Raw genomic sequence first — 57,671 nt, forward strand, 5'->3', positions numbered from 1 at the left:
GACTATATCAATAAAAATGGATTCTCTGGCGTTATTTTGGGATTATCAGGCGGAATTGATTCAGCTTTAACCTTGGCTATTGCAGTAGATGCTTTAGGTAAAGATAAAGTTCAGGCAGTAATGATGCCTTTCAAATATACCGCTGAAATGAGTATCCATGATGCCAAAGGGCAGGCAGCATTGTTAGATATTGAATTTGCGATAATATCTATTGAAGCTATGTATGATGCATTTATGGCAGGTTTGTCACCATTATTTATCGGCATGGCGCCCGACACAACCGAAGAGAATTTGCAGGCTCGCTGTCGGGCTATCATTCTGATGGCAATATCGAATAAGCTTGGCCGTTTAGTATTAACGACCAGTAACAAAAGTGAGTCCGCCGTTGGTTATACCACTCTTTATGGTGATATGGCCGGCGGGTTTGCGGTGCTTAAAGATGTACCAAAGATGTTAGTATTTGAGCTAGCAAAGTATCGAAATACGATTTCACCAATCATCCCTCAGCGCGTGATCGAACGGCAGCCTTCTGCTGAGTTAGCGCCAGGGCAGCTCGATCAGGATAATTTACCCCCTTATGCTGTATTGGATGCGATCCTGGAAGGTTATGTTGAACAGGATAAATCGGTCAGTGAATTAGTTGCAGCTGGATTTGATGAAGTAACAGTTCGTAAAGTGATCAAGTTAGTTGATATTAATGAATATAAACGGCGTCAGGCACCGATAGGTCCGCGCGTTACAATGCGAAATTTCAACAAGGATAGGCGTTACCCAATTACTTCGGCTTTTGGTCGTAAAAACTGGTGATAATAGGATAATTTGATGAAAAAAATTGATGCAATTATCAAACCCTTCCAGTTGGATGATGTAAGAGAAGCTTTAGCAGATGTCGGCATAACCGGAATGACAGTGACGGAAGTAAAAGGGTTTGGCCGCCAAAAAGGTCATACAGAACTTTATCGTGGTGCAGAATATATGGTTGATTTTTTGCCTAAAGTAAAAATTTAAATTGTTGTTCCGGACGATATTGTTGACAGTTGTATTGAAACGATAATACAGACGGCACAAACAGGAAAAATTGGTGATGGCAAAATTTTTGTTTATGATATTGCTCATGTGATCCGTATTCGAACCGGCGAGCAGGATGAAGCGGCTATTTGATTTTAAAGGGTAACAGATGGTTGAAAGTTACAAAGGAGTTGATATGGAATCTGTAACTTTTTGTTCCACCTGTTACCACTAACCCTGGTTTTAGGGAGGGTTTTAATTATTATTGTTCATTTCCCTCAAGAACTTTATGTGGTCCAAAAACACTCATAGTGGATGTGACTGGTATTTACTCCCATGGCGAGCAACTGTTTGGCAATAAATTGCATAAAGTTGACTGGACCACAGAAGTAATAATGCATATTTTTAAGATTAAGCTGCTCTTTTACTTTTGACAGCTCCATTAACCCTTGGTATTGGTACTGTTCTTGTGGTCTGTCTTGTTATCGTGGATTGTTATACCAAACGGCACTGAAGCCATGAGTAAAATTGGTTAATTTATTTTTTACTTCATTAGCAAAGCGTGATGTCCACCATGCTCTGTCGCGTGTAGCCAATTCAGTGGTGCTTTATGTTGTTGCTGATGTAACTTTTCCAACATACTTATCATCGGCGTTAAGCCGACACCGGCTGAAATTAGTGTTACTGGTGTATCGGCATTAACGGCGAGAAAAAAATCACCACAGGGTGGTGCCAGTTTGACGGTGTCACCTTCTTTTATCTCATTATGAAGATAGTTTGACACACTTCCTGTTTCTTCACGTTTTACAGCGATACAATAAATTTTGCCATTAGGTGCATTGGTTAATGAATATTGCCGAATTTGTTGATTAGTGAGTTTTTCATTATCCTGTAGGTAAATAGTTAAATATTGTCCAGGGCGGAAATCGACTACTTCATTACCATCTTCTGGAATAAATTGAAAACTGGTGATCGTTTCGCTGCGCGGGATCTTTTTAGCCACTTTGAAATGACGTAAACCTGGCCAACCTCCGATACGCTCTTCATTTAGTTTGGTAGATCTGCTCTTCACGGTTAATAAAGATATCGGCTAGTACGTGAAAAGCTTTAGCCCAGGCATCAATAATTTCTTTTCCAGGCTGAAATAGCTCATCAATGGTATGCAATAGATGTTGACCTACAATCGAATAATGTTCAGGTTTTATATTCAGACTGGCATGTTTTTGGGCGATTTTTCAATGGCAGGCAGTAAGGCTGAAACATTATCAATATTGCTGGCAGAGAGGCAAATGGCATTGAATAAAGCTTCTCTTTGTTCACCATTAATTTGATGACTCATGTTGAAAATATCTTTTAATTCAGGGTTATGTTGCAACATACGCTGATAAAAATGAGCGGTTAATTTAGGGCCGGTGGAGACAATAAGAGGAATAGTTGATTTGACGGTCGCGATAGTTTGAGTATCTATCATATAAAGTTCCTAAGTTTTGGTCAGAGTTTATAAGTTACATTTAATATGCAACTTAAATTGTTTAATGTTAAAAGTAAATAATTAATTGTAAAACTGAGATTGAATTAGCATATTTTAATTGGCAACAAAATCGCTATTGAGAAATGTTTTTATTTGATAATTCGGATGTGGCAATCGTTTGCGTAATTTTTTATTTTTGGGCTATCTCAGTGAGCTAAAAGAGTTTACACTGTGTGATAGTCATTTAGTTGAATAAAGATTTAAAATGTGGCTGAGTCAGGAGAAGTAAATGTTAAAGCGTGAAATGAATATTGCAGATTATGATCAAGAACTATGGCAGGCAATGGAAAATGAAGTTAAGCGTCAGGAAGAGCATATTGAGTTAATCGCTTCAGAAAATTATACCAGTCCAAGAGTTATGCAGGCTCAAGGTTCGCAACTTACGAATAAATACGCCGAAGGATATCCTGGTAAACGTTATTATGGTGGTTGTGAATATGTTGATATTGTCGAACAACTCGCTATAGATCGAGCAAAAACTTTATTTGATGCGGATTTTGCTAATGTTCAGCTCCACTCAGGTTCACAAGCTAATACCGCTGTTTATATGGCTTTATTGCAACCTGGTGATACGGTATTAGGCATGAATTTGGCACATGGTGGACATTTAACCCATGGCTCACCCGTCAATTTTTCCGGTCAGCTTTATAATATCGTTCCTTATGGTATCGATGAAGAGGGTAAAATTGATTACGACGATATAGCCACTCAGGCACAAAAGCATAAACCTAAAATGATCATTGGAGGTTTTTCTGCTTATTCAGGCGTGGTTGATTGGGCTAAAATGCGTCAAATTGCAGATAGTATTGGTGCTTACTTATTTGTTGATATGGCACATGTCGCTGGCTTGATCGCTGCTGGCGTTTATCCTAACCCTGTTCCTCATGCACATGTCGTGACGACCACTACCCATAAGACTTTGGCTGGCCCTCGTGGTGGTTTGATCTTGGCTAAAGGTGCTGATGAGGCGTTTTACAAAAAACTAAATTCTGCCGTATTCCCTGGTGCTCAGGGTGGTCCGTTAATGCATGTTATTGCTGGTAAAGCGGTTGCATTAAAAGAAGCGATGGAGCCTGAATTTAAAACTTATCAACAGCAAGTGGCTAAAAATGCGAAAACGATGGTGGAAATTTTCATCAAACGTGGTTACAAGGTTGTTTCTGGTGGAACTGAAAACCATTTATTTTTATTAGATTTAGTGGATAAAGGGATCACAGGTAAAAAGGCAGATGCTGCGCTGGGTCGCGCTAATATTACCGTCAATAAAAATAGTGTACCGAATGATCCTCAGAGCCCATTTATTACTTCAGGTATTCGTATTGGTTCACCCGCCATTACTCGTCGTGGTTTTAAAGAAAAAGAATCGGCTGAATTGGTCAATTGGATATGTGATATTTTGGGTAAGATTGATGATGAAAGCGTGATCCAAAATGTAAAACAAAAAGTATTGTTGATTTGCCAACGGTTTCCTGTTTATGCATAAATAAGTTAAAATTTAGTCATCTGTTTTCGGCCCGTTTTAGTTGTTAACTGAAACGGGCTTTTTACATCGATAATCAAATGGGAATAAATAATGATTATTCCATCAACACGTTGGCTTGCTTTAGATTATTTTACTTATTTTTTTTGCTTATGGCATTTTTTGCCTTTTATCGTGATTTGGCTAAATGGTGAAGGGTTTGGGCTGATATAATCGGTATCTTGCTAGCCGCCGGCCTTACCGCTCGTTTTATTGGTTCTTTAATGATCGCACCGATAGTGAAATGAGCCTATCACCTAATTACGACTTTGCGTCTATTTGCTGGCTTAACGCTGCTCTTTGCTGTTGGATTTACCGTAAGTTCACATTGGTTATGGTTATTATTTATCATGTTGGCTTTCAATCTCTTCTTTTCACCGATGATACCTTTAACCGATGCGTTAGCCGCGACTTGGCAAAACAGTTAACATTTGATTATGGAAAATTAAGGGTTTGGGGTTCGATTGCATTTATTATTAGCGCTTCTTGGATCGGTTATTTAGCGAATAGCGGAGGACATAAAATAATTATTTACGCATTACTTGTCAGTATAATCATTATGCTGTTGGCGATGTTATTACAACCTACAGTTATGCCTAAAGCCACTTATCGCCAAATGGTTAATACAACTATATCATTGAAGCAATTATTAGCCGATAGCTCAGTCTGGCGTTTTTTACTGTGCATTACCTTATTAAAAGCTTCTCATGCGGACTATTATGGTTTTTCTTCAATTTATTGGCAAGAAGTGGGTTATTCCGATGGTATTATTGGCCTGTTATGGCCTTTAAGTATTGTTGCTGAAGTGATTGTGTTTACCTTTAACCATGTCCTTTTCCGTCATTGGCAGGTAAGTGGATTATTATTGTTATCAGCTAGTTGTGCGGTTGTTCGTTGGGGATTAATGGCCTATTTTACCACTTTACCAATACTGATAGTTAGCCAACTTTTACATAGTGGTACTTTTACTGTTTGTCATCTAGCGGCAATGCGTTTTATTAGTGCACGTAGCGAAGGTGAAATTATTCCGCTGCAAGCATTTTATTCGGCATTTGGACTAGGAGGTGGTTTAGCGCTAGTGACAATTGTGGTAGGTTTTGTTTATGAACATTTACCTTTTCACCATAACTGGGTATTTTGGTTAATGGTATTGATTGCCATTCCAGCACTATTTATTCGCCCGAATAAAAAAAATAACATCATTAAATTCGATGGAATAGCCAAACAATTAAGTTAAAGTTGTTCATTTAATTTGAATAACAGATAAATATTAACCAACTATGCAGATAAAAATTTTTATATTAAAACTAAACAAGCTGGCTAATCATTAAAATATCCCTTAATGTCTGAAAAAGGAATAGGGGTTTTATATCCAATTAAGCAATAAAGCACCGACAACAAGAGTAAATATTGAAAATATTTAGCGGGTTTATTTAACTAATTAAAACCATGGTGAATTTTTACCATTTGCAGCCTTCACCAATTAGTAAATGACAAAGTTACGCCATCAAGACATTATTAACTCAATATAACTTTGGCTATTGCTTTTTAAGCACATTGTTTAGCATTTCAATGGATCGCTTAACTCGGTCTGCATTTCTAGCACCATTTTTTTCACTATCCTTGGACTGCCAGCTAGCAGATTGCCAGAGGTGAGATAATTATGTCCGCCAACGAAGTCGGTTACAATTCCACCGGCTTCACGCACCAATAGTTCTCCAGCCATAAAATCCCACGGTTTTAAGCCAATCTCAAAAAAGCCATCGACACGATCAGCAGCAACATAAGCTAAGTCCAAAGCCGCTGAACCTGTGCGGCGAAAATCGGCGCATTTTTTAAATAGTTTAGCGACAATATTAATATATGCAGTTGCATGTTGTTTAGCTTTGAAAGGAAAACCCGTGGCAATAATTGCCCCTTCTAATTCATTATTATTTTTAAGACGAAGGCGGTAACCGTTTAATTGTGCACCTTGCCCACGTACCGCAGTAAATAGCTCATTAAGCATAGGATTATAGATAGCGGCGATTTCTGTACGGCCGTTAATACGTACTGCGATGGAGACGGCAAAATGGGGTAAGCGTTTAGTGCAATTGGTTGTGCCATCCAAAGGATCAATAACCCACTGAATATCATTTTTTTCACCAAGTATTTGACCACTCTCTTCGGTAATAATGGTATGAGTAGGATAAGATTTTTGAATGACTTCAATAATGATTTGTTCTGCTTTTTTATCAATATTGGTCACGAAATCATTTTGGCCTTTTGCCATTATTTCGATAGAGTCAGGTTTTTCATAGCTTTTAGCAATAAAGTTACCTGCTTGGCGAGCTGCCCGTATAGCAATAGTTATCATTGGATGCATGGGTTATTTCCACTGGAATGTTAAAGAACAAGGTTTAAGCAAGTTCGGCAGTATAACAGAGATTCGTCAACATGACTATGATTGTGGTAGAATAGCCTGATTATTAACACCAAATAAAGAGAATCATGCTAGAAAATATTCGCATTATTTTGGTTGAAACCTCGCATACCGGAAATATGGGATCAACTGCCCGTGCGATGAAAACGATGGGACTAACTAATTTGTACTTAGTTAATCCAATCATATTGCCGGATGCACAGGCTATTGCATTATCAGCTGGCGCCAGTGATGTTATTGGTCAAGGGACTATCGTGAAAACATTAGATCAAGCTTTGCTTGGATGCAGCTTGGTAATTGGAACGAGTGTGCGCGATCGTGCGTTATCATGGCCACAGGTAACGCCTCGCGAATGTGGCGAAAAAACTGTCCGCCAGGCAATAAATTCTCCGGTGGCTATCATTTTTGGCCGCGAACGAGTTGGTTTAACAAATGAAGAACTACAGAGATGCCAATATCATCTTCATATTCCAACCAACCCTGAATATGGATCACTCAATTTAGCCATGGCTGTTCAATTGATCAGTTATGAAATTCGTATGGCATACCTAGCAATAAATGAAAAAAAATCCTCGGTAGATAATGAAGATAGGGTACAATATCCGCCATTTGAGGATATAGAACGATTTTATAACCATCTTGAAGCAGTGCTTAATGTATCTGGATTTATCAGAAAGCGTCACCCTGGGCAAATCATGAATAAATTGCGACGTTTATTTACTCGAGCGCGTCCCGAAGTGCAGGCACTCCATATTTTGCGTGGTATTCTCACATCAATTGAAAAATGGCATAAATAATAGTTGAGTGAATTACTAGATTAAATAGTTAACTAAAACATTCTGGAATGACACAATTTTTGTCACATTTAACTATGGGGATATATTATGAGACTCACATCTAAAGGACGCTATGCAGTAACAGCCATGCTGGATGTGGCATTGCATTCAAAGACAGGGCCTGTGCCATTGGCTGATATATCGGAACGTCAAGGCATTTCTCTTTCTTATCTTGAGCAACTTTTTTCTCGACTTCGCAAAAACGAACTGGTTTCCAGTGTTCGTGGCCCTGGCGGCGGATATTTATTAGGTCGGGAAGCGAAAAATATTTTTATCGCTCAAGTGATTTCTGCTGTTGATGAGTCTGTTGATGCCACTCGTTGTCAAGGAAGAAAAGAAGGATGTCAAGGAGGAGAGCGTTGTTTGACCCATGCACTGTGGTGTGATTTAAGTGACCGTATTACCGGTTTTCTTAGTAGTATTAGCTTAGAAGAATTGGTCAATAATCAAGAAGTTGTTGATCGTCAAGATAACGATAAACACCATGTGAGAGCGATTCATCAATCCGAACCCATTATTAATATACGAGCATAAATTGCACGGTTCTACAAAATAGAATAATTGCAAAGTGATAAAATTTTGAGACGTTTTTCGTCTTATGGAGCTAGTAAGTTAATGAAACTACCGATTTATTTAGACTACTCGGCGACTACACCGGTTGATCCTCGTGTTGCTGAAAAAATGATCCAGTGTATGACAATGGATGGCAATTTTGGTAATCCATCATCGCGCTCTCATGGTTTTGGCTGGCGGGCTGAAGAAGCTGTTGATATTGCGCGAAATCAGATTGCTGAATTAGTCAATGCGGATCCGCGTGAGATTGTTTTTACTTCAGGAGCGACTGAATCAGATAACCTGGCAGTGAAAGGGGTTGCCAATTTCTATCAGAAAAAAGGTAAACATATCATTACCAGTAAAACTGAGCATAAAGCGGTTTTGGATACTTGCCGTCAACTTGAGCGTGAAGGTTTTGAAGTGACTTACCTTTCACCACAAAATAGTGGTCTTATTGATTTACATGAACTTGAAGCGGCTATGCGTGGTGATACAATTTTGGTTTCTATCATGCATGTCAATAATGAGATTGGAATCATTCAAGATATTGCCTCTATTGGCGAACTTTGCCACAATAGAGGAATTTTTTTTCATGTTGATGCTACCCAAGCGGTCGGTAAATTACCGATTGATTTGAGTAAACTAAAAGTTGATTTAATGTCTTTCTCAGCACATAAACTGTATGGACCAATGGGAATAGGTGCACTTTATGTGCGTCGTAAACCCCGTATTCGACTTGAAGCCCAACAACATGGCGGTGGTCATGAACGAGGCATGCGCTCAGGAACATTACCTGTCCACCAAATTGTAGGAATGGGCGAAGCTTATCGGATTGCTAAAGCAGAAATGGCGGTAGAGTCTGATAGATTAAATGCTTTACGCCAACGTTTATGGAACGGCATTAAGAATATTGAAGAAGTTTATCTTAATGGCTCCCTGGTAAGTGGTGCACCTCATATTCTGAATGTCAGTTTTAACTATGTAGAAGGTGAATCATTGATGATGGCACTCAAAGATTTGGCTGTCTCATCAAGTTCCGCGTGTACATCGGCAAGCCTCGAACCTTCATATGTACTAAGGGCATTGGGAATGAATGATGAGTTAGCTCATAGCTCAATTCGTTTCTCCTTTGGTCGATTCACCACAGAAGAAGAAATCGATTATGCCATCCAGCTAATCCATAATGCGATAGGTCGGCTGCGTGATCTTTCTCCGCTATGGGAGATGTATAAGTAGGGTGTCGATCTTAATAGCATTGAATGGGCTCATCATTAATAGACGGATTAAGGAGTTTACAATATGGCATATAGTGAGAAAGTAATTGATCATTATGAAAATCCACGTAACGTAGGTTCGTTCGATAATGATGATCCAATTGTGGGCAGTGGGATGGTAGGGGCACCTGCATGCGGTGATGTCATGAAGCTTCAGATCAAAGTTAATGACGCAGGCATCATCGAAGATGCGCGTTTTAAAACTTATGGTTGTGGTTCGGCCATTGCCTCTAGTTCATTAGTAACGGAATGGATGAAAGGTAAGACACTGGATGAAGCGGAGACTATCAAAAATACGGCTATTGCAGGAGAATTAGAGCTGCCTCCGGTTAAAATTCACTGTTCTATTTTGGCAGAAGATGCGATTAAAGCCGCCATTGCAGACTATAAAAATAAACGGTAAAGCAAATAATTAATATAAAAATCCCTTTTAGGCGTGATGTTATTTTATTTTTGTTTATAGTATCCGCCTGCACTGGTTTTGATTGAGAGGTGTTGTATGTTAATTTTTCTAACAGAAAATGCTGCAGAGCGTATTCTGACTTTCTTACATAACCGAGGAAAAGGTGAAGAATTACGTTTAGGCGTTAGGACTTCTGGCTGCTCAGGCATGGCTTATATGCTTGAATTTGTTGATATCATTAACGAAGACGATACAGTATTTGAAGACAAAGGCGTAAAAGTTATCGTTGATGGTAAAAGCATTGTTTATCTCAATGGGACAGAATTGGATTTTGTTAAAGAAGGTCTTAATGAAGGTTTTAAGTTTAACAATCCTAACAGCAAAAATGAGTGTGGCTGCGGTGAAAGCTTTAACGTATGAGAATTTATTTATTATTTGTTAAGTCCAAAACTAAATAGACGACGTGATAAATTTTTTAACCGTCTATTTAATATTTTCAACTTAGAGCATTTATGGATTATTTTCCCCTTTTCGGTCTGACATTTTCATATTCTATTGATCTTGAGCAATTAACTTACCGTTATCAGGAATTACAGCGCCGGTATCATCCTGATTGCTTTGCTAACCAATCTGAAAGCGACAAAATATCTGTACTGCAACAGGCTGCGACAATTAATACTGCTTATCAAGCCTTGAAGCACCCTTTGAAACGTGCTGAATATATGCTCACTTTATATGATTTGATATCAATAATGAGCAATATACTATGCATGATACAGCTTTTTTGATGGAGCAGCTTGCGCTACGTGAAGAATTGGAGTGTATCGAAAACCAGTGTTCAAGTAGAAGAGGCATTAGCCTTGTTTTCCTCTAGTTTAGTTAAAACAATAAAAAGCTACTTACAGGAAATGGAAAAACAATTAAATAGTGACAGTGGATAAATGCAGCTGATACTGTTCGGAAGCTTCGTTTTCTTGATAAGTTGCAGCAACAAGTTGAACAATTGGAAGAGCGCTTATTCAATCGTTTTTAGAGTAAATTTTATGGCATTATTACAAATTAGTGAGCCGGGCATGTCGTCGATGCAACATCAGCACCGTTTAGCCGCTGGTATTGATTTAGGTACCACAAATTCGTTGATTGCAACGGTTCGCAGCGGAAAAGCGGAAACACTGCCTGATCCAGCAGGATATGAATTGCTACCCTCAATAGTTAGTTATCAACCAACGGGTATTACAGTAGGCAAGCAAGCGCAAGCAAAAGTAGAACAAGATCCGGCTAATACCATTATTTCAGCTAAGCGCTTATTGGGCCGCTCACTGGCTGAGATCCAGCAACGTTATCCTAATTTACCCTACCAATTGACAGCAAGTAAAAATGGCTTACCGCTGATCCAGACAGCCATAGGGCAAATTGATCCTATTCAAGTTTCTTCTGAGATATTAAAGTCGTCGGTGCAGCGGGCAGAAGAAACATTGAATGGTAGATTAGACGGTGTAGTAATCACTGTGCCTGCTTATTTTGATGATGCACAACGTCAAGGAACTAAAGATGCGGCGCGGTTGGCCGGATTACAGGTATTACGTTTATTGAATGAACCCACTGCGGCTGCTATTGCCTATGGTTTAGATTCACAACAAGAGGGTATCATTGCTGTTTATGATTTGGGTGGTGGTACTTTTGATATTTCCATTCTTAGGTTAAAGCGTGGCGTATTTGAAGTTTTGGCAACAGGCGGAGACACGGCATTAGGAGGTGATGATTTTGATCATCTACTGGTGGATTGGGTATATCAACAAGCGGGTATTGCTGATCGCCAAGATCATCGCCTACAGCGACAGATTTTAAATATAGCCAGCCAGGCTAAAATAGCATTAACGAATTGTAGCCATACTGAGATTGAAATTAATGGTTGGGCGAGGGGTTTTGTCAAGGGAGCCGCTAAACACATTAATTCGGCCATTGATCAAACGCACTTTATTAACCTGTCGTCGCGCATTGAAAGATGCAGCGCTTGATATCGATGATGTTTTACAGGTCGTCATGGTGGGGGGTTCGACGCGTGTACTGTTGGTGGTTTCTATGGTTAAAGAATTTTTTGGCCTTACACCATTAACTTCAATTGATCCGGATAAAGTTGTTGCTATTGGGGCGGCTATTCAGGCAGATATTTTAGTTGGTAATAAACCTGATAGTGAAATATTGCTACTGGATGTTACTCCTTTGTCGCTTGGCTGAGAAACCATGGGTGCCTGGTTGAAAAAGTGATCCCACGCAATACGACACTGCCTATCGCTAAGGCACAGGAATTTACTACCTTCAAAGATGGGCAAACAGCCATGACATTTCATATTGTCCAAGGAGAACGTGAAATGGTTAATGATTGTCGTTCGTTAGCGCGTTTTACCCTACGTGGGATACCGCCACTAGCTGCCGGCGGAGCGCATATTCGGGTCGTTTTTCAAATAGATGCAGATGGATTATTGAATGTCAGCGCAGTAGAAAAGTCAACTGGTGTTCGTTCATCAATTCAAGTTAAACCTTCATATGGTTTAACCGATGAAGAAATTGCCAATATGATCACTGATTCAATCACTAGTGCTCAAGATGATATGGTAGAGCGTCGTCTTGCTGAGCAGAAAGTTGAAGCTGCTCGGGTAATAGAAAGTTTAATGGCTGCATTAAAACAAGATGCGCATTTATTGAATAAAGAAGAAAAAGCAGCAATTGATAATGCTGTAAATAAATTAGTTAACTGCACACAGGAAAGCTCCTCCCCTGTCGCGATTGAAAATGCAATTAAACAACTGGATAAGCAAACACAGGATTTCGCTGCCAGACGTATGGATGTCTCTATTCGTCAGGTATTATCAGGTCATTCTGTGGACGAGATATAATAATGCCGAAAATAATTTTTACCGTATAAAGAGTTATGCCCTGAAGGGGCGGTTGTGGAAGTCGAGAAAGGTGAATCAATTCTTAATGCTGCTTTACGTAGTGGTATTGATATTGAACATGCTTGTGAAAAATCTTGTGCTTGTACTAGATGCCATTGTATTGTTCGTGAAGGTTTTGATTCACTGGAAGAAAGTTCTGAGCTAGAGGATGACATGCTAGATAAAGCATGGGGGTTAGAGCCTGAAAGCCGCTTAAGTTGTCAGGCTATTGTGACTAACGAAGATCTGGTAATAGAAATTCCTAGATATACGATCAATCATGCCAGAGAGCATTGATCCTTATATTTAATTGCAGGAGGGGATGGTGAGTTTAAAGTGGACTGATAGCCGTGCAATTGCAAAGGCACTCTATGATAAATATCCTAATATTGATCCGCAAACGGTTCGTTTTACCGATATGCATCAATGGATTTGCCAATTAGACAATTTTAATGACAATCCGCAAGCTTCAAATGAAAAGATCCTAGAAGCCATTCTATTAATATGGCTTGATGAATATCAATAATGACTGATTAAAGCAATCAATTACATATAAAGCTGAGAATTGCCAGCTTTTTTATTGCTATCACTCATCGTGCAATTTATTAACTCATGATAACCTCTATAATTAATATCTTATATTTATCAATTATTCCATAAACACAATATGACAAACTAAGGTGGGAAGAGGGAATGGAAAAGCAGATCATGCAAGTCTCGCTATCTTATCAAGCAGCGGCGCCTTGTTGGGGAAAGAATGCATTAATCAGTTCTAGTGAACAAGGGATAGTCATTCATCTGAAGCCACAAGCAAAACTGTGTGCCATCCAGAGTGCTGGTCGTAGATTGGACAGTCAAGGCATTCGTCATGTGCTGTTAGCAGGTAATGACTGGGACTTGGAAAAAAATTGGGCATTTTGGCAAGGTTTCAGAGCACCTAAGGGAGCGCGTTCGATTGAATGGTCAAATTTATCTGAAAATGAAAAAAAGAGCTACAGTATCGCATCCGAATTATTGATTGGGTACGCGATATTATTAACGCACCGGCTGAAGAATTATCGCCTGAACAGCTGGCTCAGCGTAGCGCTGATTTATTATGTGAAACAGTAAAAGATAATATTAACTACCGTATCATTCAGGGTGAAGAGTTAGCCAAACAGAAATATAGCGGAATTTATACTGTAGGCCGTGGCTCAAGCCGCCCACCTGCATTATTAGTGCTGGATTATAATCCAACTGGCAATTTAAAAGCACCGGTATTTGCTTGTTTAGTAGGAAAGGGAATTACGTTTGATTCTGGTGGTTATAGCATAAAGCCATCTTCATCAATGAATTCAATGAAAGCCGATATGGGTGGGGCAGCTATGCTAACTGGAGCGTTAGCCTTAGCAATAAGCCGAGGTTTAAAACAACGAGTAAAACTTTTCCTCTGCATTGCCGATAATATGGTTAGTGGTAATGCCTTTAAATTGGGTGATATTATTCGCTACCGTAACGGCAAATCTGTTGAAATTATGAATACCGATGCGGAGGGAAGACTGGTTTTAGCAGATGGATTGATTGATGCTTGCAAAGAAAAACCAGCATTAATTATTGATGCTGCTACGTTAACTGGCGCTGCCAAAATCGCGGTAGGTAACGATTATCAATCGGTATTGAGTTTTGATGACAAATTGGTGGCTGAATTGATGTCAGCAGCAGAAATGGAAAATGAACTCTTTTGGCGATTACCTTTAGCTGAATTTCATCGACGCCAATTACCTTCTGGACTTGCTGATCTCAATAATATTGCATCACCTTCTCATACTGCGGGCGCCAGCACCGCTGCTGCTTTCTTATCTCATTTTGTTGAAAATTATCATAAGGGGTGGTTACATATCGATTGTTCGGCGGCTTATCGTAAATCTACTGTGAATTTATGGGCGGAAGGTGCGACTGGCATTGGCGTCAGGACGATTGCTAGACTATTGCTAAAAAAAGCAAAATAGCGGTTATTTGGTATGATTATTTACCCAGAAATATTATTTCCACGGGTAAATAATTAGTTAGCAAAAGAGTATTAGTTAGGAAAGAAGCTAAAATGGCAGCTGATAAAATTAATCAAGCCGCTCTGATGACTACCATAACGGTGCCAGGCGGTAGTGTCATTAAATTGCGCATACCTGAAACTATGCCGCAACAATTAATCAATGTGCTATGTCAATTTTTCCAACAACATAAAATCATACGCCGTGCTTTTTTACTGCAAGCGGAGGATGATACTGCAGTAGAAGCGTTGGTTATGCTTATTGCTTTAGAAATTAATATTGGCTATGAAAAAGAAGGGCAACTATTAATTCCGCAGTTAGGAAGCATGGCGCTTGATTATCTGGAAGCTAATCAGTCAGTTGATTTTTATTTTTTGCAACCGAATAGTACAGGTATCGATCATTTTATTGTGCGCAATACGCAGCCATTTTATCAACGTAAAATAGGGGGCTGGTTGCGCAGCACCATTGCTGTTAATAATTGTTAAATTATGTCACCCATTATTCCCTTATTTATACCCCGCTTTTTTTATATTTAAATTTGTTTATGCCTAAATCCTAAAGAGAATTGGGCAGATTATTGTTTGTGATCATGTCTGGTGTTTTAAGTTTTATAAAAATGTGATTTAAGCTAAAGAAATAAAAAATTGTATAAAAAAAATTAACAAAATTTATCGTTAAGTGGGCAATTGAATTGCCAATATTTATAATAGCTAGCTATTTTGCCTTAATAAAATGATGACAAATCTTTTTCTTGGCGGGAAGAATGGATGCAAGGCAAAAATATCCTGATGAAAAATAACAGCAAAGAGGATTTCTAATGACAATACAACGCACGTTTTCCATTATTAAGCCAAATGCAGTTAAGAAAAATGCTATTGGTGCGATTTATGGCCGGTTTGAGCAAGCTGGATTCGAAATTATTGCTGCTAAAATGGTGCATTTAAGCGAAGAACAGGCAGCTGGATTTTATGCTGAGCATCAAGGTAAGCCTTTTTTTGCTGGATTAGTCGAGTTTATGACCTCAGGCCCTATAATGTTGCAAGTTTTAGCCAGTGACGATGCTATACAGCGCTATCGTGATTTGATGGGCGCAACGGATCCCGCTAAGGCATTGCCAGGGACATTACGTGCTGATTATGCTGATAGTTTTACCGAAAATGCAGTCCATGGTTCAGATTCTGTCGCGTCAGCAGAGCGAGAAATTGCTTTTTTCTTTACTGATGACGAAATTTGTCCGCGTTAACAAACAGAAATAGGATATTATTAGCAAAATATTAATAAAGTTTGTAAAATACCATGCCTTGTTAAGTGATTTATTGACAAGGTTATGGCATATAAAGCTATTAAAATAAGATTTAATGCCAATAAATATAGTTAATTATTAAAAATCTACAGTTTTCGCCGAAAAGTGTAATAACGAGGCAATAAAAATGTTTCAATCTAAAACAACCGCGCAGTGTGTGCCCTCTTTTTCTCCTGTTACCAAATCAACAAAAGTTAATTTGTTGGATATGGATCGTAAACAGATGCGGCAATTTTTTAGTGACATGGGCGAAAAACCCTTTCGGGCCGATCAGGTAATGAAATGGATTTATCACCACTGTTATGATGATTTTGATTTGATGACTGATATCAATAAGGTATTGCGGGCTAAATTAAAAGCAGTTGCTGAAATTCTGGCGCCAGAAATTGCGCAAGAGCAGCGCTCTGCTGATGGCACTATCAAATGGGCAATCACGGTAGGTGAGCAACAAGTCGAAACAGTCTATATTCCTGAAGATGATCGAGCGACACTTTGTGTCTCTTCTCAAGTTGGCTGTGCCCTTGAATGTAAGTTTTGTTCAACCGCTCAACAAGGTTTCAATCGTAACTTACGCGTTGCAGAAATCATAGGCCAGGTGTGGCGGGCCGCTAAAGTCATCGGCTCTTTAAAATCTAGTGGCCGGCGGCCAATTACCAATGTTGTGATGATGGGAATGGGAGAACCCCTATTAAATCTAAACAATGTTATTCCAGCAATGGAAATTATGATGGATGATTTTGGCTTTGGATTGTCAAAACGACGGGTGACTTTATCGACGTCTGGTGTTGTGCCTGCGCTTGATAAATTGGGTGATATGATCGATGTTGCTTTGGCAATTTCCTTGCATGCTCCGACTGATGAAATTCGTGACCAGATTGTACCTATTAATAAAAAATACAATATTGAAACCTTCCTGGCTAGTGTTCGGCGTTATCTTACTAAATCTAATTCAAATCAGGGACGTGTTACCGTTGAGTATGTGATGCTAAATGGTGTGAATGATAGTATTGAACATGCTCATCAGCTTTCTGAATGTCTTAAGCATACGCCTAGCAAAATTAATTTAATTCCTTGGAACCCATTTCCTGGTGCGCCATACAGCCGCAGTTCTAATAGCCGTATTGATCGTTTTGCAAAAGTATTGATGAAATATGGTTATACTACTATTGTGCGTAAAACACGTGGTGATGATATTGATGCGGCCTGTGGTCAATTAGCGGGTGATGTTATTGATTGAACAAAACGAACATTGAAAAAACAACTTGTTGGTGAACCAATTATAGTAAAAGCAGTCTGAATATTAATTATGTAAATAAAGGGAATTAGATATCATAATTCCTTTTATTACCAGCTATATAAACAAACGAGAGTGATATGATAAGGATATCTATCATTAATATTCTATATTGTTAGTGGGTTTATTAATAGGATGTACTAGTATTAATAAAGACGTTGATATTGCGATTGTGACACGGACACAGCTAGGCATTGCTTATTTATCAGCAGGGAATTATCCAGCAGCATCTTATTATTTTAAGAAGATAATGCTGGCAGAGCCAAAAAATGGGATAGCAAATTTAGGCATGGCGGTAATTATGCGTCAGTAAAAGCAACCAGATTTAGCATTAAAATATTTTAAAGTGGCAATTCGTTCATCAGCAATCAATAATACAAGTATGCGATATTATTATTTAGACTTTTTATGCTCTGAAAACATATCTGAGGAGATAATTAAATTGAGGAAAGAGGAAGAACGTAGTGGACTGAATTGTCAAAATATTTCAAAAATAAAATAAGAAATATTATCGGTATGAAGGTTTTTTATTAACTTATAGATGAAGTTTTTTTAAAAGCCTTCATGATGTTAAAACTCAAAAAAGACCAATATTTCCGCGAATGAATAGCAAACCTAAAACAGAAAAAACAGAAATCACCGTTGGCCAACGTTTATTGCAGGCACGGGAAACGCTTGGTCTTTCCCGAGAAATCGTTGCCGAGCGACTTTGCTTAAAAGTGTGCACAGTACGTGAGATAGAAGAAGACAGCAATTCCCATAATGTTGATCCTACTTTCTTGCGTGGCTACATTCGTTCTTATGCAAAATTAGTGAAAATTCCAGAAAAAGAAATTCTTGAATTATTGGATAAACATACACCAGCAAAAGCAGCTGTAGTTTCTCCTATGCAGAGTTATTCTCTAGGAAAAACCCGTAAAAAATGCGAAGGCTGGTTAATGAAATTTACCTGGCTAATTATCATTATTTGTATTGCTATGGTAGGTATTTGGTGGTGGCAGGGTTATAAAGTACAAAAACAAGAAATTGCCACGATGGCTGAACAGAATCGCTCGAATACTGCTCAAATGCCGGTAGATCCAACTTCTTCTACTCCTGGTGAAGTAGCAGAGACTGAACAGAATAATTTAAATACATCGTCGACAGAAACTACTGTACAGCCGGTAACCTCATCGATAGCTAATAATGTCGTATCACCGGCTCCTAAAACGCCATTAACTTCTGAAACACCAAAAAATAGTGATATAAATGCTAATATCGACTCAGTAAATCCAGCAGAAGTAAAAACAGTACCATTGCCAGGCAGTATGAATAATAATAGTAATCCAGAACGAGATAGAACAGCAGAGGTTTCTACTGATACTGATACTGATGCTGCTAATATAGAATCTGGTGATGGAGTTGTGATGAACTTTAAAGGGGAGTGCTGGTTAGAAGTTCGTGATGCTAAAGGTAAGATTTTATTTAGTGGTATTAAAAATGCAGGCCAGAAACTTGAATTAAATGGTGAACTTCCTTATCAATTTAATATTGGTATACCCGCCAATGTTAATCTGTTATTCAAAGGTAATTCCGTTGATCTAAGTCGCTTTATTAAAGCTAACCGTCCAGCCAAGTTTAAATTGCCTGGATTGTAAATGAATATTGTAAGACAACATCTATAAATAATGATAAATTGTGAACAAATAAGAAGCCATCGTCAATTCGATGGCTTCAATTATAGAAATAGCGCAACTTATTAAACATGGATGTTTGGATGTTGAAGGAGAGTAATATGCATAATCAATCACCGATAAAAAGGCGTAAATCAACGCGCATTTATGTAGGAAATGTTCCCGTTGGTGATGGTGCACCCATCACAGTACAATCTATGACAAATACGCGGACAACGGATGTTCAAGCGACAGTTAAACAGATTAAATCTTTAGAACGAGTGGGCGTTGATATTGTGCGTGTTTCTGTGCCTACAATGGATGCAGCAGAAGCGTTTAAACTTATTAAGCAACAAGTTAATGTTCCTGTGATTGCTGATATCCATTTTGATTATCGTATTGCACTAAAAGTAGCTGAATATGGTGTGGATTGTTTACGTATCAATCCAGGTAATATTGGTAATGAAGAACGTATTCGTCAGGTTGTTGACTGTGCACGTGATAAAAATATTCCTATTCGGATCGGCGTTAATGGTGGTTCATTAGAAAAAGATATTCAAGAAAAATATGGGGAACCCATGCCAGCAGCGTTAGTTGAATCGGCTATTCGCCATGTGGATATATTAGATAGATTGAATTTTGATCAGTTTAAAATTAGCGTTAAAGCTTCAGATGTTTTTTTGGCTGTAGGCGCATACCGTTTACTAGCTGATAAAATTAATCAACCTTTACATTTAGGTATTACCGAAGCGGGTGGAGCGCGAGCCGGTTCGGTGAAATCTGCTATCGGATTGGGAATGTTATTGTCTGAAGGGATTGGTGATACATTACGTATTTCATTAGCCGCTGATCCGGTTGAAGAAGTTAAAGTCGGTTTTGATATTTTGAAATCTCTGCGTATTCGCTCGCGAGGTATTAATTTTATTGCTTGTCCAACCTGCTCACGTCAAGAGTTTGATGTCATTGGTACCATTAATGCATTAGAAGAACGGTTAGAAGATATTATTACCCCGATGGAAGTTTCAATTATTGGTTGTGTTGTTAATGGTCCTGGTGAAGCCGAGGTTTCTACCCTTGGCGTCACAGGGGCAAGAGCAAAGAGCGGATTTTATGAAGACGGCGTTCGTCAAAAAGAACGTTTAGACAATGTTGATATGATCGATCAGTTGGAAGCTAAAATTCGGGCAAAGGCCGTTATGTTGGATGAAAATCGGCGGATTGATATTAAACAATTAGATAAATAATTTAATCATATTGGCTCATAAAGTAATGAGCCGATTTTGTTTATGGATTGCACCCTGTTAATATTCACTTTTATAATACATATTATGGTAGATTTTTAAATAGAGAAATAACGTGGCTAAAAACATTCAATCTATTCGCGGTATGAATGACTGTCTTCTTGCCGATATTCAATTCTGGCAAAAAATTGAAAGCAAATTAAAACAAATCCTTGCTAGTTATGGTTTTAGTGAGATTCGAACTCCCATCGTAGAACAAACCTCATTATTTTCTCGCGCAATAGGTGAGGTTACTGATGTGGTTGAGAAAGAGATGTATACCTTTGATGACCGGGATGGTGACAGCTTGACACTGCGTCCAGAAAATACAGCTGGTTGTGTACGCGCTGGGATCGAACATGGTTTATTGTATAATCAGCAACAACGTCTCTGGTATTTAGGCCCGATGTTTCGTTATGAGCGGCCACAGAAAGGGCGTTATCGCCAATTCCATCAGTTAGGGGCAGAAGTGTTTGGTTTAGCCGGGCCCGATATTGATGCCGAACTTATCATGATGACAGCACGTTGGTGGCGTGAGTTGGGGATCACTAACCATGTTTCACTGGAATTAAACTCGATTGGTTCATTAGCGGCGCGCGCAAAATATCGTCAGGCATTAGTCACTTTTTTGCAACAGTATGAAGATAAATTGGATGAAGATTGCCGACGTCGACTGTCGATTAATCCGTTACGCATCCTTGATTCAAAAAATCCTGACGTGCAAAAACTGCTTAATGATGCGCCATTACTTGCTGATTATCTTGACGATGACTCGAAACAACATTTTGCTGGACTTTGTAAATTACTTGATGCTGCAGGCGTTCAATATCGAATTAATCAACGTTTAGTTCGTGGTTTAGATTATTATAATCGCACTGTATTTGAGTGGGTTACTGATGATGCATTAGGTGCGCAGGGTACGGTATGCGCTGGTGGCCGCTATGATGGTTTGGTCGAGCAGCTCGGCGGGCGAGCTACCACCGCGGTAGGTTTTGCGATGGGAATGGAGCGCATGGTGTTATTGGTGCAACAGCTTAATCCAGATTTTGTTGCTGACTGTACCTTAGTTGATGTTTATTTGGTTGCTTGTGGTGAGGCAAGTCAACAGGCAATATTAGTCCTGGCGGAAAAAATCCGCGATAAATTGCCAGCTTTGAAATTAATGACTCATCATGGTGGAGGTAACTTTAAAAAACAGTTAGCTCGCGCAGATAAACACCAGGCGAAAATTGCCCTAATTCTAGGTGAAGATGAGTGTCAATCTAATGAAGTCACAATAAAAGATTTGCGTACCGGCGAACAGGAAAAAATTTCTCAGCAGAATGTTGCTGTACGTTTGGTTGAACTTTTAGGTTAAAGGAGACTCTGTGGAAGTCTATACCACTGAAAACGAGCAGGTAGATGCTATTAAACGCTTTTTTGTTAACAATGGCAAAGCGTTAGTAATTGGGTTAGCTGTTGGAGTTGGCGCGATTATTGGTTGGAATTATTGGCAAGCACATCAGGCAAATCGTTTGCAAGAAAGTGCTCAAGCCTTTGAACAAATTTCATCTCAATTGCAGACAGGTTCAAAACAAGCACTGGCTGCTGGCGAACAATTTGCTAATGAAACAAAGAATATGTATGGTGTATTGACCAATATTGAACTTGCCAAAATTGCGGTGGAAAAGAGTGATATTGCTGGTGCAGAAAAAGCATTACTAAAGGCATTAGCAGTAGCAAAATTAGATGATCTTAAAGATTTGATCAATGTCAGATTGGCACGCGTACAGTTAGCTTTGAACAAGACAGATCAAGCACTGATTACTTTGACTCAAGTACAGGATAAAGGATGGAGTAGGATTGTTGAAGATATTCGTGGCGATGTATTATTGAAAAAAGGTGATGTCGCTGGCGCTCGTGCAGCTTATTCTAAAGGAATTGAATCAAGTGGAGCTGAAATGATGAAGACAATATTAAAAATAAAAATTAATAGTTTGCCAAACTAAGAGGAATATTAACATGCAATTGGCTAGAACGCTCTTGGTTGGTTTGTTGGCAATAACTTTATTAATGGGATGCTCAACGGAAAAAGATTCTATCGTGATGTCTCCTTTACCTGAGGTTGACAATCAATTTACCCCTTCTATCATCTGGCATCGCTCGATAGGGGATGGCAGTGGAAAATATTATTCTCAACTTTCACCGGCTTACGATGATTCTGTTGTTTATGCAGCCGATCGTAAAGGAACGGTGAAAGCAATGGATGTTGATTCAAGTGAGATACTATGGTCAATTGATTTATCAGAACATGTTGGCTTTTTCACGGCTAATTTGCCGGCCTTACTTTCCAGTGGATTAACGGTTTCAGGAGATAAGCTTCATATAGGGACAGAAACTGGCAAAGTTATCGCATTGAATAAAGCCGATGGAGAAATCGCATGGGAAACAGATGTTGCCGGAGAAGCACTTTCGCAGCCAGTAGTGAGTGACGGTTTGGTATTGATCCATACCAGTAACGGCGTGTTACAAGCGTTAGATGCACAGACTGGACAAAGTAAATGGAGTATTAATTTAGACACCTCGACATTATCAGTAAGAGGAAAGTCAGCACCAGCTACTGCTTATGGAGTCGCGATTGTTGGTAGTGATGGTGGTCGTATTAGTGCCATAATGCTTGCTCAAGGGCAGATTGCCTGGCAACAATATATTTCTCAGATCCGTGGTGCAACGGAAATTGATCGTTTGCACGATGTTAATATGACGCCGGTTATTGATACTAATTCAGGCGCTATCTTTGCTATTGCGTATAATGGTGATTTAGTTGCAATGGATATGCGTTCTAGCCAAATTATCTGGAAGCGTGATCTAGGCACGGTGAATGATATTATTGTCGCCAATGATATTATCTACTTAGTTGATCAAAATGATCGTGTGCTGGCCATTCGTAAAAATGATGGTGTCACTTTATGGACACAAGATGCTTTATTACATCGCAATTTGACCGCACCGGCTATTTATGATGGTTATTTAGTAGTTGGCGATGGTGAAGGTTATCTTCATTGGTTAGATACCCAAGATGGTCAATTTGTAGCACAAAATAAAGTTGATAGTTCGGGCTTACTCAGCCGTCCGATTATTGCTAGTGGTAAATTACTCATTCAGGCAAAAGATGGAACTGTATATCTGATTGAACGTTAATTGCCTGACATTTTCTTATTTTCCAGATAGAATTAACGGCTGCTGATTTCCGCAGCCGTTTTATTTTTTTAGTATTCTGAAGATTGGAATCAGAATACCGATTTTAATTTTTATGAGGCATCTTAAAAATGATACCTGTCATTGCGCTAGTAGGGCGTCCAAATGTAGGAAAATCTACCTTATTTAACCGATTAACTCGAACTAGGGATGCGCTGGTTGTTGATTTTCCTGGTTTAACCCGTGACCGAAAATACGGCACAGCAGAGTTTGCAGGACAGGAATTCATTATTATTGATACCGGGGGTATCGATGGTTCAGAAAAGGGGATAGAAACCCATATGGCTTCTCAATCCTTACTAGCGATTGAAGAAGCTGATATTGTTTTTTTTATGGTTGATGCTCGTTCAGGATTGATGCCGGCAGATTATGAGATTGCGAAACATTTGCGCAGTCGCAAAAAGGATAGTTACCTGGTAGCAAATAAAACTGATGGTTTGGATATTGATACAGTTTTAGGTGATTTTTATGCACTTGGGATCAAGGATATTTATCCCATTGCCGCATCTCATGGGCGTGGTGTTACTCAACTGATTGAAAAAGTGGTTTCTCCCTATTTGCCGCAAGAATCAGCCAATGATATTGAATTATCCCCAGAGGAGGCTAATGCAGCTTATTGGCTTGCTCAGGAGAAGAAAGAGGCGCTTGATAATAATAGTGAAGAAGAAGCCTTTGATCCGCGTTCACTACCGATTAAGTTAGCGATTGTTGGTCGGCCAAATGTTGGTAAATCAACCTTAACTAACCGTATTTTGGGCGAAGATCGAGTAGTTGTTTATGATATGCCAGGTACAACGCGGGATAGCATTTATATTCCGATGGAACGGGATGGATGTGAATATATACTGATTGATACAGCGGGTGTGCGTAAGCGCGGAAAAATAACTGAAACGGTCGAAAAATTTTCGGCGATCAAAACGTTGCAATCAATTGAAGATGCTAATGTTGTTTTACTGGTTATTGATGCCAGAGAGGGTATTTCTGATCAAGACTTATCATTATTAGGTTTTATTTTGAATGCAGGGCGTTCTCTGGTGATTGTAGTCAATAAGTGGGATGGCATGTCGCAAGAGGATCGTCAATCGGTTAAAGATATGCTGGATTTGCGATTAGGTTTTATTGATTTCGCCAAAGTGCATTTTATTTCAGCGTTGCATGGTAGTGGTGTTGGTAATTTATTTGAGTCTATCCATGAAGCTTATGAATCGGCGACACGGCGAGTAAGTACAGCCTTATTAACACGTATTATGAAGATGGCAGAAGAAGAACATCAGCCACCTCTGATACGAGGTCGCAGAGTGAAAATGAAATATGCTCATGCCGGCGGTTATAATCCACCGATTGTGGTCATCCATGGCAATCAAGTTGCTGAATTACCCGATTCTTACAAACGTTATTTAATGAACTATTTTCGTCGTACATTACAGGTTATGGGGACGCCGATTCGTATTCAATTTAAAGAAGGCGCTAATCCTTATGCCGGCAAGAAAAATAAATTGACACCAACGCAGCTACGTAAGCGTAAACGTCTAATTGCCCATCTTAAAAAACGTTAATAACAAATTGCACACTTAAAAAATAAGTGTGCTGCTAATATTTATACCCACTCTTTTTCGATTAAAAAATGATTATAAAGTTTTTCTTCATCTGAATTGGACTCAGGATGATAGTTATATTCCCAGCGTGCTAGTGGTGGTAAGGACATTAAAATTGATTCTGTTCTACCGCCAGTCTGCAGCCCGAACAGGGTTCCACGATCGCATACCAGATTAAATTCTGCATAACGTCCTCGGCGGTATAATTGAAATTGGCGCTCGCGTTCACTCTAAGCTGTTTGTTTTCTTTTTTCAACAATAGGTAAATATGCCTTAAGAAAACCATTGCCAATATCCTGAGTAAAGTGAAAGCAGGTAGTAAAATCGGGTTGGTTTAAATCGTCAAAGAAAAGACCGCCAACCCCGCGTGGCTTATTGCGATGTTTGATAAAAAAATAGGGATCACACCATTTTTTATAGTTGGAATAAATTTCTTTTCCATAAGGTAAACATAGAGACTGCGCAATCTTGTGCCAGTGTATAATATCTTCTTCAAAGCCATAATAGAGAGTTAAATCAAATCCACCACCAAACCACCATACTGATGGTTCACCTGGTTTTTCTGCAATGAAAAAACAGACATTAGCATGGGCTGTTGGAATATAAGGATTGAGTGGATGAGTAACTAAAGAAGCTCCCATTGCTTGATAGCGACGACCTACCAGTAGTGGACGATTTTCTGTGGCAGAAGCAGGTAAATACTCACTATTTATATGGGAAAAATTGACTCCTACTTGCTCAAAAATCGTCCCGATTTTTAATATAAGGCGACGACCGCCACCTTTTTGTTTATGTTGCCAGTTATGTTGGGCAAATTTTGCGGTGTTATCGATATGTTCAAATTGCTGACAGAGCTTATCTTGCAAAGTGAGAAGAAATGCCTTCACTGCATTAATATCAGGTATATTCATAACATTGCTTTTGATTATTATTAGAGTAGTAGATTAGCGGTTAATTATACACTCAATACGGTCTGAATACATTTTGTTATTGATTGGATCTGTTAGTATTGCAATAACGATAGCAAAATATTAAGTATGACTGCCTATAAATATTAATAGTAGAGTTATGCATGTATCCGTGAATCAAGTAAGCTAATTATAGTCTATTCAAAAACTGTCGTTGTTGGCAGTTTAAGTCTATGGTTAATACTATAATTGTCGGTTAGTAAAGTTAACCACAACTCAATTTCAGCTAAAAAGCAGAAGTATTTATCTATTCTCTTATTGTCAGAATGGAATGGATTTAATATAAAATTAATTTTAGCCAATAAAATTCTGACATTATTTAGTGTTGGTATTATTATTTTAGTAAATTTTAATTACTTGCTATTGAAAAGCCAAGTAGAGCGGTGTTAAATAAAAAGAATAATAGGATTACGTAATAACAATATGATTTTATTGTAAATAAATTAAATTATTTAAAAGTGAAATAATGATTTATGGAGTATAAAATCAATATTTTCGGCGATATCTTATTCATTTTATTTTGCTACCATCATTCTTGTTTAGATAATAAGAATACCAATGTTTATTCTTCACTAAGTAGGTAAAAAAATATGGAAATAAGAACCTTTCAACAAGATGATTTCGAAGAAATTATCACATTATGGGGGCTTTGCCAGCTAATTCAAACAGATAGAGATCCTGAAGCAGATATCGAGCGTAAAATGTTATCGGGGGCAGATCTTTTTTAGTTGCTGAAATGGCAGGTGAAGTTGTTGGTACCATCATGGGAGGATACGATGGTTATCAAGGATCTGCTTATTATTTAGCGGTGCACCCTGAATACCGTGGTAGAGGGATTGCCAATGCATTAATTAGTCGTTTAGAAAAAAAATTAATTGCTAAGGGTTGCCCAAAAATTATGTTTTTAGTACCTGAAGAGAATGACGCTACCATCTGTATGTGTGAGAAAATGGCTTACGAAGAGTTACAACAGGAAAATATTTTATACACTAAACGATTAATTGATGATCAAGTGTTTGAGTGATTAATGCAATTAATTTGATGATACCAATATTTATCTTTTTTGATATAAAATTTTATTAATTTATTTTTTGTGAAAATTTTTTTATCGGTATTAGTGGGTTATTTTTAAACTGTCAGATTAATAAAAGTTAATTTCATCTTTATTTGGAAAAAACTTGTTTTACTTACTTTTTTGTAGATTATTAACTTGTATTCTATCACGCTGCTAATTTCACACATTATAAACAAATTTTAAATAAAATTATTAATATTTTTACTTTTTTTATTATATTGTAAATTAATTTAAGGGGTTTTTTATGCCACAACTTTTTGGCAACAGCCGATTATTTTGGTTAAAAGTGTGATTTGCAACAAGTCTATGATCACTAACCGGATGTAGCAGTATTTCATGGTCAAGTTTATATCCAATGAATTGGTTTGCCAGTTCAGTTACAATTTCCGCTACCGGAGTTGGTCAGATTAATAAAATGACCCCGATGGAAGAACAGATTATTGCAGCAGCGTTAAATAACCGATACCATTTTCGTTTTGGAATGCAAATTGAGCAGGGGAAATTAATGTCTCTTTTCCAAGGTATAAATAATTTTCAAGAAAAGATAGTCATTTATGGTGTTGAGAATGGGGAAGTTAAGTGAATCGAAATCATGGATGAAGATATTAAAACAGTATGGAATACAAAAATAGGAACACTATTCTCGCAAATCTATCAAAGCGCAGTGCAAGGTAGTTGTTACCCTGATTCAAAGCAAACTAATATGTTAACTATCAATTGTGTTTCTCCTCAATCTAGCCATGTTACTTATCGTTTACTGGCAAATGGAGTGGTCCCAAAAACCTAGTGCCATCAAATGATGTTTTAGCTAATTGGAAAGTAAGTGGTATTATTTGGTCTGCACAATAATGATTTAATTTAGTAATAAATTATATCAAGACATGACATAAAAATTGAATTGTTTAAATCCTTTAATCAAAGTTGCTATTATAACTTTGTTTCAAGGATTATTAGCTATTTTTGTTGATATTAGCGTTTTTTTTATTCTTTATAATAAAAATAATTAGGTAAATAATGTGGATTATTTGGAAAAATTTATTGGTAATTCGCCACTAGTTAAGCTAAAAAGATTGACTAAAAATAGGGATGCTGAAATTTGAGTAAAACTAGAGAGTAATAATCCTGCCGGTTCAGTCAAAAATAGAGCTGCCCTTTTTATGATCCAGCAAGCAGAAAAACGAGGTCAAATTACACCTGGTGATACCTTAATTGAAGCAACTAGTGGTAATACAGGGATCGCATTGGCAATGATAGCCACCATAAGGGGATATAAACTAAAATTATTAATGCCGGAAAATACGAGTGTTGAACGTCAGTCAGTGATGTGAGCTTATGGTGCTGAAATAGTTTTGGTTAGCGAAGCGGAAGTGATGGAAAGGGCTCGTGATCGTGCATTAGATATGCAATCTCGAAATGAAGGTAAAGTGCTTGATCAATTTAATAATTTTGATAATCTGTTAGTCCATTTTATGACGATAGGCCCTGAAATTTGGCGTCAGACAGCAGGGCGGATCACGCATTTTGTCTCAAGTATGGGGACAACTGGGACAATTACCGGTGTCAGCCAATATTTAAAATCTAAATCAAATAAAATAGAAATTATCGGTTTGCAACCAGCAGAAAATAGCTATATTTCAGGGGTTCGGCGCTGGTCTCAAGATTATATTCCAAGTATATTCAGATCTGCATAAGTTGATAGAATATTGGATATAACTCAGATAGAAGCAGAACAAATGATGAAGAGCTTAGCAATAGATGAAGGTATCTTTTGTGGTGTTCGTTCAGGAGGCGCTGTGGCAGGGGCATTACGCGTCGCCTAAACAGAACCCTGGGGCAGTTATTGTGACTATTATTTGTGACAGAGGGGATCGTTATCTTTCCACCGGGTTATTTAATTGAATTAAATAATATCAAAGATAAATAGTTGTTTATAGTAAACAATCATTGTTATTAAATAGCGAAATAGAGAAGAAGTTCCCTTCATTAATTATTAATGAAGGGAAGAATGGTAGTTTATTTTTTGATCTGCATAATAACGGTTTCACCTACAACAACAGAGCCACTAAGTTTAGTTAGCTCTTTTATTTCATCCATATTAGAAATGACCACAGGTGTTAATGTCGATTTTGCTTTTTCTTCTAATAGAGGAAGATCAAGTTCAAGCACTAAATCTCCTTTTTGTACTTTTTGTCCTTCCTCTGCTATGCGGGTGAATCCTTCACCCTTTAATTCAACTGTATCAATACCGCAATGGACAAATAACTCAATACCATTATCTGATTCGATAGAAAATGCATGGTTCGTTTCAAATATTTTACCAATAGTTCCATCAACTGGAGCAACAATTTTGTTACCAGTAGGCTTGATAGCAATGCCATCACCAACAATTTTCTCGGCAAAAACAACATCTGGAACATCTTCTATATTAACAACTTCACCTGAAATTGGCGCAATAATATCAATATTACCCGTGCTATTTTTATCATCTGAAACCAGTGATTTGAGTTTGTCAAACAGACCCATGGATCTTCTCCTAATTAATTGTTTTCTTATGGGGTCAAGAGTTGGTTGATGATTTTAGCAAAGTGTTTTTTCTTTAATAAATGTTTCAACCAAATCCATCAATTCCTTCGCTGTCGGTTGATTAAGAGCTTGTTCTGCTAATGTTTTTGCATCTTTGAAATTTGCGTTTCGGATAATTTTTTTAATAGTTGGGATTGAGATTGCACTCATACTAAATTCATCTAATCCCATACCAAGTAATAATAGTGTAGCACGTTCATCACCAGCAAGCTCACCACACATACCTATCCATTTCCCTTCTGCATGAGAAGCATCAATAACTTGTTTAATAAGTTTTAACACTGAAGGAGACATTGGATTATAAAGGTGAGAAATCAGATCATTTCCGCGATCAACTGCTAAGGTATACTGTGTTAGATCATTGGTTCCGATGCTAAAAAAATCGACTTCTTTTGTTAAATGATGTGCAATAACCGCAGCTGCTGGTGTTTCAATCATAATCCCAACTTTAATCGACTGATCGAAAGCGTGCTTTTCCTCGGTTAATTGCTGTTTAAGTATAGCTAGCTCTTCTTTTAAGGTGCGAATTTCTTCCACAGAAATGACCATGGGAAACATAATACGTAGATGGCCGAAGGCAGAGGCTCTTAAAATAGCACGTAATTGAGGGTGCAGGATTTCTTTGCGATCAAGGGAAATACGAATTGCTCTCCAACCAAGAAAAGGATTTTCTTCTTTCGGTAGGTTCATATAGGGAAGATCTTTATCCCCACCAATATCCATGGTACGAATAATAATAGCCTGTGGCCCCATAGCTTCTGCAACCGCTTTATAAGCTTGAAATTGTTCTTCTTCGCTAGGTAAATTATTGCGATCCATAAACAGAAATTCAGTACGGTACAGACCTACACCTTCAGCACCATTACGCTCAGCACCTTCTACATCACGTACAGTACCAATATTTGCGCAAACTTCAACTTGATGACCATCTAAAGTTATTGCGGGCAAATCTTTCAATTTTGCGAGCTCACTTTTTTCACGTAAATACTCATCTTTAATTTGTTTAAGTTTGTCAATCTCACTATCAGATGGATTTTGATAAATATGATTATTGAGAGCATCTAAAACAAGATAATCGTTTGGTTGGATGTTCTTCGTTGCATTGCTTGTGCCAACAATAGCCGGAATTTCCAGCGATCTGGCCATAATTGAAGTATGAGAAGTGCGTCCGCCTATATCAGTAATAAAGCCAAGCACTTTCTTCAAGTTTAATTGTGCGGTTTCAGACGGGGTAAGATCTGCCGCAACCAAAATGACTTCTTCTGTAATTGAACCAAGATCAACAATAGGCAACCCTAAAATATTTTTTAGCAGGCGTTTACCAATATCTTTGACGTCAGCGGCACGTTCCTTGAGGTATTCGTCATTTAATTCTTCTAATGCTGAGGCTTGTTCTTCAATCACTTTTTGGACTGCAGCATCCGCAGTTTTATGCTCTTTTTTGATGAAAGAAAAAATTTCCTGCTCAAGTTCTTCATCTTCAATCAGCATTATATGACCTTCAAATATTGCCGCTTTTTCTTCACCAAAATTTTTTTCTGCGGTTTTTTTTATCGTTTTTAATTGTGCTATTGTTTTTTCGCGCCCAGCAATAAAACGGTTAATTTCACTGTCAATTTGGTCGTCAGAAATTTTCTTTTGATTGACAACAATTGGCGCTTCTTGAAGAATTAATACCTTGCCGAAGGCGATACCTGGTGATACTGAAATTCCTGAAATCATAAATGTTACCTTACTACCAATGGGCGAAAAATAGCTAGCTCATAGGACTGGCTTTGATACTTATGGTTAAATAGATATCCCCAGATAAAGGTATCCAGGGATAAAAAATAGAAAATAAATGTTATATTGCCCGTATGTCATTACTCCAATTCGGCCATTAGTTTAACAAGATGTTCTACTGCTTTCTGCTCATCTTCACCTTCAGCAGAAATAGTGACAACAGTTCCTTGAGTCAGGCCGAGTGTTTGTAGTTTAAATAAACTTTTAGCTCTCGCAGATTTGCCGTTATAGGAAAGTGTAATTTCAGAAGAAAAACTTTTTGCCTCTTTGACAAACTGAGCCGCCGGGCGAGTGTGAAGACCATTAGGTGCTGTGATGGTGACTTCTTGCTGGAACATATTTTTTCCCTCAACAAACTTAATATTTTTTTATTAGTAAATCCAAAATATTTTAGCTGAAATAATCTGGATTTGCGTATTACTTTTCAGTGATAATAAAGGAAAAATGTTTTTTTTACATTATCAATCATAAATTTTATGCATATCGACATTATAGAGCCAGACATGTTAATTTACCTAGTTTATGCTCTATTTGTAAATTTTTACTGTTTATTTTTTGATTAATTTCGATTGTCGAAATAATTAATGACTTAAATACTAAACTCGTTTCAAGAAATCATCTTAATACACACTAAACTTTGATCTACGACACAAAAAAGCAATTTTAAAGTGCTTTTTTAGCTAATTGTGCGCAAAAATAGTCATTAGCTTGCATTGGCAGCAGAAAATAAATCTGTACTCAAATAACGTTCATCGGAAGAAGGTAAAATAACCACAATATTCTTATTTTGAAATGCCGGTTTTGCCGCTAATTTTACCGCTGCGGCAACTGCAGCGCCTGATGATATACTGGCTAAAATACCTTCTTTTTGCATAATTAGCCGAGCGGTTTGTATCGCTTCTTCATCGCTAATAGCAAACACATCGTCAATAAGAGCAAGATCCAGGTTATCAGGGATAAAGCCAGCACCTATGCCTTGGATTTTATGTGGACCAGGTTTTATTTATAGGCCAGCTAATGTCTGGCTTATTACTGGAGATGCGGCTGGCTCGACAGAAATCATTTTAATGGCTTCACCGCCTGCTTTCTTTCTTTTTTAGATAACGGCCGATGCCAGTAATTGTACCACCGGTACCAACTTCAGCCACGACAGCGGCTATCTCATCATCAGTATCTTGCCAAATTTCAGGTCCAGTTGTTTTTTTGTGAATTTTAGGATTGGCTGGATTATTAAACTGTTGCAAAAGAAGATAACGATCGGGAGCAGTGGCAACGATTTCGATGGCTTTTTCAATGGCGCCCTTCATGCCCTTAGCACCTTCAGTTAGGACTAAATTAGCGCCAAGCGCTTTTAATAATTTACGCCGTTCAAGGCTCATAGTTTCAGGTATGGTCAAGGTAAGCTTATATCCACGCGCAGCGGCAACGTAAGCCAGGGCAATTCCGGTATTGCCACTGGTCGGCTCGATTAAAGTTTTATTGGTTGTCAATTTGTCTAGTTTAGGGGTTAACAGACCTTTTTTTGTGCGTCCCAAATCATATTGGCACCAATGCGGCACTTTACGCTAAAACTTGGGTTAAGTGATTCGATTTTTGCTAACAAATTTCCGTTACCAAAGTGTTTCAAACGAACTAATGGAGTATGACCAATAGTTAGCGAGTTATCTTCAAAGATGTTGCTCATCGATCGTCCTTACTATTTTTCAGAAGCTATAAACATGCTCAAATATAGTACTAATCACCATACGCTAAGCGAATTATTTTGGAAATAAAAATTTATCCTATCGTTATATCGCACAGGTGTTTATCGTCGCTTTGATTAATTTTTACTAACTGATATAACGGGATATTTGGTGGTAACTAATAACTATTTTTTAGTAAATTAAGCTTAACTTTTATGTTGACTGTGGATACTAACATCAAATATGCCACAATCATTTATTTTGATTATTATTACTATCTGAGAATAGCTGAAGTTAGGGTAAGAAATTTTAGCTAACTTCAGCGTTTGAGTTAATGACGGTTATGTTTCAGACGGTAGAGATCAACCCACATTGCTGTTGCACCACAGATTGCGATGGGCATGATAACCAAATTGATAATAGGGATCATCGTCAGCAAATTGACTATTGCACCAAACTGGATACTGGTTGTTCGATTATTGGTAAGTGCCAACTTCATTTGATCAAATTTTACTTTATGGTTATCAAAAGGATAATCACAATATTGAATTGCCATCATCCAGGCACCAAATAAAAACCATAAAATCGGTGCGATTGTCTGAGCAATACCGGGAATGAAAAACAGGATCAGCAACGGAATAACACGAATAAGGTAGTGACATAATTTTGTTACTTCCCGGGCTAAGATCCGCGGTATGTCGGCAATAAGTACCGCAAAACTGGTATCTGGCGCGGGAGTTCCTGTTAATTCGGCTTCCAATTTTTCAGCTAACCAGCCATTAAAAGGAGAAGCAATAAAATTGGCGATAGTACTAAAGAAGTAGCCAAATATAAGTAAAATAGAGATCACCGCAATAGGCCATATTAGATAACTTAACCACTGCATCCAGCTGGGAACATAAGAAAGTAATGTTTGGATCCAATCGCCTAATTTGCTATAAAGCCACCAAAAGGCACTACCGAGTAAAATAATATTTACTAATAAGGGTAAGATAACAAAACGTCTTATACTTGGACGAGTAACTAGCTGCCATCCCTGAGCAAAATAATAGAAACCATTCGCAGTTTTTAGTGATTTTATTGAATTAATCATACTTCATATTATCTCCTTTAGATTTGATCTTGTATCATATAGATAGGATTTTTAGCTGGCTAGTCTTTTGTTGGCTAAAAAAACAGCGAAAAAAGAATAAATATCTAACTTTTTGTAAGAAAATTATGTAGAGGGTTGCACTTAACGTTATTGGCAAATACTCTTAATATAATGATACCGCCATGGTGGCGATTATTTTTTCAAACAACAGAGATAGAGCGATGCAGGATTTGCGTCTAATATTAGTGGTCGTTGGTGCGATAGCTATAATAGCTTTACTGTTACATGGCTTTTGGACAATTGGTAAAGAGCGTTCGAAGCTATTTAAAGATCGCCCTATGAAGCGCCGTAAACAACATGATCAGGATACACCTGAGAGTGCAGGCGATCCATCCCTTGGCGATAAAATGATGGAGGCACAACAATCAGCATCTAAATTGACTAGTCAGAAGGCAAATGAACAATTTGCTTCCCGAAAATCTGAATCATCTAAGGTAGTGAAAACACCTAACGATGATGCACATCTAGCTGATACTGAAGTAGAAATTGGATCTCGTGCTAAGCAAGAAAAGAGCGTTCAGACTAAACAGCTTGAACTTGAGATTTTTGAGCCTGCGCTAAATTCAATTAATAGTGAAGAAAGGGAAGACGCTTTCGTAGCATACACAGCAGAAAGTAGCCAACAGGCTGTTGGTGGAGTTGAACATCCTGATGGTGAAAAACAACAAAGTAACTTAGCTGATGAAGCTGATAAAAAGGATATTGTTGTTGTTTTACATGTTGCGGCACTGGAAGGTCAAGTTTTAGGCGGTGATTTGTTGTTACAAAGTATTTTTCAATCGGGTTTTCAGTTTGGTGAAAGGCAGATCTTTCATCGTCATGTTGATCCTTCTGGTTCTGGGCAGATTTTATTTAGCTTAGCCAATATGGTGAAACCCGGTTCTTTTGAGCCAGAGGTCATGTCTGATTTCACCACTCCGGGTGTATCTATATTTATGATGGTACCTTCATATGGTGACTCAGCACAAAACTTCAAATTGATGTTGCAAGCAGCACAACGTATTGCGGCTGATGTTGGTGGTGTCGTGCTTGATGAGGATCGCAAAATGCTGACACCCCAAATGATAGAGGAATATCATAGCCGAATTAGAAAAGCATTAACTTAAATATTAGATGATTAGTAATCGACCCCCGTGATAGCGGGGGTTTTGTCTTTAGTTGTATGGTGAATAATGAAAGAACAACAAAATTATCTTGCTCGGCTTAAACAGCAATTACGGCATCATGAATATCTTTATCATGTATTAGATACGCCTGAAATACCCGATGCAGAATATGATCGGATGATGCTGGAATTGAAAAAATTGGAGGCTAAGCATCCAGAATGGATTACTGCTGATTCGCCAACACAACGGGTTGGTGCTGAGCCATTAACGGCTTTTGAGCAGGTACGCCATGAAATACCGATGCTGTCATTAGATAACGTTTTTGATGAAGAGAGTTATTTAGCCTTTGATAAACGAGTACATGATCGTTTAAAAAATAATAGCCAGTTAACATTTTGTTGTGAACTTAAATTAGATGGTTTGGCGGTTAGCTTGTTATATGAACATGGCGAACTGGTGCAGGCTGCGACGCGTGGTGATGGTACAACAGGCGAAAATATTACGGCTAATATTCGTACCATTCGAGCAATTCCGCTCCGTTTGACCGGCGATAATATCCCTGCGCGTATTGAAATTCGTGGTGAAGTTTTTATGTCTCATCGCGGTTTTGAAAAACTGAATGAAGAAGCTCGGCGTAATGACGGTAAAATTTTTGCCAATCCACGTAATGCCGCAGCAGGCTCATTACGTCAGCTTGATCCTCGTATTACTGCCAAAAGGCCATTAGCCTTTTTTTGTTATGGTTTCGGCTTGTTAGAGGGCGGACAATTGCCGGCTAGCCAATATCAATGTCTAATGCAGTTTAAAAAATGGGGCTTACCCGTTAGTGATAAGGTAGCGCTTTGCCAAAATAGCCAACAAGTTTTAGCCTATTACCATCAAATTGAGCAAGAGCGTTTAGGCTTAGGTTTTGATATCGATGGTGTCGTTGTTAAAGTGGATCCGTTGTCGCTGCAAGAAGAGCTTGGTTTTGTTGCTCGAGCTCCTCGTTGGGCTATGGCATTTAAATTTCCCGCTCAAGAACAGATAACTTTATTGTATGATGTTGAATTTCAAGTAGGACGTACCGGTGCTATTACACCGGTTGCTCGATTAGAGCCTGTTCAGGTTGCAGGGGTCACGGTAAGCAATGCAACATTGCACAATGCTGATGAGATAGAACGTTTAGGTATACGCATTGGGGATACCGTCGTTATTCGGAGAGCGGGTGATGTGATCCCGCAGATTGTTAATGTGCTCACTGAAAGACGTTTTACTGATAGCAGAGAAATTCGGTTTCCTATTCACTGCCCGGTTTGTGGTTCAGCCATTGAACGTATCGAAGGTGAGGCTGTGATCCGTTGTGCTGGTGGTTTAATTTGTGCCGCACAACGTAAGGGTGCCTTGAAGCACTTTGTTTCGCGCCGAGCAATGGATATTGAGGGCTTGGGTGATAAGATTATCGATCAATTGGTTGATAAAGAGTATGTCACGACAGCGGCCGATCTTTACCGTTTAAATCCTGATATTTTAGCCAGACTGGAGCGTATGGGGCCAAAATCTGCACAAAATCTAATTAATGCGCTTGATAAATCCAAACAAACCACATTAGCCCGCTTTATTTATGCGTTGGGTATTCGGGAAGTTGGCGAAGCAACGACGGGCAATTTGGCGACACATTATGCGACGTTAACTTCACTCATGTCAGCAGATATAGAGTCGCTAAAAACGGTACCCGATGTTGGCGAGATAGTAGCAAAGCATATTATTAATTTTTTTCACGAACAACATAATCGCGATGTTGTTAATGAATTAGTGAACGAAATTGGTATTAGCTGGCCAGCTATACCAGTTAAGAAAACCAATAGTCCATTTACCAGCAAAACACTAGTTTTAACCGGTACATTAAACCGTTTAACGCGTGATGAGCTTAAAGATAAATTAATATTACTTGGTGCAAAGGTCACTGCCAGTGTTTCTAAAAAAACGGATCTGGTGATCGCAGGTGAAGCCGCTGGTTCTAAATTGGCAAAAGCAAATGAGTTAGGAATAAAAATTATTAATGAGGATGAATTAATGGAGTTACTACAAGAACATTAATCTTTTATGGCTTTTCGGCGTAGTAATTCGCAGGATGTTGACTGCTTTGATTTCATAATCGTTTTATTCATCACCAATTAGCTATCGCAAGTTAAATCACTAAATTACCCACTTAATACGGTTTTTAGTGATTAAAATCACGCTCGATTATTTTCTATTACATAAAATAATATAACTATTTGTTAAATTTAAAACCTACTTGGAAATATTTATGTCTGCCGTTTTTCACTTTCTTTTATCCATTATTCTTATTGGTCGGTTATCGATTTTAACCAGTAGCGATCGTGCTAGTATTCGCATTCGCTATGTTTTTCAACTATTAGTTATTGAGTTAATATTAGCCTGGTTCTTCCTCAATTCAGATATTGGTCAGGGATTTGTGGCTGGATTTGCTAAATTTTTTGACTATTTATTAGTTTATGCCGCAGCAGGAACTGATTTTGTATTTGGTGGTATGATGGACGCAAATCTCGCTACCTTCTTTTTGCGAGTATTATGTCCAATTATTTTTGTTTCAGCTTTAATTGGCATCCTGCAACATATCAAAGTGCTACCTTTTATTATTAAAATAATAGGAACATTACTGGCTAAAGTTAATGGTATGGGAAAACTGGAATCTTTTAATGCGGTCAGTTCATTAATCCTTGGTCAGTCAGAAAACTTTATTGCATATAAAGATATATTGAGTCGAATGTCACCACGTCGTATGTATACGATGGCAGCAACAGCCATGTCGACGGTTTCTATGGCGATTGTAGGCGCCTATATGGGAATGCTTGCCCCTAAGTATGTCGTTGCGGCGCTGATCTTGAATATGTTTAGTACATTCATTATTCTATCATTAATTAATCCCTATTCGGTTGACGAAGAAGATATTCAAGTCAGTCATCTTCATGATGGACAAAGTTTTTTTGAAATGTTAGGCGAATATATTCTGGCTGGTTTTAAAGTTGCTTTGATTGTATGGGCAATGTTGATAGGATTTATTGCGATTATTGCCGGAATTAACGCCATTTTCAGTGCAGTGATAGGAATAAGCTTTCAGGATTGTTTAGGCTATGTGTTTTATCCATTAGCATGGATCTTGGGTATACCTGCTGAAGATGCACTTAAAGTAGGTAGTATTATGGCCACCAAATTAGTATCTAATGAATTTGTCGCTATGGGATATTTGAAACAAGTTGCCGCTGAATTATCCCCTCGTTCAGTAGGTATTTTGTCGGTCTTTTTAGTTTCTTTTGCTAACTTTTCATCAATAGGCATTGTTGCAGGAGCAATAAAAGGTCTCAATGAAAAGCAGGGAAATGTTGTTTCTAGCTTTGGCTTAAAATTATTATATGGTTCCACGCTAGTCAGTTTCTTATCGGCAGCAATAACGGGATTAGTTTTGTGATAATTTGACAGTATGTTTGCAAAGCGGCATTCTTGATTAACGAATGCCGTGTTTGGTTCTATTAACCAATAATATAGTGGAATTCTGCATGCAGAAACAGGATCTGATCGATATTGCTAATACCGTTATGCCATTCGGTAAATACAAAGGACGGGTTTTGATTGATTTACCCGAAGAATATTTACTTTGGTTTGCACGTAAAGGTGAATTTCCTCAAGGAAGACTAGGTTATTTAATGGAAATGACGTTAACAGTCAAAGTGGAAGGGCTAGACAACTTAGTTAAGCCACTAAAAGCATTCATAGTAAGTAATGGGGTTTAATATTGATTAAATCTAAATTGGCTGGAATTTAAATTTGGTGGAGCTAGGCGGGATTGAACCGCCGACCTCTTGCATGCCATGCAAGCGCTCTCCCAGCTGAGCTATAGCCCCTACACAAAGTCGATTGGACGGGCGCATAGTATGCAAACTGAATAAGACTGTCAATCGATTAATAGGAAAATAGTGTTTAACCGTTGAAAAAATGCTCATACAGCTTAGTGTAAAGAAAAAAGCACAGTGAAATGTGCCGTTATGCTAAGCTAATTTTATTCGCTAACCTTATTTTCACGCTCATTAATATAAACCAAAGCGTTATCAATGCGTTTTAATGAACGATTTTGGCCAATGGCATGTACAGTGGCATCAACACTCGGTGATTGACCTGCTCCTGTCACAGCGACCCGCAGAGGCATACCCACTTTACCCATCCCAATTTCCAGTTCTGTAGCCGTTGCTTCGATTGCATGATGAACATTTTCACATGTCCAGTTGCTAATAGCCGCCAATTTTGTCCGTACGGTTTCTAATGGTAAGCGCGCTATCGGGCGTAAATGTTTTTTAGCGGCGTCGCCGTCGAATGTAGCAAAATCCTGATAGAAATAGTGACATGAACTGGCTATTTCTTTTAAGGTCTTACAACGTTCACCGAGAAGCTTAACTAAATCTGCTAAGCTTGGTCCAATTTGGGTATTAATACCTTGCTGTTCAATGTGCCATGCTAAGTGAGTAGCAACATATTCTGCCGGTAATGAATTGATATAATGATGATTCAGCCATAATAATTTGTCAGTATTAAAGGCACTGGCGGATTTATTAATTGCATCTAAGGAAAAATAACTGATCATTTCCTCGCGGTTAAAAATTTCTTGATCACCATGGGACCACCCGAGCCGAACCAAATAGTTTAATAAGGCTTCTGGTAGATAACCGTCATCTCGGTATTGCATGACACTAACTGCACCATAACGCTTAGATAATTTTTTACCATCATCACCCAAGATCATTGAAACATGCGCATATACAGGTATTGGCGCACCGAGAGCGGTTAATATGTTAATTTGCCGTGGGGTATTATTAATATGATCTTCACCACGGATCACATGGGTGATTTTCATATCCCAGTCATCAATAACAACACAGAAATTATAGGTAGGAGAGCCATCGGTGCGGCGTATAATGAGATCATCTAGCTCAAGATTGCTAAATTCAATTGGGCCACGGATTTGGTCTTCAAAAATAACAGAGCCTTGCTGGGGGTTGCGAAAGCGCACTACGTGAGGTTCATTCGGTGTATGGTTATGAGCATGCGAGCGGCAACAGCCATCGTAACGTGGTTTTTCGCCTCTAGCCATCTGTTCTTCACGTAAATTCTCTAACCGTGTTTTAGAACAGTAACAGCGATAAGCTGTCCCTGCACTAAGCATTTGATCGATAACTGCATGATAACGATCGAAGCGTTTAGTTTGATAGTAAGGACCTTCATCCCAATTTAAACTTAACCAGTTCATTCCATCCATTATGGCGTCAATGGCTTCTTGTGTTGAACGCTCAATATCGGTGTCTTCAATACGTAAGACAAACTCTCCGTTATTATGTCGACTATAAAGCAATGAATATAGTGCGGTACGAGCACCGCCGACGTGAAGATAACCGGTTGGACTTGGTGCAAAACGGGTTTTTATTTTATTCATTAGGATTGCCTTAATGATCTTTTTTTATATCGAATCTAGTCTAGTGATAAATTTACAGTTGGTTATTTTATCATTACAACTTAATTCCTCAATGCTGTTAGCGCGATAATGATACTTTATTTTGCTAATTTAATGGTAAAACTGCTTAATTTATGCTGATAGGAACTAGACTAAATAAGTTTAAATAAATATTATTTAGCGTCGATAATATTTGGTGCATCTTGCTTAATTTTGCAACGAACGGATATTTTTCCTTAGAAAAACCGTTGACTCATGCAGAACTATCCCTATAATGCACCTCCATCACGACGGGCGATTAGCTCAGTTGGTAGAGCATCTCCCTTACAAGGAGGGGGTCATCAGTTCGAATCTGGTATCGCCCACCAATTGTTGTGATGATTTAGTTATGATTGGGCGATTAGCTCAGATGGTAGAGCATCTCCCTTACAAGGAGGGGGTCATCAGTTCGAATCTGGTATCGCCCACCATTCATCCAAAAAATAAAGGATTATTTGTTTAAATTATTTATGCTGTGTTTTGCTATTAATAGGGTCGTTAGCTCAGGCGGTAGAGCAGTTGACTTTTAATCAATTGGTCACAGGTTCGAATCCTGTACGACCCACCATTAATAGTGTTAGATAAATTTTTTGTTTATCCTATTTGTTACTAACTAAACATAATCCAGTTTATTCAGATGGGTCGTTAGCTCAGTCGGTAGAGCAGTTGACTTTTAATCAATTGGTCACAGGTTCGAATCCTGTACGACCCACCATCTAACAATATCTTGTTATTTTCCAAAGAAACAGAAATAACACATAGCACTGTGAGTACAGGATGAGAAGCTGTGTAGGTTCGAGCCGAGCGAAGCGAGATGGAGTTGTGCGAAGCACAACGACCCGCAGGGCGAGGCCATAGGAAATTTTTTGTTTGGTACATTTATTAAATTTGACATAAAGTTATTCCTCAATAGTTAAATTGCTGAAAGATTGCCCCTGTAAAAAGGGGCGTTCAGATTAATTAGTGGCGTTCTAAGAAATGGGTAAGCTCACCTTCATACCAAGTGATCGGTGCGTGCGGTAATTATCCCGATTTGTTGATGGTGAAATTGTTCAAAAAGTTGTTTGATCTCCGCTAACACGGTATCGATATTCTCACGCTTACGTAAAAGTCGTTTGATAACCTGTTTTTCAGCGTCATTGATAATCTGGCGCAATGACTCGGAAATGTAGTAAATGCGTCGGCATTCGTCAGCCATCAGCGGTATATGCTCTACCTGAAAACGCGCCGGTGACGGCGTGCCAGTGACTTCGCGTAGCGCCAGCCACACCGCATTACTCCATGAACGCTCAAATCGGAAGCCATCAGTCATACACCAGACTAAGTGCGTCAGGTTACGGGTGTCTGAATGGCTAAAACGCTTTACGGCTTTTGGTTGGTATTGATATTTTGGTGTAGAGTGTAACTTTGTTTCCATGTGATTAAATTCAGCAATATAAGCTTCTTTGAATTGTGCCGCTTTCTTTCCGGTAAATCCCATGACCAAGAATACGAAACCGTCTTTGGTCATTTCGTACATGGGGCGGTTTTCACCTTTTGCATCGATGTAATTAACCTCCGCAAAATTGCGGGCGTTAAATTCTGGTGAAGAGTCAATATTACGCAGTTTTTTTAAAATATCATCGTGACGTTTACCAAAATAATCGGAAACATCTCTAGAATTAGTAACAGCTTTACCATTATGAATAGAAACTTTAGGTGTGATAGCAGAAAATTGAATATTCATCCTTGTATCCTTTTCTAGAGGAAAGCCTGAACGGCTTAGGCGGCCAAGTGCTAGAAACTTGTACAAGATCAAGCGGGTTTATTTCCATTGCTGGTCTTTTATTCGCCCACACTCGGCCATATCTAAAACATGGACACAAAAAATCCGCAATCTATCGTGCGCGGACTTACGTCTTGTAAGGTGTTTCTAGCACCTAAACGAACTATAGCGCATGATTTCTTCTCTCGTCAATGGTTATGGTTTTTCTGATGGAAAATGGGCTAGATAGGGTATACTTTTTATTTTTTTCTCACCATACTTCGTGTTTGAATGCAAACCATTCCTTGAATATTTCAAAAAATGTATTTTCATTTTCTGATTTTATTATTAGTTTATTTTTTGAAATATCAACTCCATTAAGGATTTCTTTCTTTAATTCAAATGCCTTTTTTCTTGCGTTTTATTAGGGTTATATTTGACACTTTACCCAAAGTGTAAATCTTTTTTTACCCAAAAAATGGTAACGCATTTGCCATACTTTAGTACCTGAAACTGGCACATATAAATACAAACCATTACCATCAGATAAACGGTAAGGCTTATCTTTTGTTTTTAGCGGACTCGACTTGTTTAACGGTAAGCATTGGGTAAAATCTCGGTTATTAGATATGATTTACTCAAAAAAGCTAGCGGTTGTCAATGAGCTTAAGCGAACTATGAAGAACTATAAATACGCATCAATAGAAGTTTTTATTGGATTTCGCGAACTAAAGTGAACACTTAAAAATAGTTTAATGGTGTCCCCTGCAGGAATCGAACCTACAATTAGCCCTTAGGAGGGGCTTGTTATATCCATTTAACTAAGAGGACATAGAATGGTTTCAGTCTAAATTGCCTTGATATACTATTTATTTTACTATTAAATCCCTATAAAAATCAACTTGTTGAATGCAATTAGTTTAATTTTATTGCTGATGGCTGGATTTGTGTTTAAATAGGTTTGATTCTCTGTTGCGCTATATTAGAGGAAATCGTTAAATTATTATTTAGTGAATTATTTAATAAATTGTTATTAAATTTGTTTATCTATTTTACATTATGATGTGTTTATCATATTGAGAATAATTATTATTGTTTGTTTTTTTATATTTTGGGGCTATAACTTGGTGTTATTTATTTAACCTATTCCTCTATTTATAATAATCGCTTGCACATTATATGCTTAGATAAATAGTGATTAAATTCTTATCATTAAATCAAAAAGTAAGTAAGATTAAATTAATGAGGATATATAATTATGAATGGACAATCTATGTGAGGGTGTTTTGTTGAATAGAAAAACAAGATTTAAAACATATCGATTATGCGGCGTATTTTTTGCAGTAGGATTGATTGCAAGCTGTTCGAGTACACCGACCGATAATCAACAGCGCTCTGATCCGCTAGAGAATTTTAATCGAACAATGTTTGATTTTAATTATCATGTTCTGGATCGTTATGTGGTGCGTCCAGTTGCCGTTGCTTGGCGTGATTACGTTCCTATGCCTGCACGTAATGGCTTAGTCAATTTTTTTGCTAACCTGGAAGAACCTGCGAGTATGGTGAATAATTTTCTACGCGGTGATATTTATCAAGGAATGAAGCATTTCAATCGTTTTTTCCTAAATAGTGTTTTTGGTATGGCGGGATTGATCGATATTGCTTCAATGGCTAATCCTAAACTTGTTAAACAAGCATCTAATCGTTTTGGTAGTACTTTGGGATATTATCAGGTTGGTTACGGTCCATATGTGGTATTGCCAGGTTATGGTAGTTTTACCCTACGAGAAGATGGAGGTGACTGGGCTGACAAGGCTTACCCGATGTTAAGTTACCTTACTTTTTGGATGTCAGCCGGAAAATGGGTATTAGAGGGAATCGAAAAACGGGCACTTTTTTTAGACTCTGATGGAATACTACAAAACTCTTCTGATCCATATTTAATGGTTAGAGAGGCATATTTTCAGAATAAAGATTTTAAGGCGCAGGGAGGGGTGTTGAAGCCGACTATTAATCCTGACGCTGCTGTGATTGAAGAAGATTTGGATTCTATTGATTAGTAATAGACTGATACATTTTAGTTTAAATATTAATGAGTAAAAAAATAACGGTGAGATAATTTATTGATTTTTATGGTCACGTTAACTTAAATCTTTATAAATTAAAAAATCAATTAATAATATAATTGTTTGCTAATTATCATTTACGATAAATTATTTAATTAGTGAATGGTGGCATCAGTGGTGATATTTGGATTTAAAATTATCATCACTAAATATTTCTTACTAATCGATTTTACCAAGGATAGTTATTGCTATCCTTTTGTATTTTTAAGAAAAAATTAGAATTTGTAGTTAAAGTTAACGCCAGCTAACCAGGCGCTACCACTTGATTTAAATTCATACGCCGGTAGTGGCATACTTATTGATGGCATTTCTTCTTTGATTTTTACATGTTGTCCGTGCATGTAGGAAATGCCTACGTCAACTGAGGCATTTTCGTTAAAGGCATAAGTTGTACCGGCACTGATCCAAAAGCGAGCTTGATCGGGAATTGAGATCGAGCGATTTTTAGCGGGTACAGGGCTATCATCAAAGGCAATACCGGTACGAAATGTCCAATGATCATCATGATAGTAAGTGGTCCCTAAAGCAATACGGGACACATCTCTAAAACCTTCATGTTTATTAAATAAATCGCGTCCGTCATCTTTTGCGGTGGCTTTCAGTTCTTTAAACTGGCTCCAACTGGTATAGGCTAAACTATAATGAACTGCCCATTTAGGTGCAACTTTATTATAGCCGGAGATTTCCCAAATTTCGGGCAGATTCAGATCCAGTTTGCCCTTAACGCTATTACCGCCTGAACCAAGAGGCATTGATAGAGGAAGCTCATTACTATAGTCGCCATTAAACTTTATTTTAACTTCTGAACGATAGGTAAAGCTGTAACGATTATTCTCATCTAATTCATACAGGATGCCGGCATTCCAACCATATCCCCAATCACTACCCTTAAGTTTGGCAATTGTGGTTGATTTAGGTAGACCCCCAATATTGGGCCAAATTCCCCAATATGACGGGTAATTTCTGCATCGGCATAGACTGCATTAAAGCCTAAACCTGCACTGAAATGCTCATTAAGGCGATAAGCACCGCTTAAATTTAAGTTCAGGGTAGTGAGATTGGTTTTCCCACCAATAGGCCCAGCATTATAGTTATGATTGAATTCAGTGGCTAAACCGTAATTAGTAGTAATTGAAGTGCCAACAGCCCATTTTTCATTTACTGGAAAAATAATAAATAACTATCACCCCCAATCGTTAATAGTCATCAATAGCATACCTTTTTATAATTAATTTGTTGTTTTATATTTATTTTATTTTTTATCTCAGTATAGAATAGCTGTTTTTAGTCGCCTATTATAATCCTTGTGTCATCAAATTTATGTACATATTGGTGTACATAAAATATTATATAAAAAAGACGCAAGGAGAAAAAAAGATGGCACTGAGTGATTCATGGTTAAGAGCGGTAAATGGTAAATCCCAAGCTAAAATGGTGACTAAATCAGACAGAGAGGGTTTATCAGTTCGCGTGACTCCAAAAGGTAAGGTGATTTTTCAATATCGCTATCGTTGGCAGGGGAAAGGTGATCGGATAGATATTGGAACGTATCCGGCAATGAGTTTAAAAGATGCGCGTGATAGTGCGCTTTTTTACCGTCGTGAACTAGAACAACACAGAGACCCTAAAGTAGTCAAACGCACGCGTAAACAACAGTCGATTTATGCGCACACGGTTGAATCGGTTATTCGCGACTGGTGGGATAAATCGCTAAAAAATGCACAGGTAAAAGCTGGCGAGATACTACGGTCATTTGAAATTTATGTTTTCCCCGAGATTGGCAATCTACCCCATGACGAAACCCACTTGCATGTCTGGTTATCCCTAATTGAAGAAGTGGTAAAAGTAAAACCGACAATTGGTGCGCGGATTTAACGTTATGCCAAAACCGCCCATCGATGGGGGGTACGTAGGGGGATTATTTCTTCAAATCCACTTATCGATGTAACATCACAGGATTTAGGGGTGAAAGCACAACAGGGCGAAAGGATGTTGAGCAACGATGAACTCAGGGTACTATTTACGTTAATTGATGCGCCAGGCTACAATCCCAGAAACGCCTTGATAATCAAACTGGCGTTGTTGTTTGGTTGCCGGATAGGGGAATTGCTAAAAGCGAAAATGACCGATTTCGATTTTACTAAAGGAATATGGACAGTACCGCCCGAAAATCATAAAACAGGGCGAAAAAGCAAAAAGCCCATTATCCGGCCTATTATTCCAGCGGCAGAGGAATTGATAAAAACTGCTAAAAAATTGAGTCATGGTAGTGATTATTTATTTACCGTCTCAGAGGGTAAAACATTATGTGTAGGTGGTCATGTTGTTTTGATTACCGCTCTTAACAAAAAAATGGCTAGCAGATTTGAGAACTATACCCACTGGTCAATTCACGATTTACGTAAAACCATGCGCACGGGCGTTGCGGAGCTAACCCAGCCTCATGTTGCTGAAATCATGTTAGGTCATAAGTTACCGGGGGTTTGGCAGGTATACGATAAGCATACCTACCTTGAGGAGCAGAGGGCAGCTTATGAATGCTGGTGGAATAAAGTTAATCAAATCGTTTACCCCTCTCCCAATCCAGAATATCCTGCCGGGCGAAATTAAGCTCATCAGATTTAAATCGAGGGCGTGGAAAACCTTCCCGCCGTTGGTATCCGTTACCCGCCCACAGTCTGATAGTGTGAGTTGACACTCTGTACCTTTTTGCAAGTTCACTGGTTTTGATAAAAGGGGATTCATTCATAGGGTTTTTTCCTTTATTAGCTCTGTAGATTATTCAAAAACTCACACTATTCTCAGGCGCTTCATTGCCCCACAGAAAACCAATAACGAAGAGCGAAAAGTTTATCTTCGTGCTTTGTTAGGTCAGGGCATATGATTTGTGGGGAAGAGTATTAGGATTTATTTGCTGCGCTGTTTGATGCTTTGTTTTGGTATTGCCAGAGTGGTTGCTCTGTGTTTTTAGATTCAACAGAAACATTAGATTTTTCGTCGGGTTCTATTAATGACCCGAAAAGAATTAGTTTGGAGGGGATTAAATCAGACTGTAAAGTACATAAAAACCCCGTAACTTATTGTAAATACCGGATTTTTTATTGTTTAAGATGCAAATTTGGTGGAGCTGGCGGGAGTTGAACCCGCGTAAATAATAATGTAATAAATTGATTTTAAAAAGATAAATTTTTCTAAAATTATTAACGTATCATTTTATATTTTTGTTTTTGTGGGATATTTTTCTACAGGAAAATTTAATTGTTTACTAAAAAACATTATTTCGGAGCCTTTGTATTTATTTTGAACGCTGTAGTTTATGTCATATGATAAAAATTTAGATTTTGAATACATTTTTTGTATTGGTTCTACATTATCATATGAAACAATCCATGGAGTTGATATTTCAGTCTGAATGATATTAGCAATTACTTCATGATCTTCATGTATGTAATGATTTTCATATAAACCTTTTCCTTTTACATAATATGGTGGATTAAAATATGTTAAAGAATTTATTGGTAATTGTTTAATTGTCTTTTGTATAAATTCTCTGGCATCTAAATTAGAAATAATTATATTATTTTTATATTTTGATATTCGCTCAATTCGTTCAATTAAGTTGTATTTATTAAATCTGGCATCTAATTTCCAATTACCTTTTTGTTCTTTTCCTCCAAGAATTCCTCCCAAAAGGATACCAGAACGGTTAGTTCTATTTAGAAAAAAAGTTGAATATCCTAGTTCGAAAATATTGCTAGATTTGGCATGTACCATAATCTTCCGTTGATGATGCCATTCATCAATTGTGACATCTGTTTTCTCAATTTTTTTGCAAAAATCATGTGTATGGTTAATTATACTATACCAAAATGCATAAATAGCTGGGTTGATATCGTTTAAATAAATTTTCTTCGCATATCCCTTAGTAAGTAAGTTTAATGCTAGTCCTGCCCCCCCAGCAAACGGTTCTGCATAATGTAGATCGTGAAGATTATTTTTTTCAATAATTTTCATGACAAAATTGGATAATTTTGCTTTACCACCGGGATATCTGAGTGGGGTATTAAATAACATAGTCATACCTCGTATTTTACTATCATTATTCATAGGATTTCTCCGGTTATTGATTAAATTCTGCATATAGTTATCCTTCAATATTAAAATTGATGAATGAATATGGATGTTTGTTAAGCGATATTGATCATGGGGGATAATGCCGTTCTGGTGTGAACTACTTTTTTAGCTTAGGCCATAATATTATGATATAAATCAATGCCATAGTGCCTAACAGTACGAATATGTCCTCCATCTCTTTTCCGTCTAACTGTAATCCGCTCAATGCTTCATTACCCCATTTGATCTCGGGAATATTGCCGGTGGTGTTGTATCAACATGGGATAGATGTTCTACTATCAGCTCAAAGGCAAACGCTACACTAATAAACAATAATGTCGTGATTAATAATTTAATGATGTTAAGTTTCATAATTGAACCTCGATGAAATTAGTTTATTTCTTAACGCAAATCGATTTGGCGTTGATATCCTTGAAAGTTTCAAATTCCTGCTCAAACTGTTTAGCAGCGAATTGACACATATTTTCAGTATCAAATTCCTGTGTATGAACACTTGCAAAGTTGCTTGATGCATAAGGGCTGGCGTACATGGCCAGGATTAAAATCCACATGATGGGCTCCTTTAATTAAATGCTGTTATTTTCTTCTCATCGCTTCCAGTAATAAGTCCTGTATTGCTCGTTTTGAATTGCGCCTTTCCATGACCACTTCATCAAGCGTATCTTTAGCGACGATATGATGGATAAAGACAGGACGATTGTGTCCGGCTTGCGCTTGACGCGTAGGGCCGATACGTTCGATAATTTGCTGGTACTGCTCCAAGTCCCACCAGTGGGAGAAAAACACCAGGATATTACCGCCGTCCTGTAAATTTAAGCCGTGTCCACAGCTCGCAGGATGGGCAAAGAGCACTGGGATTTTGCCATTATTCCAGTCGGTAAGGGTTTGTGGGTTAGCGTCTAACATTTTGCCTTTTGGAAAGGCTTTTAATAAACGCTCCAGGTCATGCTTCCAGTGATAAGCAACCAGAACCGGCATCCCGCCGGCTTCATTGATAATACTTTCCAGCGCCTGGATTTTGGCATCGTGTATCACTGTCCAGTTGTGATTGTCATCGCTATAGATAGCGCCTGCTGCAATTTGCAAACATTTTATTGTTTTGGCAGCGGCATTTAATGCTTCGATCGCACTGTCGCCCAACTCAAGAAACAGTTCTTTTTCCATGGCCTGATAGTGCGCTCGCGCTTTTGCAGGTAACGTAATGTTGATAACGTTGCGAACAGGTTCGTCGATATCAAACCAGTCGGCGGCATTAAGAGATAAGGTGACATCGCTAAGGGCTAACTGAATTTGTAGATGCGCAAACTCTAAAGGCTCAAACTTACTCCATTGCTGCCCAGGAAACTGGATACGGTTAAACCAGCGGGACGTAAAACGCATTATGCGTTCTGCCTAGCCGTTCGCCCTGGTCAACAAACCACGCTTGCCCCCATAAGTCCATCAGCCCATTGGGTGAAGGCGTACCGGTCAGATTTACCCAGCGATGAACCGATTTATGCGCGATTTTGGCGAGTGCGGCTGTGCGTTTACCGCCTTTACGTAGCCGGAATGATTTTAACCGTGTGCTCTCATCGGCGATAATCGTGCCAAAAGGCCAGCTGTCTCCAAGGATGTCAACCAGCCAGACAAGATTGTCATAATTGATAGTAAATACGCTGGCATGGGTATTTTTGAGTGCTGCCATCCGTGCTTTGGCAGTACCAATAATGGGCTGTACTTCGACATTATGGAGGTGGCTCCATTTAAGCGCTTCATCCGGCCAGGTGGATTGGGCTACCCGTAAAGGGGCTAACACCAATGTGGGTTTGGTTTCACTGCCTGATAAATAAAGATTTTCTAATGCTGTCAGGGTTGCTGCTGTTTTGCCCATTCCCATACCGGCCCAGACATTTGAGCGTAGAGTATCCATAATAAAGTTAGTGATGATTTCTTGGTAAGGGCGAGGGGTGAAGGGTTTTACAATTGTACTTTGTTCAGTCGACAACAGGGATAGTTTTGTCATGCGTGTGTAATCCGTTCCAGTTCTTTTTCATGAGTAATTTATTATCCAGATACCATTCATAAAGTCGTTGTGCGCCTTTTCTAAGCAAAACAGTACGATACGTAATGAAACTATTCGTACCGTGAGGGCTGATTTCATTTTGTTTTTCGGTTAAATATTTATCCCGAGCGTTAGAGGCCACGCGCCAGCGTAAATTGTTGCCAGATTTACTGTCGTTGTAGAGCCATTTACGTTCTGCCAGAAAATGATTTATTTGTTGACTGTTTACCCCGTTAAGCATTTTGCTAAATTGGGTAGAGGTCATACCTTCTTTAAAGAGATTCTTGAGGCAATCGACTTCTGTTGAGAGACTTTTATTTTCCAGTAATAGCTTTTCTTTCTCTTCCTCGGCATGGACTACCATCAAAGCAAGTTCTTTTGTTGTTGGTAGTGATGTTTGGGGTTGTAAAATCCGTCTTTCACATTCAATAAAGTAATGGCTGGACTGTTTACCTTTTTCGTTGCGCTCAACCATTGATAGCTCTTTCGCCATGTCGATACTGATGCAGTAGCCTTTCATCGGACGTTGACGGGATTTTGCACTCCCCAATTTTGGGGAGCTCAAATTTTCTACAATTATTTAGTCCTGATTTTCAACAAATCCATATTGCTTAATCCTGTCTTTTATCCATGTGGTAAAATCTTTGCCAATTTCCAAAAACGCATGTAAATCACGGGCATTAACCGTTTGGATTAATCCACCGTTAATGTTTTTTGTTTCGATGTTCATTAAATTTGACATAAAGAAATTCCTCAATAATGAAATTGATAAACAAATAGCCCCTTAGACAGGGGCGTTAAGATTATTTAGTGACGTTCTAAGAAATGGGTCAACTCACCTTCGTACCACTGATCGGTGCGAGCGCTGATTATCTCTATTTGTTGATGGTGAAAATGCTCAAAAAGCTGTTTGATCTCCGTGAGTACCGTATCGACATTTTCACGTTTACGTAACAGTCGCTTAATCGTCTGTTTTTCAGCGTTATTAATAATGTTGCGCAGTGACTCAGTGATGTAGTAAATGCGCCGGCACTCTTCAGCCATTAACGGTATATGCTCCACCTGAAAACGCTCCGGTGATTGTGTGCGGGTCACTTCACGTAACGCCAGCCACACCGCATTACTCCATGAACGTTCAAACCAAAAGCCATTTGTCATACACCAGACTAAATGCGTCAGGTTACGTGTATCCGAATGGCTAAAACGCTCTACAGCTTTCGGGTGGGGTTGAGGGTGCTCATATTTACCCGTTTTGCGAATCGAGGGGAGGACTTCATTAAATACCCAATCCTGAAATTGTTTTGCTTCTGGCTTATTACTACGGAAAATCACACGATAAAGGTTAGGTTCATTCACATAAACAAGTTGTTGGTTTCCGCCTTTTGTAAGGGTGTAGATTTTTTCTACTCCACGTGGGTCAAGAGTTCCTCGTGTATTTTTAAGGGGTTCGTTTTTAACGAATTCCTTTGAGATACTGCACTAAGTCAGATGAACGTGATATATCTAAAATTTCACATACATCTTTAAGGCAGAACCACGGCTCACCATCTATTACTTGGATTCGTACGTTATGAGTTTCTTGGAAAGAAAATGAGATAGCTTGTGGGGTAGTCATAGTATGACCTCCGATGGTAGTATTTTAATTATCACCCTCTAAGCTGCTAAACTTATTGGTGGTGAACTGAACAGGATTAGCAGTACCGGAACTACCGACCGGCCAGCTTTTCAGCTGCCCCATCCAGCCCACCATTGAATTGCGGCCAGATTACGACATTAAAAAACACGCTCGCGGCGTGCATATGTCGCGGTAGTTTACGGCAGGCTGCTAAACCTGACACCTGATTTATCAGATGCAAATAAACTATAGCGCATGATTTCTTCTTTCGTCAATGTTTTATTATGCTGCAATCCCGTTCATCATTACACCTAACAGCCTAGGAAACTGGTTATCGTAGAAGTGAGGTTGAGTCTGACGGGGATTGTTAGGGTCAGTCAGATTTTTACCAAACTGCAATCCTTTTTCTGTCAATGGCCAGAATAATTTTTCCTTATCAGGATGTTTGCTACTTGGACGCGATTTACGCTCAGCAAGTCCTAGCAGTTGTAGCCGCCGATAACCAGATTGTGCCGTATAGGGTTTGCCATGAAGCAATAAAAGCTCAGTAAAGGAGTGTGTCACTTCACTTGAACCTGTTAAACTCCCCTCTGGCGCATCAACAGCGTAAGCAGGAAGTATGTCAGGCATACCAAGGGAAGATTGCAGTTTTTTCATTGCGCCCAGTAGACCAGAAGGGGCGATACGTAGTTCCTGCTTATAAAAAGCGATCATGGCTAAGCCAGCGTGTACTTTTTCGACAAGTACACCGTTATTGCTTTTTATTGAATCCCTAAACCGCTCGTAAACCTGAACTTCAAAAGCAGGGTCTATCCATGCTGCATATCGGATGGCGATAATTTCAACTGCAAAGCTGCCAGATTCAAGGCCACCTTTGATAATATTTGACCGAAGCTATTTTCGTAGCTTCGCTTGCTTTTTGTACAAAATTACTTACTCCTTCTGATTTAAGGAAGTTTGATGGCCGCTGAGATTCTGTCGCTTTACCCTGAGCAACTGCCGCACGGTGTAAATCATTAAGACAATAACGCCCAAAAGCGTCTTGACGAACAACGGTATTTTCAATAATAACTAATTTAGACATAAAAATTTCTCCGTAATTAAACGAATTAAGTTATAAATGTGATAGATTTTGCAGATTGAGCCCGAAACCCGTTATACTTACCAAAACAGGAGGATTCGCTATGGGCCAGGTTGCATTTGATACACAAGAATTTGTCGAAACATTAGAGAATGCAGGTTTGCCAAAAGAGCAGGCAAAAGCAATTTCTATTGCTGTGCGTAAGTCACACGAAGTTGCGGATGTAGCGACTAAACGCGATTTAGATGATGTTCGTAAAGAAATAGACGGCAGATTTGATAAGCTTGATGTCAAGATAGACTCACAGATATCACTAGTCCGTAAAGATGTTGAAGGGTTAACCAATAGCCTTCTGATAAAACTAAGCGGTGTCATGTTAGCTATTGTTGGTGCTGCGGCAACGATTGTCACCCTAATCATAAAACTGGTTTAAAAACCGTCCTGTAGTTCCTCAGCGGGCAATATGCTGCCTAAATCCTGGCTGTCCAGTACGATGACCTGATGGCCAAGGGCAAAAAGCCGTGCGTGTTCGCGTAATTGGTAGGGGGTAGGTTTTTCGCCCGGTGCTTTGCACTCCACAAAAATAATGTTGCCATTGGGCAGGGCGACTAATCGGTCAGGTACGCCTCGTCGCCCTGGTGAAACAAATTTATAGGCAATGCCGCCGATTTTTTGCACTTCACGCACCAAATGTTTTTCGATACTCTCTTCCCTGATTAACCGCATGGATACATCCTTTTAATATGTTCCCTTTTTATTTGCATCAGGCAAAAATCGGCGCGGTTCTCACTCCAGATACGGTTATTGCGATTGCGCGCCAGCCGATTTGCCTGCGACCATGCGCGCGCGGCTTCATGGTATTGCCCTGACTGCTCAAGGTGAACTGCATCCTGCGCCGCCTTGAAATAAAGTGGGCTGTCGTTTTTCATAAAGGCCATGATGTTTATTTTATCCTGTGTGTTAGTTTATTCCTTGCGATAGCGATAAGTCTCAAAGCCGGCTGCACTAAGCGGTAAATCGAAAGCCCAGTCCGGATTAAGACTTAACAGTGTGCTTAACCCCTCGGCGGAAAATTGTGGGGTATCCGGCGCTTCGCTGATAATTTCATCATGGACGGTTAAGACAATCGCATAACCTGCCTTTTCAATAGGCAGTATGCTATAGGCTAATACATCCCGTGCGGCGGCCTGACAGATATTTTCGGTGATTTTACCGCCATAGGTTTTTAACCGTTCCCATTTACGGTTGTAGGGGTTAGTCCCCATATAGGTAATTTGTCCATTCTCTGTTCGCGCAGAAGGGTAGCAAAGACTACGACCTGATGGTAGACAAATCCTGAGCCAGCCTTTATCGCGCCGGACGCTAAGTTTACGGCACTTAAACGCTTTCCCCGGTGCCTGAATGGCCTGTTTTACTGCCTCTTCAATGTCGTACCAGAATGATACGGTTTGCGGATGGGCATTGCGCCACATGCGCTTAAGGGAATCGCAGGTAATAAAGACCTTTTCGCTGAGGCCATAAGTTTTATCCGTTTCAACGGATTTTTGATACCAGCGCATCGCCTCTCGCTTAACGTTAGGCGGTATGTTAGGTAATGCGGCTTCCGCCAGTTCATCTAAATCCAGACCGTAGGCGAGGGCGAACGTCAGAAATGCCGCAACGCCACCGCCATAGCCTAAGCCGAGTTCCATCACCTTACCGATTTGTCGTTGAGCTTTAGTGACGTTCTCAGGTAAAAAATTAAATGCGCGCGCATAGGCGAGTTTATAGAGGTCATCGCCCTTGCCGTTATCAAATTCGCTAAAAGCGTTGACTTTCCAGTTTTCCCCTGCCAGCCATGCTAGCATGCGGCCTTCAATATTTGATAAATCGGAGATAACCAGCTTCTTACCGGGTGGGGCAATAATACATCCTCTAAGTGCAGAACTGGTCAGTTGCATAATGTCATCACAAATCAGCTCGGCGCAACCGGCTTTTAACGCTTCAATCCCGTCATTAATGGTGCTTGGGTCAAGCGTGGGTCTGGGGAGATTATCCGGTTGAAAAATCCGCCCCGCCCAACGTCCAGTGCGTGAGGCACCGCAGAATTGTTTTGTCCCTCGAAGTCGTCCATCTGCGCTTACCGATTTTAACAGCGCCTTATATTTACTGGTGCTGGTTGTACACGATTGCAGACGGACTGATAGTAGTTCGCGTAAAGCAGGTGGAATATCAGGGTCATTAATGCGTCGCTGTAGCGTGCTGGCTTGCATATCCGGTAATGTGATGCCAAATGCCGAAACGATATGCTGTAGCAGTGCATCGCGTTGTGTTGCGGTTTGCACGGCATTATCTGTCAATTGTCGGGTGACGGTTGATAACCTTTTTTGCTCGTTTTCAACCGCGGTCAAGGCGCTTTTCGCCAGTTCAACGTCCATACCCATTCCACGGCGATTAATCTTTTGGTCTAACTGCCATAGTTGGGTTTCATCAGCATTCATATTCCAACGCGGTAAATGTTGGTAAATCTCGCGCATGGCTAAAATATCTGAACCTGCGTACGTTTTAAACCGCTGCCATTCTTCGAAATGTGTTAACGCCGTAGCGCGTTGTATTTTGCTATTCTTAGGACGCGGTTTGCAAAATAACTGTATGAGCGCTTTACCTTCTTTATCTTTGGCTTTATCGTTATTGATTTTGAAAATATCGCAAAGCGAACCTAGTGCACCGGGTAAGCCATGCGCCAGTGCTTGCACCAGGGTGTCGTGAATGCGGGATAAGGGTAAATCGATATTTAACACGTGTTTTAAAATTACCGTATCAAACATCCCCCCATTATGCCAGACAGTTAAAATCGCAGAGTCATCAAGATAGGCTTTTAAATCCTTTGGCATCGTTTTATCTTCAGTCACATCCCAAACCTTGACAGGGCCATGATTGTCCGCATACGCAAAAAGTAATATTTCTGCATTTTCAGCATAGCGATGTGTGCCACAATTAATCGGTATATCGCTGTATGTTTCTAAATCGCAAAATAGTAAATTTTGCATATAAAAATGCCTCAATACTTAAATTGATGAATGATTGCCCCTATAAAAAGGGGCGTTAAGATTAATTAGTGACGTTCTAGGAAGTGGGTCAGTTTACCTTCGTATCAGGAGTTGTCAGTACACGAGATGCTTTAATAAAAAGCGGTATTTATTTTTGTTTTTTTTTATAAAAAACTAAGCTTAATTATAAAAATTAAATTGTAATAGGGATATTTATGAAAACTAGCGATGTACTAACAAGCCATTTGATTTCGTTTATGGAGAAACAAGAAGATATTTGGGACATAAAAGATACTGAGTCATGTTTTGTCTATGCTAATAAAGCGCTGCTTACTAGTTCTTGTTTGTCAGTAAATTTTAACATCGAAGGAAGACGAACCTTTGAATGCCCTGTGTCATGGTGTGAATATGCGGACACAACTGTTGAATATGAACAAATTGTTGTTCAATCTGATAAATCCATATTTTTTATTGTTACACATCTAGCAGAAAAAGAGCGAACATTACAATCTGTTTTTGTTAAAAAGTTTCCTTACTACACCCAGAATAAAATCGCTGGAACTATCTGTCATGGACGAAAAATATCCCCTCGATTACTATCAGAACATTTCTTTAAAAACCCAACCACGCCTTCTTTTTTAACAAATCATCCACCGAATAATTTATTTACGACTGAAGAACTTAATGTGCTATTTTTCGCGATGAAACTTATGAGTAATCAAGAAATCGCATTGCGGTTAGGTACCTATTCTTGTGTTGTAGAGCAAATAATACAACAGATATATAAAAAGATTGATATTTACACCCGAAAACAACTGAGAGATTATGGTATCGCTGAAGGTTTTGATAATTACTTTCCACCATTTTTGTTAAAGGGATTGTTATAAATTACTATCATGGGTTATTAGCTCAGTTGGTAGCCCAGAGGACTTAATACATCGGTCACAGGTTCGAGTCCTGCATAGCCCACCATTTTACCAATGGCTTTTTGCCAATCGCTTATTCTCTTTTCTCAGGTACTGGTTTTCTTCTGCCAGTAGTTGAATCATATTGATTAATGTTCTGGTTTCCTCATCGGCATTAACGGGTTGCTCCAGGTTAAGCAAATAATGGCTGTTGTTATCGGGATTAGTGA

47 protein-coding genes, 6 tRNA genes, 1 other RNA gene and 14 pseudogenes (2 of these 68 running past the window's edge) are annotated in these 57,671 nt (G+C 38.7%); 40 read left to right on the forward strand and 28 right to left on the reverse strand.

Annotation, left to right across the window (positions count from 1 at the left end):
• A protein-coding gene (locus AC01GB_RS13085; protein ID WP_474452153.1) for an NAD+ synthase crosses the window boundary here: on the forward strand, positions 1–807 show its final stretch. The gene continues 816 nt to the left of window position 1, outside the view; only the last 807 of its 1,623 coding nucleotides appear in the window; the start codon falls outside the window, past its left edge; the stop codon is at positions 805–807.
• Positions 808–822: 15 nt separating this feature from the next.
• A pseudogene (gene glnB, locus AC01GB_RS13090) lies at positions 823–1,161 on the forward strand (nitrogen regulatory protein P-II).
• Between the two features lie 109 nt (positions 1,162–1,270).
• Here the strand turns inward: glnB and hmpA are convergent.
• Positions 1,271–2,479: pseudogene (gene hmpA / locus AC01GB_RS13095) on the reverse strand (NO-inducible flavohemoprotein).
• A 289-nt stretch (positions 2,480–2,768) separates the two neighbouring features.
• On the opposite strand from hmpA, the gene glyA reads away from it, so the two are divergent.
• Together glyA and AC01GB_RS13105 are read left to right on the forward strand one after the other, a co-directional pair.
• Entirely contained in the window at positions 2,769–4,022 is a 1,254-nt protein-coding gene (glyA, locus tag AC01GB_RS13100; protein WP_474452154.1) for a serine hydroxymethyltransferase, read from the forward strand.
• Between the two features lie 280 nt (positions 4,023–4,302).
• A complete protein-coding gene (locus AC01GB_RS13105) occupies positions 4,303–5,295 on the forward strand; it encodes a 3-phenylpropionate MFS transporter (RefSeq protein WP_474452155.1) in 993 nt (330 codons plus the stop codon).
• 324 nt (positions 5,296–5,619) lie between these two features.
• Here AC01GB_RS13105 and suhB read toward each other — a convergent pair whose 3' ends face one another.
• Entirely contained in the window at positions 5,620–6,423 is an 804-nt protein-coding gene (gene suhB, locus AC01GB_RS13110) for an inositol-1-monophosphatase (protein WP_474452156.1), read from the reverse strand.
• A 125-nt stretch (positions 6,424–6,548) separates the two neighbouring features.
• Between suhB and trmJ the strand changes: the two genes are divergently transcribed.
• From trmJ to der, 20 genes and pseudogenes are all read left to right on the forward strand, one after another.
• On the forward strand, positions 6,549–7,277 hold the full coding sequence (gene trmJ / locus AC01GB_RS13115) for a tRNA (cytosine(32)/uridine(32)-2'-O)-methyltransferase TrmJ (protein WP_474452157.1): 729 nt from the start codon (positions 6,549–6,551) through the stop codon (positions 7,275–7,277).
• 87 nt (positions 7,278–7,364) lie between these two features.
• A complete protein-coding gene (gene iscR / locus AC01GB_RS13120; protein WP_474452158.1) occupies positions 7,365–7,850 on the forward strand; it encodes a Fe-S cluster assembly transcriptional regulator IscR in 486 nt (161 codons plus the stop codon).
• Positions 7,851–7,931: 81 nt separating this feature from the next.
• A complete protein-coding gene (locus AC01GB_RS13125) occupies positions 7,932–9,107 on the forward strand; it encodes an IscS subfamily cysteine desulfurase (RefSeq protein WP_474452159.1) in 1,176 nt (391 codons plus the stop codon).
• Between the two features lie 63 nt (positions 9,108–9,170).
• A complete protein-coding gene (gene iscU / locus AC01GB_RS13130) occupies positions 9,171–9,548 on the forward strand; it encodes a Fe-S cluster assembly scaffold IscU (RefSeq protein ID WP_474452161.1) in 378 nt (125 codons plus the stop codon).
• 96 nt (positions 9,549–9,644) lie between these two features.
• Positions 9,645–9,968 (forward strand): iron-sulfur cluster assembly protein IscA, encoded by a 324-nt coding sequence (gene iscA / locus AC01GB_RS13135; RefSeq protein WP_474452162.1) that lies wholly within the window; start codon positions 9,645–9,647, stop codon positions 9,966–9,968.
• Between the two features lie 92 nt (positions 9,969–10,060).
• A pseudogene (hscB, locus tag AC01GB_RS13140) lies at positions 10,061–10,581 on the forward strand (co-chaperone HscB).
• Between the two features lie 10 nt (positions 10,582–10,591).
• Positions 10,592–12,445 (forward strand): annotated as a pseudogene (gene hscA / locus AC01GB_RS13145) (Fe-S protein assembly chaperone HscA).
• Positions 12,446–12,447: 2 nt separating this feature from the next.
• Positions 12,448–12,781, forward strand: a pseudogene (gene fdx / locus AC01GB_RS13150) (ISC system 2Fe-2S type ferredoxin).
• 28 nt (positions 12,782–12,809) lie between these two features.
• Entirely contained in the window at positions 12,810–13,010 is a 201-nt protein-coding gene (gene iscX, locus AC01GB_RS13155) for a Fe-S cluster assembly protein IscX (protein WP_474452410.1), read from the forward strand.
• A gap of 167 nt (positions 13,011–13,177) precedes the next feature.
• Positions 13,178–14,472, forward strand: a pseudogene (gene pepB, locus AC01GB_RS13160) (aminopeptidase PepB).
• Positions 14,473–14,564: 92 nt separating this feature from the next.
• Positions 14,565–14,999: an enhanced serine sensitivity protein SseB C-terminal domain-containing protein gene (locus AC01GB_RS13165; RefSeq protein ID WP_474452163.1), complete on the forward strand. Its 435-nt coding sequence runs from the start codon at positions 14,565–14,567 to the stop codon at positions 14,997–14,999.
• 332 nt (positions 15,000–15,331) lie between these two features.
• Positions 15,332–15,757: a nucleoside-diphosphate kinase gene (gene ndk, locus AC01GB_RS13170; protein ID WP_474452164.1), complete on the forward strand. Its 426-nt coding sequence runs from the start codon at positions 15,332–15,334 to the stop codon at positions 15,755–15,757.
• 187 nt (positions 15,758–15,944) lie between these two features.
• Positions 15,945–17,054: a dual-specificity RNA methyltransferase RlmN gene (rlmN, locus tag AC01GB_RS13175; RefSeq protein ID WP_474452165.1), complete on the forward strand. Its 1,110-nt coding sequence runs from the start codon at positions 15,945–15,947 to the stop codon at positions 17,052–17,054.
• Positions 17,055–17,229: 175 nt separating this feature from the next.
• Positions 17,230–17,424: a hypothetical protein gene (locus AC01GB_RS13180; RefSeq protein ID WP_474452166.1), complete on the forward strand. Its 195-nt coding sequence runs from the start codon at positions 17,230–17,232 to the stop codon at positions 17,422–17,424.
• A 289-nt stretch (positions 17,425–17,713) separates the two neighbouring features.
• Positions 17,714–18,748 carry a cytoskeleton protein RodZ gene (rodZ, locus tag AC01GB_RS13185; RefSeq protein WP_474452167.1) on the forward strand — a complete coding sequence of 345 codons (1,035 nt, stop codon included), beginning with the start codon at positions 17,714–17,716 and terminating at the stop codon, positions 18,746–18,748.
• Positions 18,749–18,885: 137 nt separating this feature from the next.
• Entirely contained in the window at positions 18,886–20,007 is a 1,122-nt protein-coding gene (gene ispG / locus AC01GB_RS13190) for a flavodoxin-dependent (E)-4-hydroxy-3-methylbut-2-enyl-diphosphate synthase (RefSeq protein ID WP_474452168.1), read from the forward strand.
• Positions 20,008–20,119: 112 nt separating this feature from the next.
• Complete coding sequence (gene hisS / locus AC01GB_RS13195; RefSeq protein WP_474452169.1) at positions 20,120–21,400, forward strand: histidine--tRNA ligase; 1,281 nt, start codon at positions 20,120–20,122, stop codon at positions 21,398–21,400.
• Between the two features lie 10 nt (positions 21,401–21,410).
• On the forward strand, positions 21,411–22,031 hold the full coding sequence (locus tag AC01GB_RS13200; protein WP_474452170.1) for a YfgM family protein: 621 nt from the start codon (positions 21,411–21,413) through the stop codon (positions 22,029–22,031).
• A 13-nt stretch (positions 22,032–22,044) separates the two neighbouring features.
• Positions 22,045–23,223, forward strand: a complete 1,179-nt coding sequence (gene bamB / locus AC01GB_RS13205) for an outer membrane protein assembly factor BamB (protein ID WP_474452171.1) — start codon at positions 22,045–22,047, stop codon at positions 23,221–23,223.
• A 128-nt stretch (positions 23,224–23,351) separates the two neighbouring features.
• On the forward strand, positions 23,352–24,836 hold the full coding sequence (gene der / locus AC01GB_RS13210) for a ribosome biogenesis GTPase Der (RefSeq protein ID WP_474452172.1): 1,485 nt from the start codon (positions 23,352–23,354) through the stop codon (positions 24,834–24,836).
• Between the two features lie 41 nt (positions 24,837–24,877).
• Here der and hemF read toward each other — a convergent pair.
• Positions 24,878–25,786, reverse strand: a pseudogene (gene hemF / locus AC01GB_RS13215) (oxygen-dependent coproporphyrinogen oxidase).
• 647 nt (positions 25,787–26,433) lie between these two features.
• Here hemF and AC01GB_RS13220 point away from each other — a divergent pair.
• The 3 pseudogenes from AC01GB_RS13220 to cysM all read left to right on the forward strand — a co-directional run bounded on the left by AC01GB_RS13220 (position 26,434) and on the right by cysM (position 28,817).
• Positions 26,434–26,867, forward strand: a pseudogene (locus AC01GB_RS13220) (GNAT family acetyltransferase).
• 406 nt (positions 26,868–27,273) lie between these two features.
• A pseudogene (locus tag AC01GB_RS13225) lies at positions 27,274–27,767 on the forward strand (DUF1131 family protein).
• 167 nt (positions 27,768–27,934) lie between these two features.
• A pseudogene (gene cysM / locus AC01GB_RS13230) lies at positions 27,935–28,817 on the forward strand (cysteine synthase CysM).
• A 114-nt stretch (positions 28,818–28,931) separates the two neighbouring features.
• On the opposite strand, the gene crr reads toward cysM, so the two are convergent.
• The 5 genes and pseudogenes from crr to cysZ form a co-directional block, all read right to left on the reverse strand.
• Positions 28,932–29,441, reverse strand: coding sequence for a PTS glucose transporter subunit IIA (gene crr, locus AC01GB_RS13235; RefSeq protein WP_474452173.1), 510 nt, complete (start codon positions 29,439–29,441; stop codon positions 28,932–28,934).
• 54 nt (positions 29,442–29,495) lie between these two features.
• Positions 29,496–31,223, reverse strand: a complete 1,728-nt coding sequence (gene ptsI, locus AC01GB_RS13240; protein WP_474452174.1) for a phosphoenolpyruvate-protein phosphotransferase PtsI — start codon at positions 31,221–31,223, stop codon at positions 29,496–29,498.
• A gap of 140 nt (positions 31,224–31,363) precedes the next feature.
• Positions 31,364–31,621, reverse strand: coding sequence for a phosphocarrier protein Hpr (gene ptsH / locus AC01GB_RS13245; RefSeq protein ID WP_474452175.1), 258 nt, complete (start codon positions 31,619–31,621; stop codon positions 31,364–31,366).
• A 365-nt stretch (positions 31,622–31,986) separates the two neighbouring features.
• Positions 31,987–32,967: pseudogene (gene cysK, locus AC01GB_RS13250) on the reverse strand (cysteine synthase A).
• Positions 32,968–33,296: 329 nt separating this feature from the next.
• Positions 33,297–34,058, reverse strand: a complete 762-nt coding sequence (gene cysZ / locus AC01GB_RS13255; protein ID WP_474452176.1) for a sulfate transporter CysZ — start codon at positions 34,056–34,058, stop codon at positions 33,297–33,299.
• A 221-nt stretch (positions 34,059–34,279) separates the two neighbouring features.
• Here cysZ and zipA point away from each other — a divergent pair, with 221 nt between their 5' ends.
• From zipA to AC01GB_RS13275, 4 genes are all read left to right on the forward strand, one after another.
• Positions 34,280–35,224 carry a cell division protein ZipA gene (gene zipA / locus AC01GB_RS13260; RefSeq protein WP_474452411.1) on the forward strand — a complete coding sequence of 315 codons (945 nt, stop codon included), beginning with the start codon at positions 34,280–34,282 and terminating at the stop codon, positions 35,222–35,224.
• Positions 35,225–35,290: 66 nt separating this feature from the next.
• Positions 35,291–37,303 carry an NAD-dependent DNA ligase LigA gene (ligA, locus tag AC01GB_RS13265; RefSeq protein ID WP_474452177.1) on the forward strand — a complete coding sequence of 671 codons (2,013 nt, stop codon included), beginning with the start codon at positions 35,291–35,293 and terminating at the stop codon, positions 37,301–37,303.
• A gap of 211 nt (positions 37,304–37,514) precedes the next feature.
• The gene (locus AC01GB_RS13270; RefSeq protein ID WP_474452178.1) at positions 37,515–38,696 is read left to right on the forward strand and encodes a NupC/NupG family nucleoside CNT transporter; all 1,182 of its coding nucleotides are present in this window, start codon (positions 37,515–37,517) and stop codon (positions 38,694–38,696) included.
• Positions 38,697–38,784: 88 nt separating this feature from the next.
• Positions 38,785–39,018: a DUF3820 family protein gene (locus AC01GB_RS13275; RefSeq protein ID WP_474452179.1), complete on the forward strand. Its 234-nt coding sequence runs from the start codon at positions 38,785–38,787 to the stop codon at positions 39,016–39,018.
• 35 nt (positions 39,019–39,053) lie between these two features.
• Here the strand turns inward: AC01GB_RS13275 and AC01GB_RS13280 are convergent.
• Positions 39,054–39,129, reverse strand: a tRNA-Ala gene (locus tag AC01GB_RS13280).
• A gap of 155 nt (positions 39,130–39,284) precedes the next feature.
• The gene (gene gltX, locus AC01GB_RS13285; protein ID WP_474452180.1) at positions 39,285–40,709 is read right to left on the reverse strand and encodes a glutamate--tRNA ligase; all 1,425 of its coding nucleotides are present in this window, start codon (positions 40,707–40,709) and stop codon (positions 39,285–39,287) included.
• A 310-nt stretch (positions 40,710–41,019) separates the two neighbouring features.
• Between gltX and AC01GB_RS13290 the strand changes: the two genes are divergently transcribed.
• The 5 genes from AC01GB_RS13290 (at position 41,020) to AC01GB_RS13310 (ending at position 41,652) form a co-directional block, all read left to right on the forward strand.
• Positions 41,020–41,095: transfer RNA gene (locus AC01GB_RS13290), tRNA-Val, on the forward strand.
• 26 nt (positions 41,096–41,121) lie between these two features.
• A tRNA-Val gene (locus AC01GB_RS13295) sits at positions 41,122–41,197 on the forward strand.
• A gap of 61 nt (positions 41,198–41,258) precedes the next feature.
• A tRNA-Lys gene (locus tag AC01GB_RS13300) sits at positions 41,259–41,334 on the forward strand.
• A 71-nt stretch (positions 41,335–41,405) separates the two neighbouring features.
• Positions 41,406–41,481 (forward strand) — tRNA-Lys (locus AC01GB_RS13305).
• Between the two features lie 41 nt (positions 41,482–41,522).
• A non-coding RNA gene (locus AC01GB_RS13310) (RtT sRNA) lies at positions 41,523–41,652 on the forward strand.
• A 108-nt stretch (positions 41,653–41,760) separates the two neighbouring features.
• On the opposite strand, the gene AC01GB_RS13315 is transcribed toward AC01GB_RS13310, so the two are convergent.
• The 3 genes from AC01GB_RS13315 to AC01GB_RS13325 all read right to left on the reverse strand — a co-directional run bounded on the left by AC01GB_RS13315 (position 41,761) and on the right by AC01GB_RS13325 (position 43,341).
• Positions 41,761–42,564, reverse strand: a complete 804-nt coding sequence (locus AC01GB_RS13315) for a Rha family transcriptional regulator (RefSeq protein ID WP_474452181.1) — start codon at positions 42,562–42,564, stop codon at positions 41,761–41,763.
• A gap of 376 nt (positions 42,565–42,940) precedes the next feature.
• Complete coding sequence (locus AC01GB_RS13320; protein WP_474452412.1) at positions 42,941–43,144, reverse strand: Arm DNA-binding domain-containing protein; 204 nt, start codon at positions 43,142–43,144, stop codon at positions 42,941–42,943.
• A 122-nt stretch (positions 43,145–43,266) separates the two neighbouring features.
• Positions 43,267–43,341, reverse strand: a tRNA-Arg gene (locus tag AC01GB_RS13325).
• A 458-nt stretch (positions 43,342–43,799) separates the two neighbouring features.
• Here AC01GB_RS13325 and mlaA point away from each other — a divergent pair.
• Positions 43,800–44,570 (forward strand): phospholipid-binding lipoprotein MlaA, encoded by a 771-nt coding sequence (gene mlaA / locus AC01GB_RS13330; protein WP_474452182.1) that lies wholly within the window; start codon positions 43,800–43,802, stop codon positions 44,568–44,570.
• Positions 44,571–44,851: 281 nt separating this feature from the next.
• Here mlaA and AC01GB_RS13335 read toward each other — a convergent pair.
• A pseudogene (locus AC01GB_RS13335) lies at positions 44,852–45,810 on the reverse strand (outer membrane protein transport protein).
• A gap of 203 nt (positions 45,811–46,013) precedes the next feature.
• Between AC01GB_RS13335 and AC01GB_RS13340 the strand changes: the two are divergent.
• Positions 46,014–47,246: pseudogene (locus AC01GB_RS13340) on the forward strand (tyrosine-type recombinase/integrase).
• 603 nt (positions 47,247–47,849) lie between these two features.
• Here AC01GB_RS13340 and AC01GB_RS13345 read toward each other — a convergent pair.
• The 10 genes and pseudogenes from AC01GB_RS13345 to AC01GB_RS13390 form a co-directional block, all read right to left on the reverse strand.
• The gene (locus tag AC01GB_RS13345; RefSeq protein WP_474452183.1) at positions 47,850–48,743 is read right to left on the reverse strand and encodes a DNA adenine methylase; all 894 of its coding nucleotides are present in this window, start codon (positions 48,741–48,743) and stop codon (positions 47,850–47,852) included.
• A 228-nt stretch (positions 48,744–48,971) separates the two neighbouring features.
• Positions 48,972–49,121, reverse strand: a complete 150-nt coding sequence (locus AC01GB_RS13350; protein WP_474452184.1) for a hypothetical protein — start codon at positions 49,119–49,121, stop codon at positions 48,972–48,974.
• 23 nt (positions 49,122–49,144) lie between these two features.
• Positions 49,145–49,321 carry a hypothetical protein gene (locus AC01GB_RS13355; protein WP_474449914.1) on the reverse strand — a complete coding sequence of 59 codons (177 nt, stop codon included), beginning with the start codon at positions 49,319–49,321 and terminating at the stop codon, positions 49,145–49,147.
• A 25-nt stretch (positions 49,322–49,346) separates the two neighbouring features.
• Positions 49,347–50,772 (reverse strand): annotated as a pseudogene (locus tag AC01GB_RS13360) (SNF2-related protein).
• Complete coding sequence (locus tag AC01GB_RS13365) at positions 50,744–51,361, reverse strand: phage antirepressor KilAC domain-containing protein (RefSeq protein ID WP_474452185.1); 618 nt, start codon at positions 51,359–51,361, stop codon at positions 50,744–50,746. Before AC01GB_RS13365 ends, AC01GB_RS13360 begins: the two are co-directional and overlap by 29 nt.
• A 30-nt stretch (positions 51,362–51,391) precedes the next feature.
• A complete protein-coding gene (locus AC01GB_RS13370) occupies positions 51,392–51,553 on the reverse strand; it encodes an antA/AntB antirepressor family protein (RefSeq protein WP_474452186.1) in 162 nt (53 codons plus the stop codon).
• 65 nt (positions 51,554–51,618) lie between these two features.
• A complete protein-coding gene (locus AC01GB_RS13375) occupies positions 51,619–52,167 on the reverse strand; it encodes a BRO-N domain-containing protein (RefSeq protein WP_474452187.1) in 549 nt (182 codons plus the stop codon).
• Positions 52,168–52,264: 97 nt separating this feature from the next.
• Positions 52,265–52,426, reverse strand: a complete 162-nt coding sequence (locus AC01GB_RS13380) for a BRO-N domain-containing protein (RefSeq protein WP_474452188.1) — start codon at positions 52,424–52,426, stop codon at positions 52,265–52,267.
• Between the two features lie 282 nt (positions 52,427–52,708).
• The gene (locus AC01GB_RS13385; protein ID WP_474452189.1) at positions 52,709–53,140 is read right to left on the reverse strand and encodes a hypothetical protein; all 432 of its coding nucleotides are present in this window, start codon (positions 53,138–53,140) and stop codon (positions 52,709–52,711) included.
• Between the two features lie 148 nt (positions 53,141–53,288).
• Entirely contained in the window at positions 53,289–53,510 is a 222-nt protein-coding gene (locus AC01GB_RS13390; protein ID WP_474452190.1) for a KilA-N domain-containing protein, read from the reverse strand.
• A gap of 100 nt (positions 53,511–53,610) precedes the next feature.
• On the opposite strand from AC01GB_RS13390, the gene AC01GB_RS13395 reads away from it, so the two are divergent.
• On the forward strand, positions 53,611–53,940 hold the full coding sequence (locus AC01GB_RS13395; RefSeq protein WP_474450383.1) for a CCDC90 family protein: 330 nt from the start codon (positions 53,611–53,613) through the stop codon (positions 53,938–53,940).
• Here AC01GB_RS13395 and AC01GB_RS13400 read toward each other — a convergent pair.
• From AC01GB_RS13400 to AC01GB_RS13410, 3 genes are read right to left on the reverse strand one after another with little or no spacing between them, the layout of a single operon-like run.
• Entirely contained in the window at positions 53,937–54,233 is a 297-nt protein-coding gene (locus tag AC01GB_RS13400; protein ID WP_474450386.1) for a PDDEXK family nuclease, read from the reverse strand. The genes AC01GB_RS13395 and AC01GB_RS13400 overlap by 4 nt on opposite strands.
• On the reverse strand, positions 54,224–54,445 hold the full coding sequence (locus tag AC01GB_RS13405) for an ANR family transcriptional regulator (RefSeq protein WP_474450388.1): 222 nt from the start codon (positions 54,443–54,445) through the stop codon (positions 54,224–54,226). The genes AC01GB_RS13400 and AC01GB_RS13405 overlap by 10 nt, the downstream gene beginning before the upstream one ends.
• A 27-nt stretch (positions 54,446–54,472) precedes the next feature.
• Positions 54,473–56,536: a DNA polymerase gene (locus AC01GB_RS13410; protein ID WP_474450390.1), complete on the reverse strand. Its 2,064-nt coding sequence runs from the start codon at positions 56,534–56,536 to the stop codon at positions 54,473–54,475.
• A gap of 215 nt (positions 56,537–56,751) precedes the next feature.
• On the opposite strand from AC01GB_RS13410, the gene AC01GB_RS13415 reads away from it, so the two are divergent.
• Positions 56,752–57,423, forward strand: coding sequence for a helix-turn-helix transcriptional regulator (locus AC01GB_RS13415; protein WP_474450393.1), 672 nt, complete (start codon positions 56,752–56,754; stop codon positions 57,421–57,423).
• Positions 57,424–57,510: 87 nt separating this feature from the next.
• Here the strand turns inward: AC01GB_RS13415 and AC01GB_RS13420 are convergent, their stop codons facing one another.
• Positions 57,511–57,671: the 3' portion of a hypothetical protein gene (locus AC01GB_RS13420; RefSeq protein ID WP_474450395.1), read on the reverse strand. It continues 34 nt past the right edge of the window; 161 of the gene's 195 nt are visible here — the last part of the coding sequence; the start codon falls outside the window, past its right edge; the stop codon is at positions 57,511–57,513.

It is taken from the genome of Candidatus Arsenophonus phytopathogenicus (assembly GCF_056113345.1).

Bases quoted from the DNA above. Each gene is read 5' to 3' on its own strand.
- glyA (WP_474452154.1), top strand. From the start codon at position 2,769: ATGTTAAAGCGTGAAATGAATATTGCAGATTATGATCAAGAACTATGG.
- AC01GB_RS13105 (WP_474452155.1), top strand. From the start codon at position 4,303: ATGAGCCTATCACCTAATTACGACTTTGCGTCTATTTGCTGGCTTAAC.
- suhB (WP_474452156.1), bottom strand. From the start codon at position 6,423: ATGCATCCAATGATAACTATTGCTATACGGGCAGCTCGCCAAGCAGGT.
- trmJ (WP_474452157.1), top strand. From the start codon at position 6,549: ATGCTAGAAAATATTCGCATTATTTTGGTTGAAACCTCGCATACCGGA.
- iscR (WP_474452158.1), top strand. From the start codon at position 7,365: ATGAGACTCACATCTAAAGGACGCTATGCAGTAACAGCCATGCTGGAT.
- AC01GB_RS13125 (WP_474452159.1), top strand. From the start codon at position 7,932: ATGAAACTACCGATTTATTTAGACTACTCGGCGACTACACCGGTTGAT.
- iscU (WP_474452161.1), top strand. From the start codon at position 9,171: ATGGCATATAGTGAGAAAGTAATTGATCATTATGAAAATCCACGTAAC.
- iscA (WP_474452162.1), top strand. From the start codon at position 9,645: ATGTTAATTTTTCTAACAGAAAATGCTGCAGAGCGTATTCTGACTTTC.
- AC01GB_RS13165 (WP_474452163.1), top strand. From the start codon at position 14,565: ATGGCAGCTGATAAAATTAATCAAGCCGCTCTGATGACTACCATAACG.
- ndk (WP_474452164.1), top strand. From the start codon at position 15,332: ATGACAATACAACGCACGTTTTCCATTATTAAGCCAAATGCAGTTAAG.
- rlmN (WP_474452165.1), top strand. From the start codon at position 15,945: ATGTTTCAATCTAAAACAACCGCGCAGTGTGTGCCCTCTTTTTCTCCT.
- rodZ (WP_474452167.1), top strand. From the start codon at position 17,714: ATGAATAGCAAACCTAAAACAGAAAAAACAGAAATCACCGTTGGCCAA.
- ispG (WP_474452168.1), top strand. From the start codon at position 18,886: ATGCATAATCAATCACCGATAAAAAGGCGTAAATCAACGCGCATTTAT.
- bamB (WP_474452171.1), top strand. From the start codon at position 22,045: ATGCAATTGGCTAGAACGCTCTTGGTTGGTTTGTTGGCAATAACTTTA.
- der (WP_474452172.1), top strand. From the start codon at position 23,352: ATGATACCTGTCATTGCGCTAGTAGGGCGTCCAAATGTAGGAAAATCT.
- crr (WP_474452173.1), bottom strand. From the start codon at position 29,441: ATGGGTCTGTTTGACAAACTCAAATCACTGGTTTCAGATGATAAAAAT.
- ptsI (WP_474452174.1), bottom strand. From the start codon at position 31,223: ATGATTTCAGGAATTTCAGTATCACCAGGTATCGCCTTCGGCAAGGTA.
- ptsH (WP_474452175.1), bottom strand. From the start codon at position 31,621: ATGTTCCAGCAAGAAGTCACCATCACAGCACCTAATGGTCTTCACACT.
- cysZ (WP_474452176.1), bottom strand. From the start codon at position 34,058: ATGATTAATTCAATAAAATCACTAAAAACTGCGAATGGTTTCTATTAT.
- zipA (WP_474452411.1), top strand. From the start codon at position 34,280: ATGCAGGATTTGCGTCTAATATTAGTGGTCGTTGGTGCGATAGCTATA.
- ligA (WP_474452177.1), top strand. From the start codon at position 35,291: ATGAAAGAACAACAAAATTATCTTGCTCGGCTTAAACAGCAATTACGG.
- AC01GB_RS13270 (WP_474452178.1), top strand. From the start codon at position 37,515: ATGTCTGCCGTTTTTCACTTTCTTTTATCCATTATTCTTATTGGTCGG.
- AC01GB_RS13275 (WP_474452179.1), top strand. From the start codon at position 38,785: ATGCAGAAACAGGATCTGATCGATATTGCTAATACCGTTATGCCATTC.
- gltX (WP_474452180.1), bottom strand. From the start codon at position 40,709: ATGAATAAAATAAAAACCCGTTTTGCACCAAGTCCAACCGGTTATCTT.
- AC01GB_RS13345 (WP_474452183.1), bottom strand. From the start codon at position 48,743: ATGAATAATGATAGTAAAATACGAGGTATGACTATGTTATTTAATACC.
- AC01GB_RS13350 (WP_474452184.1), bottom strand. From the start codon at position 49,121: ATGAAACTTAACATCATTAAATTATTAATCACGACATTATTGTTTATT.
- AC01GB_RS13355 (WP_474449914.1), bottom strand. From the start codon at position 49,321: ATGTGGATTTTAATCCTGGCCATGTACGCCAGCCCTTATGCATCAAGC.
- AC01GB_RS13370 (WP_474452186.1), bottom strand. From the start codon at position 51,553: ATGTCAAATTTAATGAACATCGAAACAAAAAACATTAACGGTGGATTA.
- AC01GB_RS13380 (WP_474452188.1), bottom strand. From the start codon at position 52,426: ATGACTACCCCACAAGCTATCTCATTTTCTTTCCAAGAAACTCATAAC.
- AC01GB_RS13385 (WP_474452189.1), bottom strand. From the start codon at position 53,140: ATGATCGCTTTTTATAAGCAGGAACTACGTATCGCCCCTTCTGGTCTA.
- AC01GB_RS13390 (WP_474452190.1), bottom strand. From the start codon at position 53,510: ATGTCTAAATTAGTTATTATTGAAAATACCGTTGTTCGTCAAGACGCT.
- AC01GB_RS13395 (WP_474450383.1), top strand. From the start codon at position 53,611: ATGGGCCAGGTTGCATTTGATACACAAGAATTTGTCGAAACATTAGAG.
- AC01GB_RS13400 (WP_474450386.1), bottom strand. From the start codon at position 54,233: ATGCGGTTAATCAGGGAAGAGAGTATCGAAAAACATTTGGTGCGTGAA.
- AC01GB_RS13405 (WP_474450388.1), bottom strand. From the start codon at position 54,445: ATGGCCTTTATGAAAAACGACAGCCCACTTTATTTCAAGGCGGCGCAG.
- AC01GB_RS13410 (WP_474450390.1), bottom strand. From the start codon at position 56,536: ATGCAAAATTTACTATTTTGCGATTTAGAAACATACAGCGATATACCG.
- AC01GB_RS13415 (WP_474450393.1), top strand. From the start codon at position 56,752: ATGAAAACTAGCGATGTACTAACAAGCCATTTGATTTCGTTTATGGAG.